At 41.5% G+C, this 48171-nt stretch carries 45 protein-coding genes, 1 tRNA gene and 2 pseudogenes; 10 read left to right on the forward strand and 38 right to left on the reverse strand.

Going from position 1 to position 48171, the window contains the following annotated elements:
• Positions 1-38: 38 nt before the first annotated feature.
• From O3646_RS08925 to O3646_RS09020, 20 genes and pseudogenes are all read right to left on the reverse strand, one after another.
• Positions 39-1421 carry an amino acid permease gene (locus O3646_RS08925; RefSeq protein WP_049490975.1) on the reverse strand — a complete coding sequence of 461 codons (1383 nt, stop codon included), beginning with the start codon at positions 1419-1421 and terminating at the stop codon, positions 39-41.
• Positions 1422-1584: 163 nt separating this feature from the next.
• On the reverse strand, positions 1585-1842 hold the full coding sequence (locus O3646_RS08930) for a DUF896 family protein (protein ID WP_003012632.1): 258 nt from the start codon (positions 1840-1842) through the stop codon (positions 1585-1587).
• A gap of 33 nt (positions 1843-1875) precedes the next feature.
• Entirely contained in the window at positions 1876-3912 is a 2037-nt protein-coding gene (gene glyS / locus O3646_RS08935) for a glycine--tRNA ligase subunit beta (RefSeq protein ID WP_371610792.1), read from the reverse strand.
• A gap of 208 nt (positions 3913-4120) precedes the next feature.
• Complete coding sequence (gene glyQ / locus O3646_RS08940; protein ID WP_002886077.1) at positions 4121-5038, reverse strand: glycine--tRNA ligase subunit alpha; 918 nt, start codon at positions 5036-5038, stop codon at positions 4121-4123.
• A 508-nt stretch (positions 5039-5546) separates the two neighbouring features.
• Positions 5547-9965 carry a S8 family serine peptidase gene (locus O3646_RS08945; protein ID WP_371610793.1) on the reverse strand — a complete coding sequence of 1473 codons (4419 nt, stop codon included), beginning with the start codon at positions 9963-9965 and terminating at the stop codon, positions 5547-5549.
• Between the two features lie 269 nt (positions 9966-10234).
• Positions 10235-11077, reverse strand: coding sequence for an aldo/keto reductase (locus O3646_RS08950; protein WP_371610794.1), 843 nt, complete (start codon positions 11075-11077; stop codon positions 10235-10237).
• The gene (locus O3646_RS08955) at positions 11074-11292 is read right to left on the reverse strand and encodes a hypothetical protein (RefSeq protein WP_003018530.1); all 219 of its coding nucleotides are present in this window, start codon (positions 11290-11292) and stop codon (positions 11074-11076) included. The genes O3646_RS08950 and O3646_RS08955 overlap by 4 nt, the downstream gene beginning before the upstream one ends.
• 172 nt (positions 11293-11464) lie before the next feature.
• Positions 11465-12622: an N-acetylglucosamine-6-phosphate deacetylase gene (gene nagA, locus O3646_RS08960; protein ID WP_042760248.1), complete on the reverse strand. Its 1158-nt coding sequence runs from the start codon at positions 12620-12622 to the stop codon at positions 11465-11467.
• 153 nt (positions 12623-12775) lie between these two features.
• The gene (locus tag O3646_RS08965; RefSeq protein WP_037608308.1) at positions 12776-14407 is read right to left on the reverse strand and encodes a Na/Pi cotransporter family protein; all 1632 of its coding nucleotides are present in this window, start codon (positions 14405-14407) and stop codon (positions 12776-12778) included.
• A gap of 447 nt (positions 14408-14854) precedes the next feature.
• Positions 14855-15205, reverse strand: coding sequence for a 30S ribosome-binding factor RbfA (rbfA, locus tag O3646_RS08970; RefSeq protein ID WP_003003976.1), 351 nt, complete (start codon positions 15203-15205; stop codon positions 14855-14857).
• Positions 15206-15279: 74 nt separating this feature from the next.
• Positions 15280-17772 (reverse strand): annotated as a pseudogene (infB, locus tag O3646_RS08975) (translation initiation factor IF-2); the annotation flags it as partial.
• Between the two features lie 98 nt (positions 17773-17870).
• A pseudogene (locus O3646_RS08980) lies at positions 17871-17994 on the reverse strand (translation initiation factor IF-2 N-terminal domain-containing protein); the annotation flags it as partial.
• Positions 17995-18010: 16 nt separating this feature from the next.
• On the reverse strand, positions 18011-18310 hold the full coding sequence (locus O3646_RS08985; RefSeq protein ID WP_045760253.1) for a YlxQ-related RNA-binding protein: 300 nt from the start codon (positions 18308-18310) through the stop codon (positions 18011-18013).
• A complete protein-coding gene (gene rnpM / locus O3646_RS08990) occupies positions 18303-18599 on the reverse strand; it encodes an RNase P modulator RnpM (RefSeq protein WP_003010401.1) in 297 nt (98 codons plus the stop codon). The genes O3646_RS08985 and rnpM overlap by 8 nt, the downstream gene beginning before the upstream one ends.
• A 14-nt stretch (positions 18600-18613) precedes the next feature.
• The gene (gene nusA / locus O3646_RS08995) at positions 18614-19756 is read right to left on the reverse strand and encodes a transcription termination factor NusA (RefSeq protein WP_003010402.1); all 1143 of its coding nucleotides are present in this window, start codon (positions 19754-19756) and stop codon (positions 18614-18616) included.
• 44 nt (positions 19757-19800) lie between these two features.
• A complete protein-coding gene (gene rimP, locus O3646_RS09000; RefSeq protein ID WP_003018457.1) occupies positions 19801-20280 on the reverse strand; it encodes a ribosome maturation factor RimP in 480 nt (159 codons plus the stop codon).
• A 97-nt stretch (positions 20281-20377) separates the two neighbouring features.
• The gene (gene trmB, locus O3646_RS09005) at positions 20378-21013 is read right to left on the reverse strand and encodes a tRNA (guanosine(46)-N7)-methyltransferase TrmB (RefSeq protein WP_014712710.1); all 636 of its coding nucleotides are present in this window, start codon (positions 21011-21013) and stop codon (positions 20378-20380) included.
• Positions 21010-21804: a cell cycle regulator CcrZ gene (gene ccrZ / locus O3646_RS09010; RefSeq protein WP_003018442.1), complete on the reverse strand. Its 795-nt coding sequence runs from the start codon at positions 21802-21804 to the stop codon at positions 21010-21012. Before ccrZ ends, trmB begins: the two co-directional genes overlap by 4 nt.
• 40 nt (positions 21805-21844) lie before the next feature.
• Entirely contained in the window at positions 21845-22900 is a 1056-nt protein-coding gene (locus O3646_RS09015; protein WP_371605627.1) for an ABC transporter permease, read from the reverse strand.
• Positions 22897-23628 (reverse strand): ABC transporter ATP-binding protein, encoded by a 732-nt coding sequence (locus O3646_RS09020; protein WP_070589996.1) that lies wholly within the window; start codon positions 23626-23628, stop codon positions 22897-22899. The genes O3646_RS09015 and O3646_RS09020 overlap by 4 nt, the downstream gene beginning before the upstream one ends.
• A gap of 67 nt (positions 23629-23695) precedes the next feature.
• Here O3646_RS09020 and O3646_RS09025 point away from each other — a divergent pair, with 67 nt between their 5' ends.
• Both O3646_RS09025 and O3646_RS09030 read left to right on the forward strand, forming a co-directional pair.
• A complete protein-coding gene (locus O3646_RS09025) occupies positions 23696-24109 on the forward strand; it encodes an HIT family protein (RefSeq protein WP_003010414.1) in 414 nt (137 codons plus the stop codon).
• A 12-nt stretch (positions 24110-24121) separates the two neighbouring features.
• The gene (locus O3646_RS09030; protein WP_003012641.1) at positions 24122-24412 is read left to right on the forward strand and encodes a hypothetical protein; all 291 of its coding nucleotides are present in this window, start codon (positions 24122-24124) and stop codon (positions 24410-24412) included.
• 21 nt (positions 24413-24433) lie between these two features.
• Here the strand turns inward: O3646_RS09030 and O3646_RS09035 are convergent, their stop codons facing one another.
• The 4 genes from O3646_RS09035 to O3646_RS09050 form a co-directional block, all read right to left on the reverse strand.
• Entirely contained in the window at positions 24434-25627 is a 1194-nt protein-coding gene (locus O3646_RS09035; RefSeq protein ID WP_155125301.1) for an LCP family protein, read from the reverse strand.
• A 13-nt stretch (positions 25628-25640) separates the two neighbouring features.
• The gene (locus O3646_RS09040; protein WP_155125302.1) at positions 25641-26171 is read right to left on the reverse strand and encodes a GNAT family N-acetyltransferase; all 531 of its coding nucleotides are present in this window, start codon (positions 26169-26171) and stop codon (positions 25641-25643) included.
• Positions 26164-26619, reverse strand: a complete 456-nt coding sequence (gene tsaE / locus O3646_RS09045) for a tRNA (adenosine(37)-N6)-threonylcarbamoyltransferase complex ATPase subunit type 1 TsaE (protein ID WP_031575203.1) — start codon at positions 26617-26619, stop codon at positions 26164-26166. Before tsaE ends, O3646_RS09040 begins: the two co-directional genes overlap by 8 nt.
• A gap of 382 nt (positions 26620-27001) precedes the next feature.
• Complete coding sequence (locus tag O3646_RS09050; RefSeq protein WP_049522745.1) at positions 27002-28423, reverse strand: NCS2 family permease; 1422 nt, start codon at positions 28421-28423, stop codon at positions 27002-27004.
• Positions 28424-28598: 175 nt separating this feature from the next.
• Between O3646_RS09050 and O3646_RS09055 the strand changes: the two genes are divergently transcribed.
• From O3646_RS09055 to serS, 7 genes are all read left to right on the forward strand, one after another.
• Positions 28599-29411, forward strand: coding sequence for a Cof-type HAD-IIB family hydrolase (locus tag O3646_RS09055; protein WP_070590004.1), 813 nt, complete (start codon positions 28599-28601; stop codon positions 29409-29411).
• A 190-nt stretch (positions 29412-29601) separates the two neighbouring features.
• Entirely contained in the window at positions 29602-30624 is a 1023-nt protein-coding gene (gene adhP / locus O3646_RS09060) for an alcohol dehydrogenase AdhP (RefSeq protein WP_155125304.1), read from the forward strand.
• A 375-nt stretch (positions 30625-30999) separates the two neighbouring features.
• Positions 31000-31989, forward strand: a complete 990-nt coding sequence (locus O3646_RS09065; RefSeq protein ID WP_031575194.1) for a PTS sugar transporter subunit IIB — start codon at positions 31000-31002, stop codon at positions 31987-31989.
• A gap of 27 nt (positions 31990-32016) precedes the next feature.
• Positions 32017-32820, forward strand: coding sequence for a PTS mannose/fructose/sorbose transporter subunit IIC (locus O3646_RS09070; protein ID WP_048789380.1), 804 nt, complete (start codon positions 32017-32019; stop codon positions 32818-32820).
• A gap of 18 nt (positions 32821-32838) precedes the next feature.
• Positions 32839-33750 (forward strand): PTS system mannose/fructose/sorbose family transporter subunit IID, encoded by a 912-nt coding sequence (locus tag O3646_RS09075; RefSeq protein ID WP_061604608.1) that lies wholly within the window; start codon positions 32839-32841, stop codon positions 33748-33750.
• Positions 33751-33830: 80 nt separating this feature from the next.
• Positions 33831-34199: a DUF956 family protein gene (locus tag O3646_RS09080; protein ID WP_023920226.1), complete on the forward strand. Its 369-nt coding sequence runs from the start codon at positions 33831-33833 to the stop codon at positions 34197-34199.
• 217 nt (positions 34200-34416) lie between these two features.
• Positions 34417-35694 carry a serine--tRNA ligase gene (gene serS / locus O3646_RS09085; protein ID WP_125826962.1) on the forward strand — a complete coding sequence of 426 codons (1278 nt, stop codon included), beginning with the start codon at positions 34417-34419 and terminating at the stop codon, positions 35692-35694.
• 42 nt (positions 35695-35736) lie between these two features.
• On the opposite strand, the gene O3646_RS09090 is transcribed toward serS, so the two are convergent.
• From O3646_RS09090 to O3646_RS09150, 13 genes are all read right to left on the reverse strand, one after another.
• Positions 35737-36507, reverse strand: a complete 771-nt coding sequence (locus O3646_RS09090; protein WP_371610795.1) for an acetyl-CoA carboxylase carboxyl transferase subunit alpha — start codon at positions 36505-36507, stop codon at positions 35737-35739.
• A complete protein-coding gene (gene accD / locus O3646_RS09095; RefSeq protein ID WP_003003810.1) occupies positions 36500-37366 on the reverse strand; it encodes an acetyl-CoA carboxylase, carboxyltransferase subunit beta in 867 nt (288 codons plus the stop codon). Before accD ends, O3646_RS09090 begins: the two co-directional genes overlap by 8 nt.
• Positions 37367-37469: 103 nt before the next feature.
• On the reverse strand, positions 37470-38834 hold the full coding sequence (locus tag O3646_RS09100; protein ID WP_003003860.1) for an acetyl-CoA carboxylase biotin carboxylase subunit: 1365 nt from the start codon (positions 38832-38834) through the stop codon (positions 37470-37472).
• A gap of 13 nt (positions 38835-38847) precedes the next feature.
• The gene (gene fabZ, locus O3646_RS09105; protein WP_003004019.1) at positions 38848-39273 is read right to left on the reverse strand and encodes a 3-hydroxyacyl-ACP dehydratase FabZ; all 426 of its coding nucleotides are present in this window, start codon (positions 39271-39273) and stop codon (positions 38848-38850) included.
• Positions 39270-39758 (reverse strand): acetyl-CoA carboxylase biotin carboxyl carrier protein, encoded by a 489-nt coding sequence (accB, locus tag O3646_RS09110; RefSeq protein ID WP_049506156.1) that lies wholly within the window; start codon positions 39756-39758, stop codon positions 39270-39272. Before accB ends, fabZ begins: the two co-directional genes overlap by 4 nt.
• A 3-nt stretch (positions 39759-39761) precedes the next feature.
• On the reverse strand, positions 39762-40994 hold the full coding sequence (gene fabF / locus O3646_RS09115) for a beta-ketoacyl-ACP synthase II (protein ID WP_003010454.1): 1233 nt from the start codon (positions 40992-40994) through the stop codon (positions 39762-39764).
• 61 nt (positions 40995-41055) lie between these two features.
• Positions 41056-41790 (reverse strand): 3-oxoacyl-[acyl-carrier-protein] reductase, encoded by a 735-nt coding sequence (gene fabG / locus O3646_RS09120; protein WP_155170528.1) that lies wholly within the window; start codon positions 41788-41790, stop codon positions 41056-41058.
• Positions 41791-41802: 12 nt separating this feature from the next.
• Positions 41803-42723 carry an ACP S-malonyltransferase gene (fabD, locus tag O3646_RS09125; RefSeq protein WP_003010459.1) on the reverse strand — a complete coding sequence of 307 codons (921 nt, stop codon included), beginning with the start codon at positions 42721-42723 and terminating at the stop codon, positions 41803-41805.
• A 22-nt stretch (positions 42724-42745) separates the two neighbouring features.
• Entirely contained in the window at positions 42746-43711 is a 966-nt protein-coding gene (fabK, locus tag O3646_RS09130; protein WP_037608323.1) for an enoyl-[acyl-carrier-protein] reductase FabK, read from the reverse strand.
• 114 nt (positions 43712-43825) lie between these two features.
• A complete protein-coding gene (locus O3646_RS09135; RefSeq protein ID WP_003003892.1) occupies positions 43826-44050 on the reverse strand; it encodes an acyl carrier protein in 225 nt (74 codons plus the stop codon).
• A 58-nt stretch (positions 44051-44108) separates the two neighbouring features.
• Positions 44109-45083, reverse strand: a complete 975-nt coding sequence (locus O3646_RS09140) for a beta-ketoacyl-ACP synthase III (protein WP_155170530.1) — start codon at positions 45081-45083, stop codon at positions 44109-44111.
• Positions 45083-45517 carry a MarR family winged helix-turn-helix transcriptional regulator gene (locus O3646_RS09145; protein ID WP_003003993.1) on the reverse strand — a complete coding sequence of 145 codons (435 nt, stop codon included), beginning with the start codon at positions 45515-45517 and terminating at the stop codon, positions 45083-45085. Before O3646_RS09145 ends, O3646_RS09140 begins: the two co-directional genes overlap by 1 nt.
• A gap of 96 nt (positions 45518-45613) precedes the next feature.
• The gene (locus O3646_RS09150) at positions 45614-46405 is read right to left on the reverse strand and encodes an enoyl-CoA hydratase (protein WP_182448499.1); all 792 of its coding nucleotides are present in this window, start codon (positions 46403-46405) and stop codon (positions 45614-45616) included.
• Between the two features lie 240 nt (positions 46406-46645).
• Between O3646_RS09150 and O3646_RS09155 the strand changes: the two genes are divergently transcribed.
• On the forward strand, positions 46646-48001 hold the full coding sequence (locus tag O3646_RS09155) for an aspartate kinase (RefSeq protein ID WP_371610796.1): 1356 nt from the start codon (positions 46646-46648) through the stop codon (positions 47999-48001).
• Positions 48002-48093: 92 nt separating this feature from the next.
• Here O3646_RS09155 and O3646_RS09160 read toward each other — a convergent pair.
• A tRNA-Asn gene (locus O3646_RS09160) sits at positions 48094-48167 on the reverse strand.
• Between the last annotated feature and the right edge of the window lie 4 nt (positions 48168-48171).

Raw genomic sequence — 48171 nt, forward strand, 5'->3', positions numbered from 1 at the left:
ATTGAGAGGCTAGGACTTTTGTCCCAGCCTCTTGCAGTTTATTTACTATGTTTCCAATTGCTGTAAATCCCAAAAAGAATGATCCAGATGGTTGCTCCAATCGCTCCAATGTATGTTGATTCTTGCAAAAAGAGACAAACGAATACGAAGAGGAAGAAAACAATGGTCAATGGATTCAACACTTTATAGGCTGGCATGACAAAACCATCTGGCATAAATTCTTTCGATTTACGGTACTTAAGATGGGCAAGCATAGTCAAAATGTAAATAGCAATGTAGACACCAGAAGAAGAGGCCGTAATCAAGGCAAAGGCATCTGAGACACCTGGCAAGACATTGATAAAGGCAGAAACAGCAACCACAATCGCAGAAAAAATAATCGCGCGACTTGGAATCCCCATACGAGATAAGCTATTCAGTTTCAAACGATTCATCACTTTGCTGTTTGGTGTTTCTTTTGCAATCTGGTACAAGTGACGCCCTGTTGAATAGAGGGTGGAATTCAAGGAAGATGCAGCAGCTGTCAGTACAACAAAATTAATCAATCCAGCTGCCCACTTGATTCCTACCATCTGAAAGACCGTTACAAACGGTGACTTATTGACAGGAAGCTGTTGCCAAGGGAAAATAGCCATAATCGCCAACAAAGCTCCTACATAAAAGATTACAATCCGGATTGGAATTTCTTTAATAGCTTTTGGCAATACTTGGCGGGGATTAGCGGTTTCAGAAGTAGTAATTCCAACAAATTCGATTGCTTGGTAAGCAAAGAAGACCATTTGGAAGGCCATGACGAACTTGACCCAACCATTTGGAAACATTTGAAAACCATTGGTAATGTTACTTAAGCTAGCGTGTCCAGCTGGTGTTTCAAAATTCGTCGTCACCATAAAGATTCCTGTTGCGATCAAGGCTAAAATCGTGACAATCTTGATCATTCCAAACCAGAATTCAACCTCTCCAAAAACCTTCACAGCGATCAAGTTTACACAACTTAAGAGCGCTAAAAAGATAATTTGAATCTGCCAGGCTGGCCAATTTGGAAACCAAAGCTGGACATAGTTGGAAACAGCGGTGATCTCTGCCATTCCCAAAAATACCAAGGAGACCCAATAGGACCATCCTGAAAAATAACCCCAACCTTTTCCTATATACTTGGTGATAAAGTTGATAAAGGTGTGTTGATCAGGGTCCATATAGAGCATTTCTCCGATTGCCCGCATCATCAAGTACATGAAGGCGCCAGTCAGCATATAGACTAAAATAATAGAGGGCCCTGTCAAAGAAAGGGAACGACCGGCTCCAAGAAAGAGTCCTGTCCCGATGGTTCCTGCAATAGCGATCAGCTGAACATGCCGATTTTGCAGACCACGAACCATCCCATTTTCGGTTTCTTCACCAGGATGATGTTTTTTTGACATATAATTACTCCCATTCTTTTTCTGTACATTTTCAGAAAAGTATACTTCAAATTTTCATACAATCTACTATACCATGTTTTTAAAAATTGGTCAATCCAGTCCAGAATATTCTGAATTTTATAGATTAAAAAGAGTGCTGGAGTCTCTTCCAGCACTCTTTTGCTTATGAATTAGGGTCATCGAGGCTACGGCCATGCAAACCTTTTTCACGTTGCACTTGGCGTAGTTTCTCAGGTGTTACATCGTTACCTTCTTCATCCACAATTTTGATCCCTTCGATGTGGTGACGAACCGAACGACGATAACCTTCAATGTATTCTTCACGAAGTTTTGCTTGTTCCACTGCTTCTTCAGGAGTCAAACCTTCTGTTTTTTTCTTTTTAGCAAGCTCATTGATACGAGCGATTTTTTCAGGTGTCATAATAAAACCTACTTTCTACCTGTCATCAGGTACTTATTTTGTGTTCAATTGGTTGAAGGCTGCAACATTATTAGCTTTCGCTACAAGACCTGCAAGAAGGGCCAAACGGTTGTTTTTAACAGCCTCATCTTCTGCCATCACCATGGTATTGTCAAAGAAAGCATCAATGACTGGGCTCAGAGCAAAGAGTTGAGCCAATTTGTCGCTAGCTGAACCGGTCAATTCAAGCTCTTCAATCGCTTTAGCAAGGGCTTTTTCTTGATCATTTTCAAAGAGACTAGCGTCGACTGCTACTGAAGCATCTGCTTTTTCTGCCAAGTTGAAAGCACGTGAGAGGGATTCAACAGCTGCCTTGTAACCATCGGTCTTCGCAGCTTCTGAAAGAGCTTCAGCTGCTTCCAGCATATCAGCCACGACAAAGTTTGAACCAGCAAGAACAGCGTCTTTGATATCTTTTGGTGTGCGTCCCATCATCTTGTCCACACGCGCCTTGATGAAGTTGAGCACTTCTGCTTGATTGTCATAGGAAAGGCTATCAAATGAAAGTCCGTAAAGGCTATCAATCAACTCATCCATAGGGATGTGCCAACCAAAGGCATCCAAGATACGAACAATCCCTTGTGTTGCACGACGAAGTGCATAAGGGTCATTGGAACCTGATGGAATCAAGCCAACTGAGAAGAAGGAAAGAAGGGTATCCAATTTATCTGCAAGGGCAAGAATGGCACCAACCTTAGTCTCTGGAAGGGCTCCGTCTGCTGAATCAGGAAGGTAGTGCTCACGGATAGCTCTCGCAACCGCAGCATCTTCACCAGCGAGAAGGGCGTATTTTTCACCCATGATTCCTTGCAATTCATCAAACTCACCGACCATGCCCGTCAAGAGGTCAAATTTGTAGATTTCAGCTGCACGAGCGACGGCTGCCGTTTCTTCTGCAGTCAAACCAGCTTGCTCAGCTAGTGACGCTGCAATAACACCCGCACGCGCCATGTGTTCTGAAAGAGAACCAATTTTTTCATGGAAGGTCACGTTCGCCAATTTAGCAACGAGGTCTTCAATCTTAAGTTTTTGGTCTTCACGCCAGAAAAATTCACCATCTTCAAGACGTGCCACCAAGACTTTTTCATTTCCTCGGATAACATTTTCCAAGTGCTCAGCGTTCCCATTACGGACGGAGATGAAGTTTGGTTTCAGCTTACCATCAAGGTCACGTACAACAAAGTAACGTTGGTGCGTTTCCATTGAGGTCACCAAAACTTCTTCTGGAACATCCAAATATTTAGTGTCAAAACTTCCCATAAAGGCAGTTGGATATTCGACCAAGTTCAAGACTTCGTTCAAAAGTCCTTCTTCGATTTGAACTTGAACACCTTGTTCTGCTTCGATAGCCTTAATTTGCTCACGAATCATGTTTTCACGTTCTTTGCTATCCGCAATCACGTAAACCGTGCGAAGGTCTTCTTCATACGAATCCGCATTGGTAATTTCTACTTCATGTCCAAGGAAACGGTGCCCACGACTCACACGACCCGACTTAATATCCAAGAAATCAAGGTCGAGTGCTTCGTCGCCCAAAAGAACGATCAAGGTGTGAACTGGGCGAATGTATTCAAAGGTGTTGTTAGCCCAGTGCATGCTAACAGGGAAGGTCAATGAAGCAAGCACCTCTGGAAGGCCAGCCAAGACTTCTTTAGCTGGTTTTCTAGCTTCGTGCTTCGTAACATAAACGTACTCTTCACCCTTGACTTCACGGAATTCGATATCATCAACCGTCAAGCCTTTCCCACGGACGAATCCTTGAGCCGCTTTTGAGAAGTTTCCATCTGCATCCAAGGCGATTTTCTTAGAAGGTCCTTTAAAATCTTCGGTCAAATCAGATTGTTGATCTGCTAAACCAATCACACGGATAGCCAAACGGCGTGGTGTTGAGAAGGTTTGAATGCTTTCGTATGAAAGTCGGTTGTCATCCAAGAAGGCTGCCATTTTCTCACCGAGTTGTTTTTCACTTGGTGTGACAACGTAGGCTGGCAACTCTTCAAGTCCAAGTTCTACTAATAAGTTTTTTGTCATGTTTTTTCTCCGAAAAATATCTTTTTTTCCAGTTTGCCTTATGTGATTGGCACGCAAGCAACCGACTTCGTCGTTTCATTGCTAAAATTGGAGCCTAAGGTCTCCAATTTTGTCTGGTATCGTTAGTTTCTCTAACGATACCTAAATCACAGTGGCAACTGGTTCTGTAAGGTTACTCTATTAACCTATCCTATCTAATACACTCTTTTTATTCTTCCTCTTCTGCTAGGAGTTTGGCGCGTGTGGCTTCGTCGAGAAGTGGATAACCAAGTTTCTTACGTTCTGCGACGAAGGTTTTAGCTACTACACGAGCCAAGTTACGGATACGGGCAATGTAACCGGCACGTTCTGTAACGGATACTGCTCCACGAGCGTCAAGCAAGTTGAAGGTATGTGAACATTTCAAAACGTAGTCATAGGCAGGGTGAACAAGGCCTAATTCCAAAGCACGTCCTGCTTCTTTTTCAAATTTTTCGAAGTTTTCAAGAAGCATATCTTGGTCAGAAACTTCAAAGCTGTATTTTGAGTGTTCATATTCTGGTTGAAGGAAGATTTCTCCGTATTTAACGCCTGGAGCCCACTCGATATCATAAACTGAGTCTACTTCTTGGATGTAAGAAGCCAAACGTTCCAATCCATAAGTGACCTCAGAAGTTACTGGGCCAGTTGCCAACCCACCAACTTGTTGGAAGTAGGTGAACTGAGTGATTTCCATACCATCCAACCAAACTTCCCAACCAAGACCAGCTGAACCAGTTGATGGGTTTTCCCAGTTATCTTCAACGAAACGAATATCGTGTTCCAAAGGATTGATCCCCAATTTTTCCAATGACTCAAGGTAGAGTTCTTGGATATTTGATGGAGAAGGTTTCATGACCACTTGGAATTGGTGGTGTTGGTAAAGGCGGTTTGGGTTTTCTCCGTAACGACCGTCCGCTGGACGACGTGATGGCTCTACATAAGCCGCATTCCATGGTTCAGGACCAATGGCACGAAGGAAGGTATACGGACTCATGGTTCCCGCACCTTTTTCATTATCATAAGCTTGCATGAGCATACAACCCTGGTCATTCCAGTATTGTTGCAAAGTCAAAATAATTTCTTGGAAGGTTAGTTTTTTTGACATCTTCTTCTCCTTTTTATAAATTCTTGCGACATGAGTCTGCCTCGTCGATCATACGAGGCAAGACGAGTTAGTACTGCGTCTAGCTCAGGCACCAGGGTGCCTGAGCGTGGGGCAGTCCGACTGTAAGGAGGTCTCTGCCACTAACGCAGTGAAAGGTTAGTTTTTTTGACATTGAATACTCCTTATTCATAAAGTTTCTTGTGACTCAGGATACAAAAAGAACCGTGTCTCTGCTCCTAAGTCTGTGACCTAGGGGCGTCAAAAACGCGGTTCCACCCTAATTTATTACTTCATTTTATTTTACTTTACTCAGATTTTTACTGAGAGAAAGCGCCACTTGCTTACTTTGCTCTACTTGGCTCTCACTATCCCAAGCTCGCTAGAAAAACGCCGTAAGCCCTTCTTTCTTGACTAGTATTATAGCAGATTTTTAGTGACTTGTAAATTAAAATCCGCATGAAACAATCGTTTCATACGGATTTTAGGCTAACAAACAAGGTTGTTTTTCTTATGGACGTCTTGCAGCTTTTGGTTTTTTACCATGAAGTTTTTTCTTGGCATTCTTCAAGGCTGTCAAAGCATCTTTCACATCTTGTTGGCTTGCTCCTGGATTTGAAAGGATAGTTTGTGCATCCTTGAAGGCTACTAGGTAAGCTTCTTTTTCTTCATTTCCAGCATAGATGAATTTCGCATTCTTTTCTTGGAACTTCAATTCTTCCTTGATGTATTTTTCAAGGCTTGAAAAATCAGTTGCTTTCCCGTTTAATTTTCCTTCCGCACGGCTAAGCTCAGCAAGTGCTTGATTGATTTGTTCTTGTTTCACAGTTGGATCAACTGCAAGCAAGGCAACTGTTTGGAAAGCACGATCGTAGTCGCGACGTACTTTTTCTTTGGCATTGGCATAACGACCAGTTTTAGTCGTAGCATCGTAAGCCTGCATTGCTTCTTTCAAGGCCGCAACGTTTGAATCTTTCCCATCCAAAGCTTGGCTGGCAGCTTCAAGACTAGCTAGAGCTTGGTTGACTTGCTCTTGACTAACCTTGTTGGTCAAGGCTGCTTGGGCAGCTTGCAAGGCTTGATCATAGGCTTCCTTCTTATCCGCACTGGCATTGAAGTATTGCGCTGTCTTTGTAACATCTGCTTGGTTGTTCAAAGCAGCTAAGAGATCCACTTTTGAGATCACTCCAATACGATAATTGTTGTTGCGCCCTGCGACAACTGAGATCACTGGTGCTTCCTCAGCTAGTTCATAGCCTGTAGGAAGAGTTGCAACCAAGGTATATTGACCAGTTGCTACAGATTTACCAAAGCCATTTTTACCATATTTTTCAGCAGGCAAGACAAAGTTTTCACCATCTGCCCCTTTTAATACGATCGTAGCTGCTTTTGAAACCGGTTGATCAAAGCTGATGCTAACTGGCGCGTATTCCAAAGTATTAGCAAGGAAAGCGATCGTTTGGAAACTATTATCCTCTGTCAAATCAAATTCTTGCGTCAAGCTGCTGACAAATTTCACTTCTGTACGATCATACGTAAAGATTTCTGCAGTATAATGACCAAAGTTCAAGAAGTTAATATCTTTTGTCTTATCAACTGATACGTATTGACCATTGCTATCTTTGATTCGGTAAACATACATAGTATCCAAATCTTTGTTCGTTTTAGCGTCACGAACTGCAATTTGAACCCGACCACTATTTTGATCCCGAACTAAATCAGCTAGTGAAACATAATCTACGTTACCCGCAAAGTCTTCTACATAGTAGTAGATATTCTTCTTATCGATGTTTTCAGGAAGATCGAAGCTACCATCTACATTGGCCTTGATCACATGGTAATTTTCAAGCGCACGTGTACCATTCTTATCTTCACTGGTTTGGACCATTGTCCCCTGATCATCGAATGGAGTCACGTAGACGAGTTTTTCAGTTAAGATACCACCATCGCCAACATCTTTGGCTTTACGTGCTACAAACTGTTGAGCCCCATCTTTGAAACGGATATATCCAGATGTGATCACTGGTTTTTGAGTATCGACTTGAACCTTGAAGGTTGTTGATTGCTCCTCAGCTCCAGGAACCATTGGTGTGTAACGAATGACATAATCATATACACCATCTGCTACTGCTTTCCCATTTGCATCGGTACCGTTCCAAGCAGTGTTATCTAGTGTATAGCTACGTGGGTTCTTTTCATTGCCATCAAAGAAGTTCTTACGATGATCAGATGGAGTTCCTTCCCACAGTGGATTTTTATGTTCCGTATCGCTTGCTGCATAGACAGTTGCATGAAGGTTTTCAATGTTTCGAAGAGCAACCGTCTTGTATTCAACGAGATCTTTATTTCCATCTTCATTTGGTGAAATGGCAATGCGAACATTTCCATTCTCATCTAGTTGAAGAGAGTGAGTTCCTTCCGCATTTTCTTCAATACCAAGAACGGTAATCCGACGACCATCTCGTTTCCCTTGTGTAAGGAGAAGGTCATTTTGAAGGGTGACGAGCGCAGAAACATTGGCACTCGATGAGATATTCAAATCTTTTGGAACATGATAGTAGAAGCCATCTTTTCCTTCACGAACCAAATCATAGATTGGTTTTTCAACAGCTGGAAGGTTTTGGAATTCTCCCTTGAATCCCATAAATGGCAAGCTAACTACATCCCCATCATCTGCTGGATCGACAAAACGAACAAATCCTTCAAGGAAATAGCCATTTGGCATTTCTTTGCTTAATTCTTCTGTGAACTTACTTGTGTCGACTTTCACTGTAACTGTTTCAGAACTATGTGCTTTCACGGTTACTTCAGGCCAAGCAGTTTCTGTTAATTTACGTGGACGAAGGGTAAATTTACCATCCTTCACTTCATCTGTGTCTGTATTTACCAACATTTTCAAGGTACGATCGGTATCTGAAATATTGTGGACAGTGACATCAAAGGTAAAACTATCTCCAACATTACCAAGAGTGATGCTTGGATAGTTGTTTTCACCAGTCACATACAAGTCTGTTGAAACGGCCGCTGCTGTATCGACAACCCCTGCTCCTTGTTGGCGTGGAGACGTATAGACACCGGTTTCTTTGTTAACATGCGGTTTAGCCGTAGACATAATCAAGGCTTTCACAGTTGCAGACACTTGTTCAGGAGTCAATTCTGGATGGTTCTTCACAAGGTATTCTTTAACCAAGGCTGCAACACCTGCTACGTGAGGTGAGGCCATACTAGTACCACTCATATCCCCGTAGGTATTGTCATTTAAAGAAGAGAAGATATTCCCACCAGGTGCTGTGACATCTGGTTTCAACTGACCATCTGTTGTCACTCCCCAGCTTGAGAAATCAGACAATTGGTCTGCTTCTGGAGATGGACGGTTGGCCATGGTATTGTTAAAGACAACTTTGTAAGATCCAGCTTTCAGAGCTTCCCCATAGCGTTTTGAAATGAAGACAGATGGAATTTTCTTAGCATCTCCATCAATTGCCATTCCAAGGTTTGATCCTTCCACATTATTGTAGACCATAGCCCCTACTGCACCATGATGGAGGGCATTGGCAATCTTTTCTGAGAATGGAATTTCCCCGCGTTGGATAAGCGCCAATTTACCAGTAAGATCTAGATCTTTGAAATCATCTTCTTTCCCAAGACCAACTGATACATACTCATATTCTTTACCTTTTTCAAAGTCTGTATCTGTTGCAGATTTACTGTAGTCAAACTTCCCGTTATCTACTTCTGCATTACCTTCAAGGCCCTTGACTTCAAAAACCTCTGTGGTAATGATTTTATTATTGATTGAAGCAACAGAAATAGAGTCCTCTACTGTTGATGGGTTTCCGACCAAGCCGTAATCTGGATTTTCTGCAGCTGGTCTTGAATAACCATTCCCAAAAGTATTGCTATTTCCTGCAGAGATTAGGACAGATACACCTTTAGCACGCGCCCGTTTGATGGCGTCAATGATATCTGAACCTGCATTGACCGTAGAACCAGTAGAAGATCCAAGACTCATATTGATGGTATCTGCACCAAGAGCTACAGCATCATCAATTGCTTTTACATAAAGAGCAGAACCCGTTGTTTTTTGACGATCTGAAAAGACACGCATAAACATAACTTGCGCTTCTGGTGCTACACCATAGATCTTTTCTCCGTTTCCTGCTTCTTTATCAGGATTCCCTGTTGCAATCCCTGTAACGTGCATCCCATGAGAATCTCTTTCGGCCTCTTTGATATTGTCGGTCCCATCAAAGTAGTCATAAGCGTAGACAACCTTGTCGTTGTACCATTTACCATAATCGATTCCTGCCGCTTTCTTAGCAGCTTCGATTTCTTCTTGGTTTTTAAACTTAGCTTTTGAAGGATCGGTAATCCGAAGAACCTCGTGGTTCACATCCAAGCCAGAGTCGATGACGGCGACAACCATCCCTTCCCCTTTATAGCCTTGCTTCCAGGTTTGGGGAACTGTAATAATTTCGTCACTTTCGATGCTTTGAGGTTTTTCAGCTGCCTCACGGCGATTTGTAGTTTCAGAACTTGTCGCGGTAGCCACTGCTGTTGCTTTTTCTACAGGTTTTTCCGCTACTTCCGGTTTTGTTTCTGGAACAGTAGCTGCTTCTTTCGGAGCTTCTGTTTTTTCAACATGAGCTGCTTCTGTTGCATTCGTTGTCTTTTCAGCAACTGTTGCTTCTTTTGCAACTTCTACTTTCTCACTAGCAACTGCTGTATTTGCTTCTGTTGCTTGTGAATGCTCTTCTTCAGCAGGTGCCTGTTGAGTAGTGGCTACAAGCTGTGTTCCAGCACTTGTTTGGCTGGCTGCTTGTTCTTCAGCACTCGCTTGTGCAGATCCAAATACCAAAACAGCCCCTAATAAAACTGAGGCTACACCAAATTTGTATTTTCTTAATGAAAAACGTTCTTGTCTATTCATAGAAACTCCCCTTTTATTTTAATAGTAACTATTATAACGCAAAATTGTCTGAAAATTCATTCAAAAAACAAAATGTAACACAAATGTAACATTCACGAATGTTACTAACTATTAATTTATTTTCGTTCGGAAAAATGTAAATTAGTATGGGAAGGTATTATAGAACATCTGTTTTTGTTGGAGTTTTAAAATTATTTAATCATTGAAAGGATTTTAAAAACCGAGAACGAAACTGTCCTCGGTTTTTATTAATGAATAGAAATTCTCTCTTAAAAATCTTTGGTGTCCGGATCTGGTGCACCTGCTTCAACCGGAAGATGGCGAAGGAGTTCCATATCATCTGCCGTCAATTCAAAATCAAAGCAATTTAGATTACTCGCAATCCGCTCAGGTGTAACCGATTTTGGCAGTGGAAGGAAACCTTCTTGCAAACTCCAAGCCAGGGCTAGTTGAGCAACGGTTTTCCCATATTTAGTAGCCATTTCTTTTACTTGTTCATTTTGGAACAATTCTCCTTGGCCAAAAGGTCCCCAAGCCTCTAGTAAAATGCCATGCTTGCGACTCGCTGCAATAGCTTCACTTTGGTACACCCCAGGTGCTAGACGAATTTGGTTCACAGCCGGAATGACCCGAGCTGTTTCAAGGAGGGCTTCCAAATGATGAGGCAGAAAATTGCTAATACCAATAGCCCGAACCTTGCCAGAAGCTAGCATATCTTCCATTGCTCGCCAAACCTCAGCATTTCGTTGTTTCCAAGCATCATTTTCTCGAAGTGATTTTGGATTTGGCCAATGAATCAAATAAAGATCCACATAGTCCAAGCCTAGTTTCTCAAGAGACTCTTCCAAAGCAGCTTGAGCGTCTTCATAGGTGTGATGAGTATTCCAAAGTTTGGTGGTAATAAACAGGTCTTCGCGCGCAAGACCACTGTCTTTAATGGCCCGACCCACACTCTCTTCATTCTGATAAATCGCAGCTGTATCGATATGGCGATAACCTGCTTTTAAAGCAGCTAAGACAGCTTGATAGGCTTCTTCTCCATCCGCTGCTTTCCACGTCCCAAATCCCAATACAGGAATCTCCACCCCATTATTTAAACGATAATGATTCATTTTTTCTTTCCTTTCTTCGATTTCGGTTTCTTAGGCCCTCGAAGCTTAAGCTCTGGCTTAAAAATATTCTTCTTGGTTGGCTCCATCTTCTTGCTATAAAAACTATAGAGTAAAAATGCCCCACCAACGATCACAATAAAGATATTTTTTCTTACAATCCCATAGAGCAAGAAAAAAATTCCCATCAATAAAAAACGTATATCAATTGCCTTCATAAGCTACCTCACATTTCAATTCCCATTATAGCATGAAAAGACAGCATTCACAAAATTGCACTACCATCGGTAAACAAAAAGCCCCTCAAGACTGTTTAACCCCATGAATACGTCACAAAAACCTCTCTAGGTATGACTTAGAGAGGAAGTATTCTATCTTTAATTCTTGAATCTAGTTCGTAGCCTGGTAACGTTTGACCCCATCGAGATAGGTCGCAACCAGATCCAAATTTTGATCAAGAACGATGAAGTCCGCATCATATCCTTCTCGAATTTGACCACAAACATCATCAATATGGACTGATTTTGCCGGATTGAGGCTGGCCATCATCACTGCTTCGTGAGGGTTAGCAATCCCCCACTCTACAACATTTTTTAATCCATCTTTCAATTTCAAGATTGAGCCAGCTAGATTACCAGTTGATTTCAAGCGAGCAGTCCCTTCAGCAACCACGACTGGGAATTCCCCAAGCATGTAGTCCCCGTCTTCTAAGCCCCCAGCTGTCATACAGTCCGTAATCAAGGCAACATTTTCTTTGCCTTTTTGTTTCATCAGGATATCACACGCTAGTGGATCCACGTGATGGCCATCACAGATCAACTCTGCTGTAGTATGAGGCAACTCATACATGGCACCAACCATACCGAGTTCACGGTGCGTCAAACCACGCATACCATTGTAGGCATGTACCCAGACACTCGCACCTGCATCAACCGCTTTTTTAGCTTCTTCAAAAGTAGCATTGGAGTGTCCCAGAGCGACAGTCACTCCTTCTCCTGTAATGGTCCGAACAAATTCTTCCACCCCTTCACGCTCGGGAGCAAGGGCAATCTTATTCAACAGACCATTGGCAGCTTTTTGCCAAGCCCGGAATTCTTCCATACTTGGATCCTTCATATAAGATGGGTTTTGAGCTCCCTTGTATTTTTCTGTAAAATAAGGTCCTTCAAAATAAATCCCGCGAATCTTAGCTCCTGTTGCTTCTTTGTATCGTGCACCGATATTTTCAGTTACTGCCAAAAGTTGTTCGTAAGAGGAAGTCAAGGTCGTAGGCAAAAAGCTCGTAACCCCTGTACTCAAGAGCCCTTCACTCATGGTATGGAGAGTGCCTTCGATATTATTATCCATCACATCTACCCCACCAAATCCGTGAATATGGGTATCTACGAGGCCAGGCGCAATGCTGTAACCAGAATAATCCAGCACATCCGCACCTTCTGGTAAGCTTTCCACATGTTTTCCAAACTTGCCATCAACAAGCTCCAAATAGCCTCCGCGGCGAACCCCATGTGGATAATAAAATTGATCTGCTTTAATATATGTAGACATAAAATCGTCCTTTCCATTGTAGGAACTGTGTTCCATTTATATTCATACATATTATAACGCTTTCACTTCCATTTGTAAATGGTCTAGACCTATTTTTGAATAGAATCCAACAAAAAACAGAGTAAGCTTCCTACTTACTCTGTTTGACGTTCCTTAAATTTGCTCGATTTGTACTTTTTCAGCGAGATTCATGGCATGGTCTGCAACACGTGTATAGTGAGAAATGATATCAATAAAGTTTACTCCGGCTTGAGGTGTACATTCGCCTTGGTTCAAACGACGAATATGGGTTTTCCGAAGTCTTTTCTCCAACTTTTCAATTGCCTCGTGACGTGCTACCAATTGGTTTGCAAGACTCACATCATTGTTCTCAACAGCTTTTAAGGCATCCTCTACAAATTGATGGGTTTGGTTGTAAATATCTTCCAATTCAGCCAAGGCCGCTTCTGAAAAGACCACTTTCTTACGAATTAAATAATCGGTCAGATTGATCAAGGCTTCCGCGTGATCTCCAATCCGCTCCAAATCCCGTGAAGAATCCAAGATATTGGTGAGAACTTCACTTTCTCTCGGACTCAAGGCTTCACTTGACAAACGAATCAGGTAGCGAGTCAAATCATCATCAATGGTATTGATGGCTTCTTCTGTCTTATGACCCTTTTCAGCTGTTTTCTCATTTTGATGAACAATATAATCATAAGAAAGATTAAAAGCTTTGTCTGCATATCCACCTAAATGAAGCAACTCTTTTTTCGCATTTCCAAGAGCAATCGAAGGCGCTTGGGTGATCAAGTTTTCATCCAAGTAGAGCGGTTCATATTTGACAACCTCATCCTCACCAGGAATCAGCTTGGTCACAAAGTATGCCAAAGCTCCAATGAATGGGAACTGGATGATGGTATTGGTTATATTAAAGGTTCCGTGAGCAAAGGCTATGGTCATTTCTGGGGATAAATGAAGAGTCGTTTCAAACCATTGAATCAAAGAGGTAAACGGAACAAGGAAGACAAGACAGATAATGGTTCCGATAACATTAAAGGCTACATGGGCACCTGCCACACGTTTGGCCGCAATATTAGCTCCCAAGGAAGCAATGATAGCTGTAATGGTCGTTCCGATATTATCACCAAAGAGAACTGGGAGGGCTCCTTTCAGGTCAATCAAATGACTAGCATAGAGATTTTGCAAGATACCAATGGTTGCAGAAGAGGCCTGAATCAAAAGTGTTAAGCCTGATCCAACAAAGACACCCAAGATAGGACTTTTACTTAACTGCACCATATAGTCACGAAAGACTTGCAAATCTTTAAGAGGTTCCATAGCCCCACTCATCAAGTTGAGGGCAAAGAAGATACCACCGACACCAAAAACGATTCGTCCAACATTATTAACCAAACGATTTTTGGTAAAGAAGAGACAAACCGCTCCGATAAAGAGCATGGGAAGAGCGTAGTCTCCTAATTTAAAACCAATGATAAAGGAGGTAATAGTCGTTCCAATATTGGCCCCCATAACAATACCAATAGCTTGACGGAGGGTTAGAAGTCCTGCACTCACCAGACCGACCGTAATCACTGTAACCCCTGAACTCGACTGAATCAAGGCAGTCATCCCAATCCCTACTAGAACCCCTAGAAAGGGATTACTCGTATATTTATCAATATAGTATCGAAGTCGATCTCCTGCAGCCTGTTGCAAGCCTTCTCCCATGGTTTTAATACTATAGAGAAAGAGCCCCAGGCCTCCCAAAAAGTTAAATACAATTTCCTGCCAGTTAATCGACATGTTCATTCCTCCAAATTTGAGATCAGAAATAAAACTCCTCTCCTATTGTAAAGGATAATTTCCAATCACACAAGAGATTTCTGTAAATTTCTATTATTTTTTGAAACCGTTTTTTTCTTTCTGTTTTATTTTCCTCATTTTAAGAGTCAAAAAAAGTTGGAAATTTCCAACCCGAGACTGTAGACAAACTATTCTTTTTTATAAATCTAATAAATTCTATAAAAAGAAATGTTACTCGTTAGAGTGATTCAATCATCTACTGAAACTTTTCGTCGTGAGAAAAGTACCTGAAACTTAATAGTTTCAGGTACTCGGAATTATTGAGACCTTAGGCTCAATAATTAGTCATGGGACTTCGAAGAAGTTCGCTGACGTCCGTACTCACCTAAGGAAAGTTTCTAAGAAGACTTTATCTTTCAATCTGGGCGTGGAAAATTTCCAACCTCTCTAGTCTTTGTTCAAATTGCGCAACATCTCATCGATCTTATTTCCGTATTCGATAGACTCGTCTTTGACAAAAGTAAGATCCGGAATCTTGTACAGTTTCAAATTCCGACCTAATTCACGCTTGATGGTTCCTGTTGCTTTTTCAAGGCCTGTCTGAGCCTTTTGATTGTCTGAAGCCAAATCACTCATAATTGAATAATACACTTTGGCCATAGACAAATCACCTAGCATTTGAACATCCGTAATAGTAACGCCTTGAACACGCGGGTCACGGACTTTCTTTTGTAAAATCTCATTGACTTCACGCTTGATTTCCATCCCTACTCGATCTGTCCGAAAATGACTTGCCATAGGAACTCCTTTCTGCTTTGTGTTTAAAAACTAGGAAATCAGAGGAGAACCCTCTTTTTTCCTAGTCAGCTTGCTTATTTTTTAATTTCTTCCATGATGTAGGCTTCGATGGTATCATCAGTCTTGATATCATTGTAACCTTCAATCATCAATCCACCTTCACGACCATTTGTGATCTCTTTGACATCATCTTTGAAGTGTTTCAAGCTTGCAAGAGCACCATCATAGATCACGACACCGTCACGAATGACACGAACTTTGGAATCACGTGTAACCTTACCACTAAGGACCATAAATCCTCCGATAGTACCAACTTTAGAGACTTTAAAGGTTTCACGAATAACTGCTTCCCCGATGACTTTCTCTTCGAACTCAGGATCCAACATACCCTTCATGGCATCTTCCATTTCTTCAATCACTTTGTAGATAATTGAGTGAAGACGGATTTCCACCTCGTCAGCTTCAGCTTGTTGACGTGCTTGTGGAGTAGGACGGACGTTAAATCCGATGATGAAGGCATTTGAAGCTTCTGCAAGGGTCACGTCTGATTCGTTGATCGCACCAACTGCTGAGTGAACGATGGTCACTTTCACACCTTCTACTTCAATCTTTTGAAGGGAAGCAGAAAGAGCTTCAACCGAACCTTGTACATCGGCTTTAATGATGACATTAACAGATTTCACTTCCCCAGCCTTCAAGGTATCAAAGAGATTTTCAAGGCTGACGCGGTTGGTTGCTTGACGTTGTTTCATCAGAGCACGTTTGGCACGTTCTTCACCAGCTGCACGCGCTGATTTTTCATCTTCATAAACCGCGAAGTGGTCACCTGCCATTGGCGCTTCGTTCAAACCAGTGATAGAAACCGGAGTAGATGGTCCTGCAACCTTCACACGACGTCCAAGGTCATTGGTCATGGCACGGACACGTCCAAAGGTATTTCCGACAACGATTGGGTCTTGGACATTCAAGGTACCTTGTTGAACAAGGAGGGTTGCTACAGCACCTTTTCCTTTATCCAAGCGCGCTTCGATAACAGTACCGATGGCACGAACAGTTGGATCTGCTTTAAGTTCTTGGATTTCAGCCACAAGAAGGACCGTTTCCAAGAGTTCATCGATATTTTGGTTGAACTTGGCTGAGATTTCTACAAACTCAGAATCGCCACCCCAAGCAGTTGACATAACCCCATGCTCTGCCAATTCACCGATGACACGCTCTGGATTAGCTCCTGGTTTATCGATCTTGTTGATGGCCACAATGATTGGAACATTGGCAGCTTTTGAGTGGTTGATGGCTTCGATGGTCTGTGGCATCACCCCGTCATCTGCTGCTACAACCAAGATGGTAATATCGGTAACAGATGCACCACGAGCCCGCATAGAAGTAAAGGCCGCGTGTCCAGGTGTATCCAAGAAGGTAATCTTCTTACCATTTTCCACGATTTGGTAGGCACCGATGTGCTGAGTGATTCCTCCCGCTTCACCAGTTGCTACACGTGAATTACGAAGGGTATCCAAAAGGGTAGTCTTCCCGTGGTCAACGTGTCCCATGATGGTGACAACTGGTGGACGCTCTACCAACTCATCTGGATTCAAATAACCATCTTCAACGAAGAAGCGTTCGATATCGGCATTGTCTACTTCAACCTTTTTCTTGGCTTCAATTCCATAATCCACCATCAAGAGTTCAATCGTATCTCCATCCAGCGATTGGTTTTGAGTCGCCATGACTCCCATCATAAAGAGTTTCTTGACGATTTCAGCCGGTTCACGCTTGATGCGTTTTGCGATTTCTGCAACCGTCATTCCATCCGTATACTCAAATTCACTTGGTAATTCATGGAATTTACGCTCTGTTACTGGTTTTGGAGCATCATTACGGTTGTTCTTTCCTTTTTTATTTTTCTTATTGTTATTCCAGTTACTATTTCTCTGATTTCTCACTTGATTTTGACTATTTCGATTCCTTTGTTGTTTTCTTGGACCATCTTCTTCACGATCAAAATCATCGCGTTTCTTATCTGGTCGCGCTTGTTTCTTCCGACGTGTATCGACTTGAGCTGGAGCAGCAGCAACAGCTGGTTTTGTATGGTTCTCAACAGCTGGCTCCTGTACAGGTGCTTTCACTTCTGGTGCTTCTACCCGTTTCCGGCGCTGTTGACGTTCTTGTTCTGCTTTTGCAGCTTGTTGTTTGTAGCGATCTTCACTTCCACGTGCGTACTCAGCATTTTGTTCAGCTTTCAGTGCTGCTGCACGCGCTTTGAAATCAACTTTTGGTGCTACTTGGGGTTGTGCACTACGTCTTTGATCTGGTCGGTTATTGCGACGCTCAGAACCTTGATTTCGTTGTTCATTTCGCTCTTGTGGTCGTTGATTTCGGTTGTCACCATAACGCTGATTGTCCTTGCGATCGCGTTTTGGACGATTGCCTTGTTGTTTTCTACGTTCAGCCTGCTCTTTTGCACGCGCTTCTCGTTCCGCTTTAAAGTTACGACTCTTTGGTTTAGCAGCTGGCGTTACTGATTTTGTCTCAGTTGCTCCTTCTTTTTTGACGGGCGCTGCTTCTTTTTTCGCTGCGACAGCCGTTGTCTTGGCAGCCACTTCTGCTACTTTCTTTTCGACTGTTTCTTTTTTCGCTGCAAAGCTCTTGATCAACTTTTCAGCAACATCAGTATCGACACTAGATGCATGACTCTTGACGTCAAAACCTAATTCTTTCGCACGAGTGACGACTTCTTTACTTTCCTTGCCCAATTCTTTGGCAATTTCGTATAATCTTTTCTTAGACAATTGCTGTCCTCCTCTTCTATTCCATAAGAGACCTCATTTTCTTTGAAAATCCAGCATCTACAACAGCGACGACCTTACGAGAACGTCCAATTGCAGTGCTTAATTCTAGTGTTGAAAACACGGTAGATACTTGAACCTCATAATAGTGACCCTTATCTGTCACCTTTTTTGTCAGGTTACTAGCTGCATCATTTGCTAGAAAAACTAATTTTGCTTTTTCTTCCTGGATGGCTTTGATCACGAGTTCTTCTCCAGAAATGAGTTTTCCTGCTCTTTGCGCCAAACCCAACAAATTACTTATCTTTTGCTTATTCAAGGCCTAACTCTCTTCTCTTCACCTTATGATCTACATAAGCGATCAATTCATCATAGAAAGCTTCTTCCACTTCCATATTAAAGCTACGATTAAAAACTTTCTTTTTCTTAGCAAGTGCCGCTTCTTCATTGTCTAGCTTGATGTAAGCACCTCGACCATTGGCTTTGCCAGTTGGATCGATAAAGACTTGTCCTTCTTTATTTTTGACAATGCGGAGCAAATCGCGCTTATCAATAATTTCATTTGAAACGACAGATTTTCTTAAAGGGATTTTTCTTGTTTTTACCATTTTCCCTCCCTCTCTTAATCGACTTGCTCTTCGCCACTTTCTACTTGGTCTTCAAAAGTTTCTTGAGCTGCTTCCATTTCTTCGAACTCACTAGCAGATTTGATATCAATGCGGTAACCAGTCAAATGAGCCGCCAAACGAACGTTTTGACCACGACGACCGATGGCAAGAGATAGTTTATTATCTGGAACCACAACGAGAGCATGTTTGCTATCTTCATCATCAAAAATAACTTGGTCCACTTCTGCAGGAGCGATCGCATTGTAGATAAATTCAGCTGGATCTGGAACCCACTCGATGACATCGATATTTTCTTCTGTCGGAACCATACGGTCTAATTTTTGATCGTATCGAGCTGGGTGGAACTTGCTGGTAATCTTTTTAATATTCGATCCACCACGACCAACGATCGTCCCAATCGCATCTACGTTTGGATTATGGCTACGAACCGCAACTTTTGTACGATCTCCAGCTTCACGCGCTACACTCATAATCTCAACAGTTCCATCGTAGACTTCAGGAATTTCTTGTTCCATCAAACGTTTGATCATTTCAGGGTGGCTTCGGCTAACAAAGACATTGACACCACGTGGATTATCTTCTACCTTGTAGACAAATACTTCAATTCGATCATGAGATTGGAATACTTCTCCTGGAATTTGGTCTTGCTTAGACAATTGAGCTTCGATCGAACCAAGATTGACATAGATAAATCGATTGTCAAAGCGCTCCACCGTTCCACTCATGATTTCATTTTCATGTTCTTTATAAGTGTTATAGGTGATGGTGCGCGTTTGCTTACGCATTTTTTCCATGATCGTTTGTTTAGCAGATTGAGCTGCTACACGACCAAATTCAGCTGGTGCTTCTTCAAACTTGATCTTGTCACCCAACTCATAAGCAGAGCTAATGGCCAAGGCATCCTTCAAGCTGATTTCTAAACGGCTATCAAAGACCTCATCGACTACTTCACGAACCGTATAAACACGGAAATCTCCAGTTTTTTCATTGAATTCAATCGCTGCACTTTCTGATTGTCCATAACGACGGCGATAAGCTGAACGCAATGATTCTGTGACTGCTTCGATGATATCTTCTTTTTTGATCCCTTTGTCTTCTTCCAAAATGCGGAAGGCTTCTAGCATTTCTTTACTCATGTTATTCTTGCCTCTTCTATAAAGGCATCCTTTCTTTCATTCTGTTACAATTTTACAGCCAACCTTGCTTTGGACACAAGGTTATAAGGAATATCCACTGTTTTCTTCCGTGTTTTATCCATATACTCAATGGTCAAAACATCCTCTTCAAAACCTACCAAATTCCCCTCAAAGACCTTTTGCTTTTCAACAGCCTTGTACAAGCTGATATTGACGTACTTGCCAACAGCTCCCTCGAGTGCTTCCTTGGTTTTCAATGGTCTCTCCAGGCCAGGACTGGTAACCTCTAAGAGGTACTGTTCTGGAAATGGGTCTGGTTTGATTTGATCCAATAGCGGGCTAATGATTTCTGTCAAATCCGCTGTATCATTCAGTGTGATTCCTTCTGGTTTGTCTACGAAAATGCTTAAGACGTAGTCACCACCCATTTTGCCATATTCAACATCGACCAATTCAAATGGTTCCTTTATAGCTGGCTGAATCACTTCTGTTACTAAGTCAACAATTGTTGCGATGGTTGCCACCTCCTCATAGATAAGAGGCGAAGATATTTCCCCGCCTCTCCTTTTCTATTCATTTAAGGTATTATAACACGATTCCACAATGATTGCAAGGAATATGCTAAAACTGTGCTTCTACACGGTAAATGACCTGGCCTTTACTTGAGAACTTCTTCTCATATTCCGTCATGACATTGCCCTCAAAATCACTGGCATGAAGGTCTAACCAAACCCCTTTCAAGATCATACCGTATTGCGAAAAACTCACCAAGCTATATTCAAACAATCCACGATTATCTGTCTTAAAGTGAATCTCCCCATGTTCTGGAAGAATTTGCTTGAAGGTATCTAGGAAGGTCTTGTAAGTCAAACGACGCTTCTCATGACGTTTCTTAGGCCAGGGATCTGAAAAATTCAGATAGAGTTGATCAATCTCTCCATCTTCAAAATAGTTGGTCAAGCTATCCCCGTCTACCCAAAGTAATTTAATGTTAGGAACATCAGCCTCTAAGACCTTATCTAAGGCATAACTCAAGACCGATTTTTGAATATCAATTCCGATGTAGTTGATCTCTGGATTGGCCTTGGCCATCCCAGTAATAAAGGCCCCTTTTCCGCTTCCAACTTCAATATGAATGGGATGATCATTCCCGAAAATCTCATGCCATTTCCCCTTGGCATCTTCTGGATTTAGGACCACATATTGCGGATTCGCTTCTAATAATTCAGTCGCTCCCTTGCGATTTCTAACTCTCATATTTCCTTTCCATATTTCAACCGGAAATTGCGCAGAGCATAGATCTCGCGATTGACATTTTCTAAATCATTATTTTCATAGTATTTAGCAATTTGGCACAAGAAAGAGTATTGACCAAACCAATAGAGTTTATCAAATACTTTTTGATTGTACTTGTAGCCATAATAGCCTAACCAATCGCGCCAATTAGAATCTGGGATATAGTGACTCAAGATATGCGCCACATCCAACATCCGGTCTGTCAAACGAACAGAGTCCCAATCGACTAGATAAATCAAGCCACTCTCTGTCTCAATCCAGTTGCTATGACGAACATCTCCATGGACGATCGTCGCATAATCCTCCCGAAAGGCAGGCACTGTCTTACGTAAATTCTTTACGACTGATTGGATATAGTGGTTCTGACGTAGGGCAATTGGCAAATGGTTGCTCCAAGAATTGAGCAACTCTAACGGAGATTCCACCGGATAACCAAGTTTCTTTAATTGGGTCATCAAAGGTCTAGATCGGTGCAATCTCGTTAAAATATTGACCACTTGCTTTTTCGACATTCCATTTGGAGTTAGAATTTCCCCATTCAACCATTCTTGGGCACTCATCACATTTCCATCCGGCAAGCGGCGACTCCATAACAATTGAGGAGCAATCTGTTCTTTTGCTAGACCCGCAAGGATTGGGGTCGTATTCATTTTTACAAAAACGCGCCCGCCATCTGGGTAAGTCCCCATGTAGGCCTTCCCACTCTTCCCAGGAATTGGGGTGAGGCTTAGCTCTTTTTCATTCGAGTCCATCTTTTCCTCCGTAAAAAGTTTCCAATCTATTTTACTAATTTTAACGATTTTCGTCAACCAAGCGCGTCATCTTAAATGGAAGATAAAGCAGGGTTAAAGCAACTGTATAAGCCAATAAGCCCAACAACAGGACTTTATCTGAAATAAAGACCAGGCCAATCCCCCCTTCTATCACCGTTATCATGCTCATGACCAGCTGAATCATTTTGTTCAACCCTGCCTTTTTACTGCCCTTTTTCATCGGGAAAAGGAGGGTCAACGGTTGGTAATCAAAAGCACTATAAAGCCCCAGTAATTGAAAAATAACCAAGTAATTGAGCAAGGCTACAAGGGCAATCACTACGAGAGGCTGGGGAATAAAGATGATAGCAAGAATGGAAAGAGCCAAGAGTCGTAGAGTCATAGAGAAAAGATCTCCATTCCGTAGGAAGGAGCGCATATATAAGTAAAGCCAAGTATTCCCATGTGTTTTGGGAAGAAGCCCTAAGAAACCATCCAAGTAAGCTCTTCTTTTGACACTGTTGGTAATGCCCTTCACCGTTGTAAACAAGGCAAAGAAGCGAAGGATCAATTGTTTCCTTGCATTCTCACGAGCAATGGCCAAGGACCAATTTAAATTTCCATCCTGGTAGAAACGCGCTTCCTTCCAGCTAAAAACAGCCCCTTTAGCCACCCCTAAGACAAGGATATAAGCTACAATAGCAAGTTTATCCAGCCCCGTTGCAAGAAGAAGAGGAACAAATAATAGAAGGACAAAACTTTGAATCAAAAACCAAAACACAAAAGACTTCTTGGCCTGCCCTTTGATATAACGTTTCACTTCCTCTTCCTTTACTAAAAGGAATAAGGCATCGGGCTTCTCTAAGTAGGTCGCAATAGAGCCTATCGGAACCAAGAGGAGCAAACCAATCAAGAGACTCCAGCGGATCAGGCTTGTATCTTTGGGTAGATCTTGCAAGAATTGGCTGTATTGAACCGCCAGAAATCCTATGAAAATCAGCATAAAGAGGACGAAATGATCATTGAGAACATAGCGGCTATATTTTACACATTGAGTTCGAAACGTTTCTTGCCGTTTTTTCATCAACTCTTTCATGCTGTTTCCTCTTCTGTCAAGGTCATGTAGATATCATTTAGACTTGCTTTCTCATCCCCAAAAGTTGAACGCAGCTCGTCCAAGGTCCCTTTTGCTCGGATCTGCCCTTTATGGAGGATCACAAAACCATCACACATCTTTTCAGCCGAATCCAGTACGTGGGTACTCATCAAAATCGATTTTCCTTTTGCTTTCTCATCGGCCAATAACTGAATCAAATCTGCAATTGCAACAGGATCCAATCCCAAAAAGGGTTCATCGACAATATAAAGACTTGGATCCACTGCATAGGCGCAAATAATCATGACCTTTTGCTTCATCCCTTTTGAAAACTGGGTCGGGAACCAATCTAATTTTTCAGCCAAACGAAATCGTTCCAACAAAGGCTGGACGCGCACCATGACCTGCTCCATGTCTAAATCATAGGCCATAGCTACGGTCTCGATATGCTCTCTCAAGGTTAATTCTTCATATAGACTAGGGGTTTCTGGAATATAACCAATTTTCTTGCGGTATTCCGTTGGAGCTTCTGGCAGACTCAAGCCGTCAATCCGTACTTCCCCAGCATAAGGATGCAGGAGACCAATAATTTCATTAATCGTGGTTGACTTCCCAGCTCCATTTAGTCCAATCAAACCAATCAGTTGGCCATCCGGAACTGAAAAACTCACCTCTTTCAGGACAGGGATGTTGACATAGCCCCCTGTCAACTTGTTGATTTCTAACATATTTTCTCCGATTTCTGGTATAATGTTCTTATATTATAACAAAATTTAGTCTAAATGAGGTGTATTTATGGTTGACGATTGTATTTTTTGTAAGATTATAGCTGGCGACATTCCTTCCTCCAAAGTCTATGAGGACGAGGAAGTCCTCGCGTTTTTGGACATCTCTCAGGTTACACCCGGTCATACGTTAGTGGTTCCAAAAAAACACGCTCGCAATCTCTTAGAGATGGACGAAACCGCCACAGCTCAACTATTTGCACGTGTCTCTAAAGTTGCAAAAAAAGTAGAAGCTGCTACCCAAGCTAAGGGAATGAATGTCATCAGCAACATGGAAGAAGTTTCTGGACAAACCGTTTTTCACACACATGTCCACATTATCCCTCGCTATTCCGATCAAGATGAGCTTGCCATTTCATTTACTGAACACGAGCCTAATTTTGAACAACTAGCAGTTCTTGCAGAAACCATCAAAAACAGTTAAAAAGGAGGCCATATGAAACTCAAAAATCTCTTTTGGTTTGCAACAGGAGCTAGCATTAGCTACCACTTAGTAAAAAACCGCAAAGAAATCAAAACAGAGGTGACTGAATCCAGCCAATTGGTCAAGGGAATTCAAGATAACCTAGCAAAAATCCAACGCAATCTGGATATTATCCAAGACCAAAAAACCAATCTTCAAGAATTGGTAACGGATTTCCAATACAAAACCAAACTATTTAGTCAACAAGCAACAGCCTCTCTAAAAGAAATTCAAGACATCTGGCAACCAAGTAAAAACGATTGAGAAAACTCAATCGTTTTTTTCTTATTCTGAAGGTACCGTAGGTGTCACACTGCTCGACTCTGTAGCTGCAGGAGCAACTGGAGTCACTGGTGCAACAGAACTTTGAGGCGTCACCACTCCCGTATCCTGGGTTGATGGTACAACTGGTAATTGATTAAACTCTTGGTAAACAGGCGCTTCCCCAGATGCTGGAGCTGGATTTTCAGTTTGAGAAGAAGAAGACTTCAAATCTTCATCCCCATCCAGTAGATAAGCATTGGTTTTCAATGTTTTAATTTCTTTCAGACCCAAAGCTTTGCGGATGATATTTTGAATTTTCAAGAGATGCTTTGAAGTGACAATCTGATAACTTCCGCCATCTGCTAAGGTGGCATCTTCTCCTTTCAGCTGGTACTGATGAATCGTTGAAAGGGCATCTTTATATCCTAACAATTGAAGAAGACTATTACTGTCAAGCGCTATGTTGGTTTGCATATTGTCACTAACAGACTCAATGATTCCTTTGTAGTGACTCAAACTATTGAGGCTTAAAACTTTCTCAACAATCTTTTTGATCACTTCACGTTGGCGTTTTTGACGTCCGTAGTCTCCTTCTGGGTCTTGGTAGCGCATGCGTGAATAAACGAGAGCTTGGTCCCCATTAATCTCCTGACGTCCTGGTGCGATCTTAGCCGTATATTCTGGCTCATTTTCCTCGATCGAGATATCGAAGTCAAATGGATTGTTGACCGTGATGCCACCAACCTTATCCACTAATTGAACCAATCCCTTCATATTGATCATGACATAGCGGTCAATATGGATATTCAAAAGATCTTGAATGGTCTTAATGGCTAACTTGGCACCGCCTTGAGCATAAGCCGAATTCAATTTTGCTTGGACCGTTTCGCCATCTGAAGTAATATTGGTTAGGATATCTCTTTCCAAGCTCGTCATGGTTGTTTCTTTTGTTTGAGGATTGACAGTCACCAAAATCATGGTATCACTATTTCCGGCCCAAGGATCTTCCCGAGAACCACTACCTGTATCAACCCCCATCAAAAGGATGGTCATCGGCTTGTTTTCTGCAATGACATTGGTCTCATTTCCAAAGCCCTTATAAGTCTTACTGAGAGTCCCAGTCGTTTGGTTTAGGATGGTAAGGCCATAGGCCCCGATCCCAATCACTGTTACCGTCAATAAGCTCAAAAACATCAAAATAATTTTTTTAACCATATAGAATCTCTCTCTAATCTATCAGTTTCCCCATAAGGTAAACATCTAAGAATTCTCCTTCAGCTGAACAAGCTCCACGAGCTTGGCAACCTTCGATCTCAAAACCTAACTTTTTATACAGGTGAACCGCTCGTTCATTGCGCACTTGGACATTCAAGACTAGTTTCCTGAGAACACCGGTCGAGTGCGCCCACTCAATTCCTTCTTCCAACAAGATCTGTCCAAGCCCTTGATTCCAATAAGCTTTTTGAACCACAATAAAGACATCACCAATATGCTGAATGGACCGTTGAGAAGCTGCAGTGATATTTAACAAAGCTGCCAGTTCCTGATCTAGAAATAGCAAGAGGCAAATCCGGTTTTCCGCCATCTCTTGCACCATCAGAAATTGCTCCATGTCTGCTGGAGACATGCCAATTCCAGCTTCATCTAGCGTCATGTAATCTGACTCTTTCCCAACTTGATTTAAGAAATCAACGACAAGAGCCGCGTCTGCACTGTCAGCTTGCCGAATTTCTAATGTTACTTCCTTTTCCTTAGTCATCGGTTTTTTCCACCTGCTCAAAGGATGCCAGCAAAGCTTCTGCACGCGCTCCATGAGCTTCAAAAGCTAACTCTCGCCCATCTTCTAATTTTCGGATAAAAATTTTTAGATAAGCATCCGAGAGACTCGGCTCAATCAGCTCTCCCCATTCAATAATGGTAGCACCATCTCCAAATAGAAAATCATCTAAATCAATAGAATCTGGATCATTCCCAATCCGGTAAACATCCAAATGGTATAAAGGCAAGCGACCTTCGTATTCACGAACAATGGTATAGGTCGGGCTTTTAATCATCTGATCAATCCCTAACCCCTTTGCAATTCCTTTGGTAAAGGTCGTTTTTCCTGCTCCTAGATCACCTGATAAGATAATCACGTCTTGCTTTTCTAAGAGTTTTCCTAGCTGTTTTCCTAGAGCGATCAGCTCCGTTTCATTATGACTAATCATTTCTCTATTATACCAAACTTTTTAAAAATCTGCTCTTTCTTTTAGAAATTGTTCGACTCAGGTTTGCTTTTTAGATAGATAGACAAACTATTTTTAAGTAAAATAAGTTAAGTGATTCTGCAAAAAAAAATAAATTTGAGTTCCAATTTTTAAATCGATTTAAGAAAATACTGAAACTTTCCGCTGTGAGAAAAGTGCCTGAAACAATAACGTTTCAGGCACTCGGAATTATTGAGACCTTAGGCTCAATAATTAGTCATGGAACTTCAAAGAAGTTCGCTGACGTCCGTACTCACCTAAGGAATGTTTTTGGTATAACTTTGTCTTCAATCTGAAAGGAATGGGAGACAACTCCCATTCCTTTTTGGCACTTTTCTGATACTTAATTCAAGGCCATGCTAACGTAGTTTAAAATAAAGAGAACATCTAAAATCCAAATCATGCTGTGCACTTCTTTGGCTTGTCCTTTAACCACTTTCACCAAGCTATAAGTGATAAATCCAGCAGCGATCCCTTGTGTAATCGAGTAGCTGAAGCCCATAAAGATAGAGGTGAAGAAAGCAGGAACTGCTTCTGACATATCTTCCCAATGGATATTTTTCAAGCCACTCAACATCATGATCCCAACAACAATCAAAATTGGGGCTGTAGCAGCGGTCGGTACAATCGCCAACAAAGGACTAAAGAGACTTGAAATAGCAAAACAAATCGCTACAACCAAGGCTGTCAGACCAGTGCGTCCACCAGCTCCAATACCAGCTGCAGATTCAACATACGTCGTTACGTTTGAAGTTCCTGCAATAGCTCCGACTGAAGTCGCTACAAGGTCTGAATAGAGGGCCTTATCTAATTTCGCTGATTGATGGTTTTCCCCATTTGTCGCAACAATCCCAACTTTTTCACCCGTACCGATCAACGTTCCGATTGTATCAAAAATATCAGTCAAGGAGAAGGCTAAGATGGCCATTAAGGTCTCAGGCAAACGAGACGTATTGGAAATCAAAGATCCCAATCCTTTCGATCCCAAAGCTTGACCAAAGATCGTGCCTAAATCATTAAAGGCAGCTCCTAGATGGTTACTTGCAAAGTCAATTTTAGTGATATCAACCACATGGATGAGAATTCCAAGCACAGTCGTTACTAAGATAGAAAGGATAATCCCTCCCTTAATCCCTTTGACAACAAAGAAAATAGTAATCGCAAGACCAACAAGAGCCAAGAGGACAGCCGGATTGTTAAAATCAACCAATCCAGGAACAGCAGATGCATTGGCTGAGATCGTTGCATTCGCCTTATCTGCTCCTTCTCCAACCACTGTATAGGTATGAGGGTCAATCGTGAATTTCAAAAATCCCGCATTCTTAATTCCAACATAGGCCAAGAAAATCCCGATCCCAGCTGAAATAGCAGAGCGAAGAGCGGTCGGAATCGATTCGATGATCATCTTCCGAACATTTGTCAATGTGATAATCAATGAGATCACACCACAAATGAAGACCATTCCCAAAGCTTCCTGCCATGAGTAGCCCATACCAAATACAACGGTAAAGGTAAAGAAGGCATTCAAGCCCATCCCAGGTGCTTGTGCATAAGGTAAATTGGCATAAAAAGCCATCATCAAGGTTCCGACAACGGATCCAATAATCGTTGCAAGGAAGACCCCTTGAGCTGGCATACCTGTTTGTGACAACATTTGAGGGTTTACGAAGAGGATATAACTCATCGCAAAAAAGGTTGTCAAACCAGCAAGAACCTCTGTTCGAACAGTGGTTCCATGTTCTGAAAGTTTAAAAAACTTATCCATTTCAGAATAAACTCCTTTTTCATCATTCTCGCTCCCAATCAATTTGCGAACGTTATATCTATTCTATCAAAAGATCTTTCGTCTTTCAAGAAATCCCGCTTCTCTTCTCGATTTTTGAGCGCTTTTCCGATTTTTCTGATATAATGGTCTCATTCTTCTCGAAAGGAACTGAAATATGCATAAAAAGATGATCGCTCTAGATCTAGACGGTACCCTCTTAAATTCCGAAAGCAAATTGAGCGACTTTACCATTGAGACCATTAAAAAAATTAGTGCTCTTGGTCATAAAGTCATTATTACAACAGGCCGCCCCTACCGTATGGCACATACCTATTACAAACAACTAGAGCTAGATACTCCGATGATCAATTTTAACGGCTCCCTTACGCATCTACCTGAGAAAAAATGGTCGGATGAACAATGCTTGACTTTAGATAAAAAATACCTGCTAGATATGGTCGCTAACCGAGACACTATCCAAGCGGACTTTATAGCAGGCGAATACCGCAATAAATTCTTTATTACCGATCCAAATGAGCACGTTGCAGACCCTAAATTATTCGGTATTGAATCTTTCCAACCAGAAAATCAATTCAATCCCGAGCGGGTAACGAGCGACCCAAACTGTATCCTCTTTCAAACGAAAGCGGAAGACAAATATGCTCTGGCAGATGAAATGAATCGGCATTATGACTACAATCTGTCTATCAATACTTGGGGTGGTCCCTTAAATATTCTGGAATGCAACCCCAAAAATGTGACCAAAGCATCAGCTCTGACCTACCTTCTAGATAAACTCAATATGGATCAGAAGGATTTAATTGCCTTTGGAGACGAGCACAACGATACCGACATGCTAGCTCTCGCTGGTCATGGATACGCCATGAAAAATGCTAGCTCCGTCCTTCTCCCTTATGCAGACTCCGTCACAGATTTCACAAATAACGAAGATGGTGTCGCGCGCCAACTCATTCAATTATTTTTATAAAACTAACAGACATGAGTTATCCCCTCATGTCTTTTTCTGCGCCAAATCCTTAATCGGTTAATCAATACCGCCCTTTTTTTCCATTTTTTTATTGTTCAATAGATAAGTTTGTGATATTATTAACATAGTTATTAAAGAAGCGCTTTCAAAAAATGCTAAATCGCTTCTCGTTCACTTAAGGAGGAGCAAAATGAAAGCTGTTGTTGTTAATCCAGAAGGTACTGGTGTTGAAATCGTTGCAAACAAAGACATGCGTCCACTGGAAACAGGGGAAGCTCTTGTTCAAATCGAATACTGTGGTGTCTGCCACACTGACTTGCACGTTGCTCATGGAGACTTCGGTAAAGTTCCAGGCCGTGTTCTTGGACACGAAGGAATCGGTATTGTTAAAGAAGTTGCTCCAGATGTTAAGAGCCTAAAAGTTGGGGATCGTGTCAGTGTCGCATGGTTCTTCGAAGGATGTGGAACTTGTGAATACTGTACAACTGGTCGTGAAACCCTTTGCCGTACTGTAAAAAATGCTGGTTACTCTGTTGATGGAGGAATGGCTGAACAATGTATCGTTACTGCAGATTACGCAGTGAAAGTACCTGACGGATTAGATCCAGCCCAAGCTTCTTCTATTACCTGTGCAGGTGTTACAACTTACAAAGCCATCAAAGAAGCCAAAGCTGAACCAGGACAATGGATCGTTATCTATGGAGCTGGTGGACTAGGAAACTTGGCTGTTCAATATGCTAAGAAAGTCTTCAACGCACATGTCATCGCTGTCGATATCAACAATGATAAACTAGAATTGGCGAAAGAAGTTGGTGCAGACTTTGTCATCAACGGTCGCGAAGTTGATGATGTCCCAGGATTGATCAAAGAAAAAACAAATGGTGGAGCTCACTCTGCTGTCGTAACAGCTGTTTCTAAAGTAGCTTTCAACCAAGCAGTAGATTCTGTTCGTGCAGGTGGCCGCGTGGTCGCAGTTGGTCTTCCTTCTGAAATGATGGACCTCAGCATTGTAAAAACTGTATTAGATGGTATCCAAGTCATTGGTTCTCTTGTAGGAACTCGTAAAGACTTGGAAGAAGCTTTCCAATTTGGAGCAGAAGGCTTGGTAGTCCCTATCGTTCAAAAACGTCCAGTAGAAGATGCTGTCAAAGTCTTTGACGAAATGGAAGCTGGAACCATTCAAGGACGTATGGTACTTGACTTTACAAACTAAACAACTGAACCTACAGGACTAGCCCAACTGGGCTAGTCTTTTTTAGTGCTCTCAATCACTCTATTTTACAATTTATTATATATTTATTTTTTATTTTTGCGGATATAGATCGATTGTTGGAATATTCTTATTGAAATTCAAATCCTATGAAACCTATATATCATTGCTTTCTTCTGCCATCATCAACTAATAAACAAGAGCCATTCAAGAGCATTCTTTTTCTATCTAACGATAATTTAATATAATAAATCAATGTTTTTACATCGAGATTTTGATAGAAAAATTGACTTAAGTGTGGAAACGATTTATAATAAAGTAGCTTAAAGTTTTCTTAAACTGAAAGTCAAACAAATTTTATAAGGAGGAATGTCAATAATGAGTATTGGTATCATTATTGCTAGCCACGGTGAATTTGCAGCTGGAATCCACCAATCCGGCTCGATGATCTTTGGGGATCAAGAGAAAGTTCAAGTGGTTACGTTCATGCCAAGTGAAGGCCCGGATGATCTCTATGCTAAATTCAATGCAGCTGTTGCCGCATTTGATGCAGAAGATGAAGTCTTGGTTTTGGCTGACCTTTGGAGTGGTTCTCCATTTAACCAAGCAAGTCGCGTCATGGGAGAAAATCCAGATCGTAAATTTGCGATCATTACAGGATTAAACCTTCCGATGTTGATTCAAGCTTATACAGAACGTTTGATGGATGCAAATGCCGGCGTTGATAAAGTCGCTGCAAACATCATTAAGGAAGCAAAAGACGGTGTCAAAGCCCTTCCAGAAGAATTGAATCCTGTTGAAGAAGCTAGTACAGCCGCTGCTGCTCCTGTAGCCCAAGCTGCTATTCCAGAAGGAACAGTTATCGGAGATGGAAAACTCAAGATTAACCTTGCCCGCTTAGATACACGTCTTCTTCATGGACAAGTGGCAACTGCTTGGACACCTGATTCAAAAGCCGATCGGATCATTGTTGCTTCAGATTCTGTTGCCAAAGATGAACTCCGTAAGGAATTGATCAAACAAGCGGCACCAAATGGTGTGAAAGCAAACGTTGTCCCAATTCAAAAATTGATCGACGTTGCAAAAGATCCACGTTTTGGAAATACCCATGCTTTGATCTTATTTGAAACACCTCAAGATGCTCTTCGCGCCATCGAAGGTGGTGTTCCGATTAAAACCTTGAACGTTGGTTCAATGGCCCACTCAACTGGTAAAACCATGGTGAACAATGTGTTATCAATGGATAAAGATGATGTGGCTACATTTGAAAAAATGCGTGATCTTGGAGTAGAATTTGACGTCCGTAAAGTGCCAAATGACTCTAAGAAAGATTTGTTTGACTTAATTAACAAAGCTAACGTTCAATAATCGATTACTTACGAAAGGATTTTAAACATGTCTATTATTTCTATGGTATTAGTGGTCGTTGTTGCCTTCTTAGCAGGTCTTGAAGGTATCCTTGACCAATTCCAATTCCACCAACCCCTTGTTGCTTGTACCTTAATCGGTTTGGTAACAGGTAATTTGACTGCTGGCATTATGCTTGGTGGTTCACTTCAATTTATTGCACTTGGCTGGGCAAACATTGGTGCCGCAGTTGCACCCGATGCTGCCCTTGCATCTGTCGCTGCTGCCATCATCATGGTACTTGGGGGAGACTTCAGTACAAAAGGAATCGCTGTCGCTCAAGGTGTCGCTATTCCACTTGCAGTTGCTGGTCTTTTCTTGACCATGATCGTCCGTACCCTTTCCGTTGGTTTGGTTCACACTGCCGACGCTGCTGCTAGAAAAGGGGATATCAAAGGTGTAGAACGCGCTCACTTTGTGGCCCTTCTTCTTCAAGGTCTTCGTATCGCCATTCCTGCAGCCCTCTTGTTGATGATTCCTGCTGAAACTGTCAAAACTGCTCTTGAACAAATGCCAAAATGGCTCTCTGATGGAATGCAAATCGGTGGTGGTATGGTTGTAGCCGTTGGTTATGCCATGGTTATCAACATGATGGCGAGCCGTGAAGTATGGCCATTCTTTGCCATCGGTTTTGCTCTTGCAGCTGTTAGCCAATTGACCTTGATCGCCCTTGGAGCAATTGGTGTTGCCCTTGCCTTGATCTACCTTACTCTTTCTAAGAAAGGTGGCAATGGAGGTGGCGGAGCCGCTACTTCTAACGATCCAATTGGCGACATTCTCGAAGACTATTAAGAAAGGTGTGACACTATCATGACTGAAAAATTACAATTATCTAAATCAGATCGTCAAAAAGTTTGGTGGCGTTCAACCTTCTTGCAAGGTTCTTGGAACTATGAACGGATGCAAAACTTGGGTTGGGCATACTCATTGATCCCAGCTATCAAAAAACTCTACACAAAGAAAGAAGACCAAGCGGCTGCTCTTGAGCGTCACATGGAATTCTTTAACACTCACCCATACGTTGCCGCTCCTATCATCGGGGTAACGCTTGCTCTTGAAGAAGAAAGAGCAAACGGTGCCGCTATTGACGATGCTGCCATCCAAGGGGTTAAAATTGGTATGATGGGTCCTTTGGCGGGTATCGGAGATCCAGTCTTCTGGTTCACTGTCCGTCCAATTCTTGGGGCTCTTGGTGCATCACTTGCTGCGTCTGGTAATATCCTTGGTCCACTCATCTTCTTTATCGCATGGAATGCGATTCGTATGGCCTTCTTGTGGTACACGCAAGAACTTGGCTACAAAGCAGGTTCTGAAATTACCAAAGATATGTCTGGTGGGATCTTGCAAGACATCACTAAAGGGGCTTCTATCCTTGGGATGTTCATCCTCGCTGTCTTGGTAGAACGTTGGGTATCTATTAAATTCGTCTTCAATGTTTCTTCTGTCAAATTAGACGACAAAGCTTATATCCACTGGGATAAACTTCCTGAAGGATACAAGGGTATCCAAGAAGCCTTCGCTCAAGTTGGTTCAGGTCTATCTCAAACACCTGAAAAAGTTACAACTTTCCAACAAAACTTGGATTCATTGATTCCTGGTTTGATGGGATTGCTTCTTACTTTCGCTTGTATGTGGTTGCTTAAGAAGAAAGTATCTCCAATCACTATCATCATCGCCCTCTTTGTAATTGGTGTATTAGCACACGTTGCTGGCTTGATGTAAGCAAAGATCAACTAAAAAGAAGGTTTCGGCCTTCTTTTTATTATGATATAATGGAGTGAACAGCAATACAGGAGGATCTCATGGCTCAATCATTGAATAAAACCGTTGAATTCCATACTACAGGGGTTTCTTACCTTGGAGTGGGGGGAAAGGTTGGTAAAATCCTAGTCGGGAATGCCGCTTTTGAATTTTATGCGGATGCTAATGTTGAAGACTACATCCAAATTCCCTGGCAAGAAATCGAGCGAATCGGAGCCAATGTATCCGGACGTAAAATTAGCCGCCATTTTGAAATCTATACCAGAGAATCAAAATTTCTCTTTGCTTCAAAAGACTCTGGAAAAATTTTAAAGATTGCTCGGGAACATCTGGGAAATGATAAAATTGTCAAATTGCCGACCTTGATCCAAATCATCACGGCTAAAATTAAAAATCTATTTGCAAAATAGGATCTTTTCTTGTATAATAGACGCAAACGGATAAGTAAGTTAAGAGGTTCTTTCAGAAAGTCTGCGGAGGCTGCGAGCAGATAGAAATCTTAATTGAAATTCTACCGTTTCTTTAAAATACAATATCGAATCAAGTGCACACCTGTGAAGTTGGATGGAACCGTGGCTCTGCCACTCCAACACTCTAACAGGTGTGTTTTTTGTTAAAGGAGAAGCTATGTTAGATATTAAACGAATTCGTACAGACTTTGATGTGGTTGCTAAAAAATTGGCAACACGTGGCGTAGATTCAGCTATTTTGAATGAAATGAAAGAAATCGATGCCAAACGTCGAGATATCTTAGTCAAAGTAGAAAATCTCAAAGCAGAGCGTAACACTGTATCTGCTGAAATCGCACAAGCTAAACGCAACAAGGAAAATGCAGATGATAAGATTGCCGCCATGCAAACCCTCTCTGCAGAGGTCAAAGCATTGGATACAGAATTAGCTGAAATCGATGCAAAATTAACTGAATTCACTACTACCCTTCCAAACATCCCTGCTGATAGTGTCCCTGTTGGAGCGGATGAAGATGACAACGTTGAGGTTCGCCGTTGGGGAACACCTCGCGAATTTGGCTTTGAACCAAAAGCTCACTGGGATTTAGGAGAAGACCTTGATATCCTTGACTGGGAACGCGGGGCTAAAGTCACTGGTGCTCGTTTCCTCTTCTACAAAGGACTTGGAGCTCGCTTAGAACGCGCTATCTACAACTTCATGTTGGACGAACATGGCAAGGAAGGCTACACTGAAGTCATCCCTCCTTACATGGTCAACCATGATTCTATGTTTGGTACTGGTCAGTATCCAAAATTCAAGGAAGATACTTTTGAACTTAGCGATACCAATTATGTCCTCATTCCAACTGCTGAAGTTCCTTTGACGAACTACTACCGCGATGAAATTCTTGATGGAAAAGACCTTCCAATCTACTTCACCGCTATGAGTCCATCATTCCGTTCAGAAGCTGGTTCAGCTGGTCGTGATACTCGTGGATTGATCCGTTTGCACCAATTCCATAAGGTTGAAATGGTGAAATTTGCTAAACCAGAAGAATCATATGATGAATTGGAAAAAATGGTTGTCAATGCTGAAAATATCCTTCAAAAACTGAACCTTCCATACCGTGTAGTAGCTCTCTCAACAGGAGACATGGGCTTCTCAGCTGCTAAGACTTATGACTTGGAAGTATGGATTCCAGCACAAAATACCTACCGTGAAATCTCAAGCTGTTCCAATACAGAAGATTTCCAAGCTCGTCGTGCGCAAATCCGCTACCGTGACGAAGCAGATGGTAAAGTCAAACTTCTTCACACTTTGAATGGTTCTGGATTGGCTGTTGGACGTACTGTCGCTGCTATTCTTGAAAACTATCAAAACGAAGATGGTTCTGTAACCATTCCAGAAGTCCTTCGCCCATACATGGGGGGCGCAGAAGTCATCACACCAAAATAAAGTTTAAAAAAACTGAGTCTTGCAAATTGCAAGCTCAGTTTTTTAATATTTACGAAAAAGTTGGTAGCGTTGCTCCAGAAGATCTTCGAGAGGTAAGGTTTGTAAAACCTTTAACTCTTCCTGTAATTCCTTCTTCACTTGAGCCAGTAGTTCTCCATTCGAAAATCCATGCTCGGGAATCACCTTATCGACAATGTCCATATTTAACAATTCGTGAGAAGTAATCTTCATCAACTCTGCTGCTTCCATTGCACGGCTTCCATCTTTCCAAAGAATAGAGGCAAAACCTTCTGGACTCAAGACCGCATAGATGGAATTTTCAAGCATCCAGACCTTATCTGCCACAGCAAGAGCCAAGGCACCACCAGAGCCACCTTCTCCGATGATAATCGCGATAATTGGAACTTTTAGATCACTCATTTCCATGAGGTTGCGGGCAATGGCTTCCCCTTGTCCTCGTTCTTCAGCACCAACACCAGGATAAGCACCCGCTGTATTGATAAAGGTCACAACTGGACGACCAAATTTCTCCGCTTGCTTCATGAGGCGCAAAGCTTTTCGATAGCCTTCTGGATGTGGTTGCCCAAAATTACGTTTTAGATTATCCTGAAGATTTTTTCCTTTTTGGATCCCAACGACTGTAACCGTTTGATCGCCTAATCGTCCAATCCCACCAATCACCGCACCATCATCACGGAAGTTTCGATCTCCATGTAATTCGATAAAATCATCAAAAATTCCTTGAGCAAAATCAAGCGCAGTCAATCTTCCTTGGTCACGTGCCTCTTTAATAATCTGTGTTATTTTACTCATGTTTACCTCCATGAAGGGCCAATAATTGTCCAACTGTTGCTCGGATTTGGCTTCTCTCCACGATCAAGTCTACAAATCCATGTTCTTGTAGAAATTCTGCTTTTTGGAAATCATCTGGCAATTTTTCACGCACAGTTGATTCGATCACGCGCCGACCTGCAAACCCGACCAAGGCCTGACTCTCTGCCATGATAATATCACCTTCCATAGCAAATGAGGCTGTCACCCCACCAGTTGTCGGATCTGTCAATACTGTCAAATAGAATAATTTTTCTTTAGAATGACGTTGAACAGCCGCAGAAATTTTCGCCATTTGCATCAAACTCACGATTCCTTCTTGCATCCGAGCGCCACCGGAAGCGGTAAAGAGAACAACTGGCAATTTTTCTTTTGTCGCAAATTCAAATAAACGAGTAATTTTTTCGCCTACCACAGAACCCATTGAAGCCATGATAAAGTTGGAATCCATGATCCCAAGCGCAACTTTTTGCCCTTTAATCAAGGCAGTGCCAGTTAGGACAGCTTCATCCAGTCCTGTCATTTCCCGCACTGCTGCTAGTTTCTTCTTATAATTGGGGAAATTCAAAGGGTCAGTCGTTTCGATTCCTGTAAACATTTCTTCAAAGCTAGCTGGATCCACTGTCAGCGCCAAGCGTTCTTTAGCAGAAATACGGAAGGTATAGCCACAATTCGGGCATACCCGCTCACTACCTAAATCCTTTTGGTAAATGGTATGTTTACAACCTGGGCATTGTGAAAATAGTTCATCAGGAACTTCAGGTTTTGGCTGAGGCTCCTTCCAGGCTGACCTATTCGGATTGATCCGAATATATTTATCTTTTTTAGAAAATAATGCCATTACTTACTCCTTATAATATGCTACAGTATCTGCAGCATTACTATAAAAGCCTGAAACTGTGAAGATGATGTTCATACTTCCCTCACAAGTCCAGGCTTTTTCATCATTCCTTATTATAATTTGGAAGGAATTGTTCCATCAAAAATGCAGTGTCATAATCACCAGCGATCACATGTGAATCTGAAATCAAATCCAACTGGAAACTGCTATTGGTTGTGACACCATCGATTTCCAACTCATAAAGAGCACGCTGCATTTTCATCAGTGCATCAAAGCGATTTTCACCATGGACAATGATCTTGGCAATCATACTATCATAGTATGGCGGAATCGTATAACCAGGATACACAGCAGAATCCACACGCAAGCCAACCCCACCACTTGGAAGATAGAGATTAGTGATCTTACCTGGGCTTGGTGCAAAGTTGAAGGAAGGATTTTCCGCATTGATCCGGCATTCAATCGCATGGCCTTTAATGACAATATCCTCTTGAGTAACGGATAATTCTTGGCCAGCTGCGATTTTAATCTGTTCCTTAACGATATCAACTCCTGTTACAAATTCTGTGACAGGATGCTCCACTTGCACACGGGTATTCATTTCCATAAAGTAGAACTCACCCTTGCCTTCATCATACAAGAATTCAATCGTTCCAGCATTCTCATACCCAACTGATTCAGCAGCCCGAACAGCAGCAGAACCAATTTGATTACGAAGCGTTTTTCCGATAGCAATCGAAGGGGATTCTTCTAGAACTTTTTGGTTATTTCGTTGAAGAGAACAATCGCGTTCACCTAAGTGAATAACATGTCCATGCTGATCCGCTAAAATCTGTACTTCAATGTGGCGTGCCGGATAAATCACCCGTTCCATATACATGGCACCATTTCCAAAAGCAGCTTGAGCTTCTGAGGAAGCAGATTCAAAAGCAGCAACCAAATCTTCTGGTTTTTCAACCTTCCGAATTCCCTTGCCACCGCCTCCTGCAGATGCTTTCAACATCACAGGGTAACCAATACGCTCTGCAATCTCGAGGGCTTCTTCAGCAGTATACACTTCACCATCTGATCCAGGAATAACAGGTACTCCTGCTTTGATCATCTGTTTACGAGCATTAATCTTATCCCCCATCAAATCCATGACTTTAGCAGAAGGACCAATAAATTTAATGCCCACTTCCTCACACATGGTCGCAAATTTTGAGTTTTCACTTAAAAATCCAAAACCAGGATGGATAGCTTCTGCTCCTGTTAGAACAGCTGCAGACAAGACAGCACTCATATTCAAATAAGACTCTGTTGATTTAGCAGGTCCAATACAGACTGCTTCATCCGCTAGTAAGGTATGCAAGGCTTCTTTATCAGCAGTAGAATACACTGCAACCGTCTCGATGCCAAGTTCACGAGCCGCACGAATAATACGAACTGCAATCTCACCACGATTGGCGATTAAGATCTTACGAAACATAGATAGGCCTTTCTTAATTTCCAATTGCAAACGTAAGCGTTCCTGAAGCTGCAAGCTTACCGTCTACTTCTGCTTTCGCTTCAACAACAGCAATTGTTCCACGACGTTTGACAAAAGTAGCTGTCATCACCAGTTGATCTCCTGGAACGACTTGTTTTTTAAACTTCACCTTGTCCATCCCTGCATAAAAGACTAATTTTCCTTTATTTTCAGGTTTTGACAACTCTAGTACACCTGCTGTTTGTGCCAAAGCTTCCATGATGAGAACACCTGGCATAACAGGATATTGTGGAAAATGTCCATTAAAAAATGGTTCATTAATTGTCACGTTCTTAATGGCAACAATCGTATCTTCGCTTGTTTCCAATACGCGATCCACCAAAAGCATTGGGTAACGATGCGGCAAAGCCTCACGAATAGCATTAATATCAATTGTCATTTGATTCGAACCAATCCTTTTCCAAATTCAACCATTTCTTCATTCGTTACCAAAATTTCAGTGACTACCCCATCTTTAGGTGCTGGGACTTCATTCATCACTTTCATGGCTTCGATAATCAAGAGTGTTTGACCCTTAGTAACTTTGTCTCCTACAGATACAAAGGCTGATTTATCCGGTGCTGGCGACAAGTAAGCCACCCCAACCAATGGACTTTCAACCACATCACCTTCTGCAGCCTGAGCTGGAGCAGCAACTGGTTCAGCCGCTACAGCTGGAGTTGCTGGGGCTTCAACAACAGGGGCTACTACAGGAGTTTGAGGAGTTGCTACCACTTCAACTGCAGGAGCAACCGGTGTAGCCGCAACTGAACTCGTTTGGTTTTTACTCAAATTCAATTCTTCGCCATTATTTTTATATGAGAATTCACGCAAAGTTGACGCATCAAATTGAGCCAACAAATCTTTGATTTCAGAAATATTCATGAATTAACCCTCCCAACGTTTAAAGGCCAGAACAGCATTGTGTCCTCCAAAACCAAAGGTATTTGAGATAGCATACTGAATATCCGCTTCTTGACCTTCACCATAAACAACGTTTGCTTCGATATAGTCAGACAATTCTTTGGTACCAGCAGTTTTTGGTACAAAGCTGTGACGAATCGCTTCGATGGTAGCAATCGCTTCAACCGCACCAGCAGCACCAAGCAAGTGTCCTGTAAATGATTTAGTAGATGATACAGGAACTTCTTTACCAAGTACAGAAACGATAGCTCCACTTTCACCTTTCTCATTGGCAGGTGTAGAGGTACCATGCGCATTGACATAATCGACATCTTCAGGTTTGATACCAGCTTCATTGATCGCTAATTTAATCGCTTTAGCCGCACCTGAACCATCTGGTGTTGGTGTTGTCATGTGGTAGGCATCACAGTTTGAACCGTAACCAACAATCTCAGCTAAAATATTAGCACCACGTTTTTGGGCATGTTCCAAACTTTCGATGACAAGAACCCCTGCACCTTCCCCCATCACAAAACCATTGCGGTCTTTGTCAAATGGAATAGATGAGCGTTCTGGGTCTTCCGTTGTTGAAAGGGCCGTAAGGGCATTGAAACCACCGATACCAATCTTAGTAATCGAAGCTTCAGCACCACCTGCCAAAACAACATCATGCATACCAAATTTAATTTCACGGAAAGCTTCACCAATTGCATCATTGGCAGAAGCACAAGCTGTTGTCACGGATTTACATACCCCTTGAGCCCCAATCTTAAGTGCGATGTTTCCAGCCCCCATGTTTGAAAGAGCTTTTGGAATAAACATTGGTTGGATTCTCTTCATCCCACGTTCATGCATCCGGATAATTTGATCTTCCAATTCTTGCAAACCACCGATACCAGATGATACAATCACACCTACACGATCGCGGTCTTCTTCTTCCATGTTCAAGCCTGAATTTTCAATAGCTTCCATCGCAGCATAGATTGCATACAATGAGTAAGTATCCATACGATTTTGATCTTTTTTTACAAAATATTTATCGAATGGGAAATCTTGAATTTCACCAGCATTAAAGACTGGAATTTCAGAAGCATCAAATTTCGTAATGGGCTTGATTCCAATTTTTCCTTCATGAAGGCTATTCCAGAACTCCTCTGGTGTATTTCCGATTGGTGAGGTTACACCGTAACCTGTAACAACAACACGATTTGTAGACATATATATTCTCCTTTTGTCGGATGGATATTTAAGTAAGTGATTTTCGATCAGTGAGCATTCATTATTGCATAGTCATTCCGCCATCAATGGCAATTGTTTGACCAGTTAAATATTCTTGACCTGCTAAGAAAGCCGCAACTTCTGCCACTTCTTCAGCTTGACCAATTCGTTTCATTGGCACTTGAGCTAGCATGGCATCTTTCATTTTCTCTGGAATAGCATCAGTCATATCTGATTCAATGAAACCAGGTGCAATGGCATTCACACGAACGCCACGAGCCGCAACTTCACGCGCTACTGATTTAGTGAAACCAATCAAACCAGCTTTTGAAGCCGCATAGTTTGCTTGACCGATATTCCCCATTAGACCAACAACAGAGGACATGTTGATAATGGCCCCTTGACGAGCTTTAGACATCGGTTTTAAGACAGCTTGAGTCATATTAAAGGCACCTGTCAAGTTGATTTTCAAGACCCGTTCAAAATCTTCTTCAGTCATTTTCAACATCAACTTGTCGTTTGTGATGCCAGCGTTATTGACCAAAACATCAACACTTCCAAGCTTTTCAATTGCTTCAGCTACCATACGTTGCGCATCTTCGCCATTAGAAATATCCCCAGAAATACCAACAACAGTCACACCATAGTCAGCAAACTGCGCAAACAAGTCCTCAGAAATTTCAGAACGTCCATTTAGGACAACATTAGCACCGAGACTCGCAAATTTATGAGCCACAGCCAATCCAATTCCGCGTGTTGAACCTGTTACAAAAACATTTTTATTTTTAAGTTCCATCTTTACCTCGTTTTAAGCATTCAGAAGTGCATCTAGACTAGCCTGATCTTCGACGTTATGAGTTGGAAGAGTTTTATCAATTTTCTTCAAGAATCCTGACAAGACTTTTCCAGGTCCAATTTCGATGACCTCATCTACACCAAATTCTTGAATCGTAGCAATTGAATCATAGAAACGAACCGGTTCTTTTACTTGACGGGCCAAAAGTGCTTTCACATCTTCTGACTTCATGATAGTAGCTTCTGTATTCCCAACTAAAGGAAGATCAAAATCATTAAATGATACTTTTTCTAGTTCAGCCGCCAATTTTTGACTAGCAGATTCCAGTAAGGCTGTGTGGAATGGACCTGACACATTCAAAGGGATCAAGCGTTTGGCACCTGCTTCCTGCAATAGTTCCACAGCATAGTCCACAGCCGCAACCTCACCACCAATCACAATTTGTGCTGGCGTATTGTAGTTAGCTGGTGTTACTACACCCTTTTCGGATGCTTGTTGACAAATCTCCTCGATCAAACTTGGGTCTGTATTCATAACAGCAACCATTTTCCCACTTCCAGCGGGAGCTGCCGTTTCCATGAATTCACCTCGTTTCGCAACCAAAGCTACTGCATCTTCAAACGAAAGAGCTCCAGCCGCAACCAGGGCAGAATATTCCCCCAAAGAGAGACCGGCAACAATATCAGGAGTGATACCATTTTCTACTAAGAGACGATAAATGGCTACTGACGTTGTCAAAATAGCTGGTTGAGTATAGCGTGTCTGATTCAGTTTTTCTTCGTTAGAATCAATCAATTCACGCAAATCATAGCCTAGAATACGACTAGCCGTATCAAATGTCTCTTTAACAACGGGATAAGCCGCATACAAATCGCTCGCCATGCCCAATTTCTGAGCCCCTTGACCAGCAAATAAGAACGCACGTTTTGTCACTATCCTAATCCTTTCGACGTTTTTAGACGTTTACATCTGCCCAACGAGCAGCTTCTTCTTTAATCACCTTGGCAGCACCTGTGTAAAGGTCTTCCAAGATTTCTGCACATGTTTCTTCTTTACGAACAAGACCTGCAATTTGTCCAGCCATAACTGAACCATATTCCACATCTCCATCAACAACAGCGTTACGAAGGGCACCTGCACCAAGCTCTTCAATTTCCTCTTGAGTCTTCTTACCAGCCAAGAAATCTTTTTCAGCTTGGTTATATTCTGTAGCCAATTTATTCTTAATCGCACGAACTGGGTGTCCAACAACTGAGGCTGAAATAACAGTATCAATATCTTTAGCCTTCAAAATCTTATCTTTGAAGTTTTGGTGTGCATTAGATTCCTTAGCAACAGCGAAACGAGTACCAACCTGAACAGCTTCTGCTCCAAGCATAAGAACAGCAGCCATACCACGTCCATCTGCAACACCACCAGCACCAATAACTGGGATAGATACCGCATCCGCAACCTGGCGAACAAGTGCCATGGTTGTCAATTTACCAATGTGACCACCAGCTTCCATACCTTCTGCGACAACAGCATCAGCTCCAAGTTTTTCCATACGTTTAGCAAGTGCTACCGATGGAATAACTGGGATTACTGTAATTCCAGCTTCGTGGAAACGCTCCATATATTTACCTGGGTTTCCGGCACCTGTTGTAACAACCTTAACACCCTCTTCGATAACGAGGTCGACGATGTCATCTGCAAATGGTGACAAAAGCATGATATTAACACCGAATGGTTTGTCAGTGATTTGTTTTACTCTATCAATATTAGCTTTTACCACTTCTTTAGGGGCATTACCACCACCAATAATTCCGAGTCCACCAGCATTTGAAACGGCTCCAGCCAAGTCTCCATCAGCAACCCAGGCCATACCACCTTGGAAGATTGGATATTTAATATTCAATAGTTCAGTAATTCGTGTTTGCATTATACCTACCTCTTTTTTCGCTTAAGTAATAGTTTGAGTTTAAAAGATTGTTTCTTTGAGCCTCAAACTATTACCTAAACAAGAGAGAATATCTTTCGATACTCTCATCTATCATTATTTTGTTTTTTCTTCTACGTAAGCGACAAGGTCACCAACTGTAGACAATCCTTCTTCAGTTTCGATTTGGATGTCAAAAGCATCTTCAATTTCAGAGATAACTTGGAACAAATCCAATGAATCTGCTTCTAAATCTTCGAATGTAGATTCAAGAGTTACTTCTGATGGTTCTTTACCAAGTTCTTCAACGATAATTTCTTGTACTTTTTCAAATACTGCCATGATAGGCCTCCTTAAAAAATAATATATAAATTTTTAAAATGTGTTTCCACATGTTTAACTAGATTGTAACAAGAAGTGTGCCCCATGTCAAACCTCCACCGAATCCTGTCAGAAGAATTTTTTGACTTCCATCCATCTTGATTCGATGATTCTCGACACACTCCGATAATAGAATGGGGATACTAGCAGCACTAGTGTTCCCATATTCCATCATATTTGCTGGGATTTTCTCTCTAGAGACACCCAGTTTTTTTGACATCTTATCTAACATTCGGTCATTCGCCTGGTGTAACAGAAAATAGTCAATCTCTTCTGCTTCCATAGAGGCGTCTGCTATAATTTTTTGAATACTTTTCGTGACATCACGAATGACAAAATCAAAAACTGCCCGTCCGTCCATTGTCAGATATCTTCGATCAGAAACGTCATCTGAATAAGGGGAAGACAGACCCAAATAGCAAGACTCAAGACTAGCACCTCGGCTACCATCCGTAAAAAGATTCTCAGCCAAAAACGAATTTTGATCGCTCGCTTCAAGCAAGACACCACCAGCTCCATCTCCAAAAAGGACTGAAGTGGAACGGTCTGACCAGTCTAATACTTTTGAAAGCGTCTCACTACCGATCACAATTCCTCGCCGATACATTCCTGAAGAAATGTATTTTTCAGCAGTGGCTAATGCAAATACAAATCCGCTACATGCTGCAGTCAGATCAAATGCAAAAGCTCGAGAAGCTCCAATATTAGCTTGTACTCGGGCTGCAGTTGATGGCATTAAGCTGTCTGGAGTAATCGTAGCAACAACGATGAAATCAATTTCCTCAGCATCTAAGTTTGCTTTTGCTAATAATCTTTGTGCAACAATTGTTGCTAGATCACTTGTCGTCTCATCTTTTGAAATGTGACGCCGAAGGATACCTGTCCGACTACTGATCCATTCATCACTTGTATCCATGATCTCAGCCAAATCATCATTTGATACGACTTGGTCAGGTGCATAATGAGCAACTTGACTAATTTTAGCAAAGACCATTATTTAATTTCCTCCAAGAAACGATACAGATTTTGCAATCCTTTTTGCATCACTTTCTTCTCTTCGGGACTCATATCTCCAATAATCTGGTTGACCATCCGTTTATGGAATTGCTGATGAAGACGATAAAGTAGACGACCGTTCTTCGTTAAACTCAAGTGTACAACCCGGCGATCAACTTCCGATCTTCTTCTTTCGATATACCCTTTGCGCTCAAGATTATTCAAACTTGTCGTGACAGTCCCCAAAGTCACCATCAACTCCCGTGAAATATCACTCGGGGTTGCATTCGGTGTCGAACCAATCACATCGATCGTATGCATTTCTTTAATAGAAACATCTTTGAATCGACTTGCTCTTAGGCTCGACTCCTCAATAACCAAAACATTATTAAAGATGGATGTTAAATAGTCGTTAACTAATTGGTAATTCAAAACTCCACCTCCTAATTTTACTTTGATAGTCAAATTTTATCAAAAATGAAAATAATTTGCAAGCATTTTTTCACAAAACATAGAAAAATTACAAATTTATTTTCCTTTAAATTGTGGCCGACGTTTCTCAGAGTAGGCAATAACACCCTCCTTGAAATCTTCTGTAAATGCTAGTTTCTTTTGCAAATCCAATTCAAGACCCGCATATTTGTCCCATTCTTTCAAGAATGCTTCCCAAACCATTTCTTTCATGGCAGCATAAGAATTTGAAGATCCTCTTCTTAATTTTTTAAGCAATTGCTCAACGGTTTTATCGAGTTTTTCAGATTCACAAACACGATAAGCTAGGCCATAATCAAATGCTTTTTCAGCAGTCAAGGCTTCACCCGTCATTACTAAATGAGTAGCCCGAGACATGCCAATGGCTTTTCCTAACAAGAATAACCCACCCGCATCTGGTGCTAAACCAACCCCAACAAAGGCTTGGATAAATTTAGTACGATCACTAATAATACAAAAATCAACAGCTACTGCAATGTTAGCAGCTGCTCCAGCAACCGCTCCATCTGCCACCATAATAACCGGTTTTGGCAATTGCTTGATTTTCTTTGAAATCGTATTAACTAATTCGGCAATTAAAACAAGAGACTCGATGTCATCCGCATCGACTGCGCGTTTCATTTCGCTCAAATCTCCACCAACTGAAAAGATTTTCCCTTCTGCTGATAGAATAATGAATTTTACTTCCTCATTTTTTTCTGCATCTTCCAGGGCAGCTAAAATTTCCTGACACATTGGAATGTTAAAACCATTGGATACTTCAGGACGATTTAAAGAGATTGTCGCGAGGTCGTTTTCGACAGAATACAAAATTGTTTCAAACATCACAGACTCCTTTTGTTTAAATATAAAATATTTTGATATTAAAACTTTTGAATTATAACATATCATACCACAAAAAAGTAAAATAGTAAAATATATCTATAAGATGTAACAAAATTGTAAAATTTGAATAATTACAATTTCTCTCCTCTACAGAATCAATTATTTTATGCCCTATCTGTAAATACATTGTATCAATAACTGAACTTTGGTATAATGTATTAATGAAACTATTAAGGAGAAAATATGAAAGTAACTAAATTCGGTGGAAGTTCTCTAGCATCAGCTTCTCAATTAAAAAAAGTACTTGATATCATTAAAGATGATCCAGAAAGAAGATTTGTAGTTGTATCAGCTCCAGGAAAACGCAACGCTGAAGACACAAAAGTAACAGATGCTCTGATCCGGTATTATAAAGAATTTACTTCAGATAAGGATGTCACACAAACACAACAGTGGATTATTGAACGTTATCGTGCCATTACAGAAGAATTGGGTCTCAAAGATTCTATTATTCAGGAAATTGCTGAAGATATCTATGATCTGACAAATTTGCCTAAAAAAGGAAATCCATTTACATACGATGCATTCTTAGCAGCAGGTGAAAATAACAATGCTAAACTCATTGCTGCCTATTTCAATCAGAATGGATTAGAAGCAAGATATATCCATCCAAAAGAGGCAGGAATCACGGTCACTGCAGAACCTTCTAACGCTCGTATTTTACCATCTAGTTACGATAAAATTGAAGAACTAAAAGATTCAAGTGAAGTGATTGTCATTCCAGGATTCTTTGGTGTTACCCAAGATGGGGATATTTGTACATTTTCTCGTGGTGGATCCGACATTACAGGATCGATCATTGCAGCAGGTGTAAAAGCAGACTTATACGAAAACTTTACAGACGTAAATGGTATTTTTGCAGCACATCCAGGTATCATTAAACACCCACATTCTATTCCTGAATTAACTTACAAAGAGATGCGTGAATTAGCCTATGCTGGCTTTTCAGTTTTACATGATGAAGCTCTTGTGCCAGCCTACAGAGGTAAAATTCCATTAGTCATTAAAAATACAAACAATCCGGACCACCCAGGGACCCGAATTGTTTTGGAACATTCAAATGATCATGTAACTGTCGTAGGAATCGCTGGAGATTCAGGGTTTGTAAGTATCAATATGACCAAATACCTCATGAACCGTGAAGTTGGGTTTGGTCGAAAAGTTTTACAAGTACTAGAAGATCTTAATATTAGTTGGGAACATATGCCAACTGGTATCGACGACCTGTCCATTATCTTACGTTCACGTGAGCTTACTCCAATTAAAGAACAAGAAATTTTAAAACAATTAACGCAAAAGCTAGAAGTAGACACCGCCGAAATCGAACACGATCTTTCAATCATTATGATCGTCGGTGAAAAAATGAAAAGTCAAGTAGGGGTTACCGCAACTGCAGCTAAAGCACTATCAGAAAACGAAGTGAATATTCAAATGATCTCACAAGGTTCTAGTGAAGTCTCTATTATGTTCGTTGTAAGTAAGGATCAAGAAGAAAAAGCTATTAAAGCTTTATATCAAGCATTCTTTCCAAATAACTAGTTAACTAAAGGCTCCGTATAAAAACGGAGCCTTTAGTTTTATAAGATAAAAATAAAAAGATCAATAAAAATTGATCTTCACTTTCTTATGTACTCCGCCAGTAGGACTCGAACCTACGACATCATGATTAACAGTCATGCGCTACTACCAACTGAGCTATGGCGGAATAA

The organism is Streptococcus sp. 27098_8_148, from assembly GCF_041432105.1.
GTDB classification, from domain to species: domain Bacteria; phylum Bacillota; class Bacilli; order Lactobacillales; family Streptococcaceae; genus Streptococcus; species Streptococcus parasanguinis_AE.

Bases quoted from the DNA above. Each gene is read 5' to 3' on its own strand.
- O3646_RS08925 (WP_049490975.1), bottom strand. From the start codon at position 1,421: ATGTCAAAAAAACATCATCCTGGTGAAGAAACCGAAAATGGGATGGTT.
- O3646_RS08930 (WP_003012632.1), bottom strand. From the start codon at position 1,842: ATGACACCTGAAAAAATCGCTCGTATCAATGAGCTTGCTAAAAAGAAA.
- glyS (WP_371610792.1), bottom strand. From the start codon at position 3,912: ATGACAAAAAACTTATTAGTAGAACTTGGACTTGAAGAGTTGCCAGCC.
- glyQ (WP_002886077.1), bottom strand. From the start codon at position 5,038: ATGTCAAAAAAACTAACCTTCCAAGAAATTATTTTGACTTTGCAACAA.
- O3646_RS08945 (WP_371610793.1), bottom strand. From the start codon at position 9,965: ATGAATAGACAAGAACGTTTTTCATTAAGAAAATACAAATTTGGTGTA.
- O3646_RS08950 (WP_371610794.1), bottom strand. From the start codon at position 11,077: ATGAATCATTATCGTTTAAATAATGGGGTGGAGATTCCTGTATTGGGA.
- O3646_RS08955 (WP_003018530.1), bottom strand. From the start codon at position 11,292: ATGAAGGCAATTGATATACGTTTTTTATTGATGGGAATTTTTTTCTTG.
- nagA (WP_042760248.1), bottom strand. From the start codon at position 12,622: ATGTCTACATATATTAAAGCAGATCAATTTTATTATCCACATGGGGTT.
- O3646_RS08965 (WP_037608308.1), bottom strand. From the start codon at position 14,407: ATGTCGATTAACTGGCAGGAAATTGTATTTAACTTTTTGGGAGGCCTG.
- rbfA (WP_003003976.1), bottom strand. From the start codon at position 15,205: ATGGCAAGTCATTTTCGGACAGATCGAGTAGGGATGGAAATCAAGCGT.
- rnpM (WP_003010401.1), bottom strand. From the start codon at position 18,599: ATGGTAAAAACAAGAAAAATCCCTTTAAGAAAATCTGTCGTTTCAAAT.
- nusA (WP_003010402.1), bottom strand. From the start codon at position 19,756: ATGAGTAAAGAAATGCTAGAAGCCTTCCGCATTTTGGAAGAAGACAAA.
- trmB (WP_014712710.1), bottom strand. From the start codon at position 21,013: ATGAGAGTTAGAAATCGCAAGGGAGCGACTGAATTATTAGAAGCGAAT.
- ccrZ (WP_003018442.1), bottom strand. From the start codon at position 21,804: ATGGACTCGAATGAAAAAGAGCTAAGCCTCACCCCAATTCCTGGGAAG.
- O3646_RS09015 (WP_371605627.1), bottom strand. From the start codon at position 22,900: ATGAAAGAGTTGATGAAAAAACGGCAAGAAACGTTTCGAACTCAATGT.
- O3646_RS09020 (WP_070589996.1), bottom strand. From the start codon at position 23,628: ATGTTAGAAATCAACAAGTTGACAGGGGGCTATGTCAACATCCCTGTC.
- O3646_RS09025 (WP_003010414.1), top strand. From the start codon at position 23,696: ATGGTTGACGATTGTATTTTTTGTAAGATTATAGCTGGCGACATTCCT.
- O3646_RS09030 (WP_003012641.1), top strand. From the start codon at position 24,122: ATGAAACTCAAAAATCTCTTTTGGTTTGCAACAGGAGCTAGCATTAGC.
- O3646_RS09035 (WP_155125301.1), bottom strand. From the start codon at position 25,627: ATGGTTAAAAAAATTATTTTGATGTTTTTGAGCTTATTGACGGTAACA.
- O3646_RS09040 (WP_155125302.1), bottom strand. From the start codon at position 26,171: ATGACTAAGGAAAAGGAAGTAACATTAGAAATTCGGCAAGCTGACAGT.
- tsaE (WP_031575203.1), bottom strand. From the start codon at position 26,619: ATGATTAGTCATAATGAAACGGAGCTGATCGCTCTAGGAAAACAGCTA.
- O3646_RS09050 (WP_049522745.1), bottom strand. From the start codon at position 28,423: ATGGATAAGTTTTTTAAACTTTCAGAACATGGAACCACTGTTCGAACA.
- O3646_RS09055 (WP_070590004.1), top strand. From the start codon at position 28,599: ATGCATAAAAAGATGATCGCTCTAGATCTAGACGGTACCCTCTTAAAT.
- adhP (WP_155125304.1), top strand. From the start codon at position 29,602: ATGAAAGCTGTTGTTGTTAATCCAGAAGGTACTGGTGTTGAAATCGTT.
- O3646_RS09065 (WP_031575194.1), top strand. From the start codon at position 31,000: ATGAGTATTGGTATCATTATTGCTAGCCACGGTGAATTTGCAGCTGGA.
- O3646_RS09070 (WP_048789380.1), top strand. From the start codon at position 32,017: ATGTCTATTATTTCTATGGTATTAGTGGTCGTTGTTGCCTTCTTAGCA.
- O3646_RS09075 (WP_061604608.1), top strand. From the start codon at position 32,839: ATGACTGAAAAATTACAATTATCTAAATCAGATCGTCAAAAAGTTTGG.
- O3646_RS09080 (WP_023920226.1), top strand. From the start codon at position 33,831: ATGGCTCAATCATTGAATAAAACCGTTGAATTCCATACTACAGGGGTT.
- serS (WP_125826962.1), top strand. From the start codon at position 34,417: ATGTTAGATATTAAACGAATTCGTACAGACTTTGATGTGGTTGCTAAA.
- O3646_RS09090 (WP_371610795.1), bottom strand. From the start codon at position 36,507: ATGAGTAAAATAACACAGATTATTAAAGAGGCACGTGACCAAGGAAGA.
- accD (WP_003003810.1), bottom strand. From the start codon at position 37,366: ATGGCATTATTTTCTAAAAAAGATAAATATATTCGGATCAATCCGAAT.
- O3646_RS09100 (WP_003003860.1), bottom strand. From the start codon at position 38,834: ATGTTTCGTAAGATCTTAATCGCCAATCGTGGTGAGATTGCAGTTCGT.
- fabZ (WP_003004019.1), bottom strand. From the start codon at position 39,273: ATGACAATTGATATTAATGCTATTCGTGAGGCTTTGCCGCATCGTTAC.
- accB (WP_049506156.1), bottom strand. From the start codon at position 39,758: ATGAATATTTCTGAAATCAAAGATTTGTTGGCTCAATTTGATGCGTCA.
- fabF (WP_003010454.1), bottom strand. From the start codon at position 40,994: ATGTCTACAAATCGTGTTGTTGTTACAGGTTACGGTGTAACCTCACCA.
- fabG (WP_155170528.1), bottom strand. From the start codon at position 41,790: ATGGAACTTAAAAATAAAAATGTTTTTGTAACAGGTTCAACACGCGGA.
- fabK (WP_037608323.1), bottom strand. From the start codon at position 43,711: ATGCAAACACGAATTACTGAACTATTGAATATTAAATATCCAATCTTC.
- O3646_RS09135 (WP_003003892.1), bottom strand. From the start codon at position 44,050: ATGGCAGTATTTGAAAAAGTACAAGAAATTATCGTTGAAGAACTTGGT.
- O3646_RS09140 (WP_155170530.1), bottom strand. From the start codon at position 45,083: ATGGTCTTTGCTAAAATTAGTCAAGTTGCTCATTATGCACCTGACCAA.
- O3646_RS09155 (WP_371610796.1), top strand. From the start codon at position 46,646: ATGAAAGTAACTAAATTCGGTGGAAGTTCTCTAGCATCAGCTTCTCAA.